The sequence below is a fragment of the Paenibacillus lignilyticus genome, assembly GCF_017942085.1.
In the GTDB taxonomy this organism is placed as follows: Bacteria; Bacillota; Bacilli; order Paenibacillales; family Paenibacillaceae; genus Paenibacillus_Z; species Paenibacillus_Z lignilyticus.
In genome coordinates this window covers 1-48,563 of sequence record NZ_JAGKSP010000026.1, presented here as the reverse complement: position 1 = coordinate 48,563, position 48,563 = coordinate 1, and the positions used below count along the sequence as shown (strand labels likewise).

Annotated in this window: 33 protein-coding genes; 32 read left to right on the top strand and 1 reads right to left on the bottom strand. The window is 50.6% G+C overall.

Annotation, left to right across the window (positions count from 1 at the left end):
• From I8J30_RS30080 to I8J30_RS30035, 10 genes are all read left to right on the top strand, one after another.
• Nucleotides 1–2,687 (top strand): S8 family peptidase (locus I8J30_RS30080; protein WP_210664111.1); only part of this gene is annotated, 2,687 nt, incomplete at its 5' end.
• A gap of 31 nt (nt 2,688–2,718) precedes the next feature.
• Nucleotides 2,719–2,964: a DUF1146 domain-containing protein gene (locus I8J30_RS30075; protein ID WP_091224985.1), complete on the top strand. Its 246-nt coding sequence runs from the start codon at nt 2,719–2,721 to the stop codon at nt 2,962–2,964.
• A 222-nt stretch (nt 2,965–3,186) separates the two neighbouring features.
• Entirely contained in the window at nt 3,187–4,590 is a 1,404-nt protein-coding gene (gene murA, locus I8J30_RS30070; protein WP_210664110.1) for a UDP-N-acetylglucosamine 1-carboxyvinyltransferase, read from the top strand.
• 913 nt (nt 4,591–5,503) lie between these two features.
• Nucleotides 5,504–6,691: a stage II sporulation protein D gene (spoIID, locus tag I8J30_RS30065; protein WP_210664109.1), complete on the top strand. Its 1,188-nt coding sequence runs from the start codon at nt 5,504–5,506 to the stop codon at nt 6,689–6,691.
• Between the two features lie 103 nt (nt 6,692–6,794).
• Nucleotides 6,795–7,544 (top strand): M23 family metallopeptidase, encoded by a 750-nt coding sequence (locus I8J30_RS30060; RefSeq protein ID WP_091224989.1) that lies wholly within the window; start codon nt 6,795–6,797, stop codon nt 7,542–7,544.
• A 205-nt stretch (nt 7,545–7,749) separates the two neighbouring features.
• A complete protein-coding gene (spoIIID, locus tag I8J30_RS30055) occupies nt 7,750–8,037 on the top strand; it encodes a sporulation transcriptional regulator SpoIIID (protein WP_090575384.1) in 288 nt (95 codons plus the stop codon).
• Between the two features lie 137 nt (nt 8,038–8,174).
• Nucleotides 8,175–9,182, top strand: a complete 1,008-nt coding sequence (mreB, locus tag I8J30_RS30050; RefSeq protein ID WP_091224990.1) for a rod shape-determining protein MreB — start codon at nt 8,175–8,177, stop codon at nt 9,180–9,182.
• A 191-nt stretch (nt 9,183–9,373) separates the two neighbouring features.
• Nucleotides 9,374–10,237, top strand: coding sequence for a flagellar hook-basal body protein (locus tag I8J30_RS30045; protein WP_210664108.1), 864 nt, complete (start codon nt 9,374–9,376; stop codon nt 10,235–10,237).
• A 48-nt stretch (nt 10,238–10,285) separates the two neighbouring features.
• Complete coding sequence (locus tag I8J30_RS30040) at nt 10,286–11,107, top strand: flagellar hook-basal body protein (RefSeq protein ID WP_210664107.1); 822 nt, start codon at nt 10,286–10,288, stop codon at nt 11,105–11,107.
• 11 nt (nt 11,108–11,118) lie between these two features.
• On the top strand, nt 11,119–11,475 hold the full coding sequence (locus I8J30_RS30035; RefSeq protein ID WP_210664106.1) for a DNA-directed RNA polymerase subunit beta: 357 nt from the start codon (nt 11,119–11,121) through the stop codon (nt 11,473–11,475).
• Nucleotides 11,476–11,614: 139 nt separating this feature from the next.
• Here I8J30_RS30035 and I8J30_RS30030 read toward each other — a convergent pair whose 3' ends face one another.
• Complete coding sequence (locus I8J30_RS30030; protein WP_210664105.1) at nt 11,615–13,786, bottom strand: bacterial surface protein; 2,172 nt, start codon at nt 13,784–13,786, stop codon at nt 11,615–11,617.
• A gap of 265 nt (nt 13,787–14,051) precedes the next feature.
• Here I8J30_RS30030 and I8J30_RS30025 point away from each other — a divergent pair, with 265 nt between their 5' ends.
• The 22 genes from I8J30_RS30025 to I8J30_RS29920 all read left to right on the top strand — a co-directional run.
• Nucleotides 14,052–14,633 carry a CDP-alcohol phosphatidyltransferase family protein gene (locus I8J30_RS30025; protein WP_210664104.1) on the top strand — a complete coding sequence of 194 codons (582 nt, stop codon included), beginning with the start codon at nt 14,052–14,054 and terminating at the stop codon, nt 14,631–14,633.
• 160 nt (nt 14,634–14,793) lie between these two features.
• Complete coding sequence (gene fabZ / locus I8J30_RS30020; RefSeq protein WP_090982305.1) at nt 14,794–15,225, top strand: 3-hydroxyacyl-ACP dehydratase FabZ; 432 nt, start codon at nt 14,794–14,796, stop codon at nt 15,223–15,225.
• Nucleotides 15,226–15,297: 72 nt separating this feature from the next.
• Nucleotides 15,298–17,004, top strand: a complete 1,707-nt coding sequence (locus I8J30_RS30015; RefSeq protein ID WP_210664103.1) for a phospho-sugar mutase — start codon at nt 15,298–15,300, stop codon at nt 17,002–17,004.
• 103 nt (nt 17,005–17,107) lie between these two features.
• The gene (locus tag I8J30_RS30010) at nt 17,108–19,231 is read left to right on the top strand and encodes a DUF5693 family protein (RefSeq protein ID WP_210664102.1); all 2,124 of its coding nucleotides are present in this window, start codon (nt 17,108–17,110) and stop codon (nt 19,229–19,231) included.
• Complete coding sequence (gene csaB, locus I8J30_RS30005) at nt 19,180–20,349, top strand: polysaccharide pyruvyl transferase CsaB (RefSeq protein WP_210664101.1); 1,170 nt, start codon at nt 19,180–19,182, stop codon at nt 20,347–20,349. The genes I8J30_RS30010 and csaB overlap by 52 nt, the downstream gene beginning before the upstream one ends.
• Nucleotides 20,350–20,580: 231 nt before the next feature.
• Nucleotides 20,581–21,714, top strand: a complete 1,134-nt coding sequence (locus I8J30_RS30000; RefSeq protein WP_210664100.1) for a glycosyltransferase family 4 protein — start codon at nt 20,581–20,583, stop codon at nt 21,712–21,714.
• 176 nt (nt 21,715–21,890) lie between these two features.
• Nucleotides 21,891–26,057, top strand: a complete 4,167-nt coding sequence (locus I8J30_RS34135) for an S-layer homology domain-containing protein (RefSeq protein ID WP_210664099.1) — start codon at nt 21,891–21,893, stop codon at nt 26,055–26,057.
• Nucleotides 26,058–26,576: 519 nt separating this feature from the next.
• Complete coding sequence (locus tag I8J30_RS29990) at nt 26,577–29,240, top strand: S-layer homology domain-containing protein (RefSeq protein ID WP_210664098.1); 2,664 nt, start codon at nt 26,577–26,579, stop codon at nt 29,238–29,240.
• Between the two features lie 139 nt (nt 29,241–29,379).
• A complete protein-coding gene (locus I8J30_RS29985; protein WP_210664097.1) occupies nt 29,380–31,896 on the top strand; it encodes a hypothetical protein in 2,517 nt (838 codons plus the stop codon).
• A gap of 117 nt (nt 31,897–32,013) precedes the next feature.
• Complete coding sequence (locus I8J30_RS29980; RefSeq protein ID WP_210664096.1) at nt 32,014–32,565, top strand: hypothetical protein; 552 nt, start codon at nt 32,014–32,016, stop codon at nt 32,563–32,565.
• An 89-nt stretch (nt 32,566–32,654) separates the two neighbouring features.
• Nucleotides 32,655–32,927 (top strand): alpha/beta-type small acid-soluble spore protein, encoded by a 273-nt coding sequence (locus I8J30_RS29975; RefSeq protein WP_091225003.1) that lies wholly within the window; start codon nt 32,655–32,657, stop codon nt 32,925–32,927.
• A gap of 236 nt (nt 32,928–33,163) precedes the next feature.
• Nucleotides 33,164–34,369 carry a methionine adenosyltransferase gene (gene metK, locus I8J30_RS29970; RefSeq protein WP_091225004.1) on the top strand — a complete coding sequence of 402 codons (1,206 nt, stop codon included), beginning with the start codon at nt 33,164–33,166 and terminating at the stop codon, nt 34,367–34,369.
• Between the two features lie 135 nt (nt 34,370–34,504).
• On the top strand, nt 34,505–38,923 hold the full coding sequence (locus I8J30_RS29965; RefSeq protein ID WP_210664095.1) for an Ig-like domain-containing protein: 4,419 nt from the start codon (nt 34,505–34,507) through the stop codon (nt 38,921–38,923).
• Between the two features lie 154 nt (nt 38,924–39,077).
• Nucleotides 39,078–41,798 carry a stalk domain-containing protein gene (locus tag I8J30_RS29960; protein ID WP_210664094.1) on the top strand — a complete coding sequence of 907 codons (2,721 nt, stop codon included), beginning with the start codon at nt 39,078–39,080 and terminating at the stop codon, nt 41,796–41,798.
• Nucleotides 41,799–41,869: 71 nt separating this feature from the next.
• The gene (locus tag I8J30_RS29955) at nt 41,870–43,030 is read left to right on the top strand and encodes a sensor histidine kinase (RefSeq protein ID WP_091225007.1); all 1,161 of its coding nucleotides are present in this window, start codon (nt 41,870–41,872) and stop codon (nt 43,028–43,030) included.
• A 7-nt stretch (nt 43,031–43,037) separates the two neighbouring features.
• The gene (locus I8J30_RS29950) at nt 43,038–43,766 is read left to right on the top strand and encodes a response regulator (protein WP_091225008.1); all 729 of its coding nucleotides are present in this window, start codon (nt 43,038–43,040) and stop codon (nt 43,764–43,766) included.
• 130 nt (nt 43,767–43,896) lie between these two features.
• Nucleotides 43,897–44,517: an RNA polymerase sigma factor gene (locus I8J30_RS29945; protein ID WP_210664093.1), complete on the top strand. Its 621-nt coding sequence runs from the start codon at nt 43,897–43,899 to the stop codon at nt 44,515–44,517.
• The gene (locus I8J30_RS29940; protein WP_210664092.1) at nt 44,514–44,996 is read left to right on the top strand and encodes a zf-HC2 domain-containing protein; all 483 of its coding nucleotides are present in this window, start codon (nt 44,514–44,516) and stop codon (nt 44,994–44,996) included. Before I8J30_RS29945 ends, I8J30_RS29940 begins: the two co-directional genes overlap by 4 nt.
• 26 nt (nt 44,997–45,022) lie before the next feature.
• Nucleotides 45,023–46,183, top strand: coding sequence for a hypothetical protein (locus I8J30_RS29935; protein ID WP_210664091.1), 1,161 nt, complete (start codon nt 45,023–45,025; stop codon nt 46,181–46,183).
• On the top strand, nt 46,180–46,890 hold the full coding sequence (locus tag I8J30_RS29930) for a LiaI-LiaF-like domain-containing protein (protein ID WP_210664090.1): 711 nt from the start codon (nt 46,180–46,182) through the stop codon (nt 46,888–46,890). Before I8J30_RS29935 ends, I8J30_RS29930 begins: the two co-directional genes overlap by 4 nt.
• A gap of 133 nt (nt 46,891–47,023) precedes the next feature.
• On the top strand, nt 47,024–47,746 hold the full coding sequence (locus I8J30_RS29925; protein WP_210664089.1) for a hypothetical protein: 723 nt from the start codon (nt 47,024–47,026) through the stop codon (nt 47,744–47,746).
• 226 nt (nt 47,747–47,972) lie between these two features.
• On the top strand, nt 47,973–48,563 hold a 591-nt coding region (locus tag I8J30_RS29920), incomplete at its 3' end, for a hypothetical protein (RefSeq protein WP_210664088.1).

Here is a 48,563-nt window from a genome sequence, read left to right as displayed (position 1 = left end):
GCGGCTGGCTCATCAAACGGGCCGACCCGGCGCTGGCGAAGCCGCTGCCGGGCACGCGCCTGCTCCGCCGCCTGGCGATGCCGGCGGCGGCCGCGGTGGACGTTGTCCGCCCCGAGGACCCGGGGGCGGACACGTCCGAGTGGCTCCTCCGGCTGCAGCGGATGCCGGAGATCGCCTACGCCGAGCCGATCGGCAGCGTCAAGCTGCTGGCCGCGCCGGCGAGCAATGATCCGGAGCTGCCGAAGCTGCAGCACCTGGATCAGATCGGGGCTCTGACCGCCTGGTCGAAGGTGCATGATCAGCTGGATCTGACCATTGCGCTCATCGACACCGGCGTCGATCTCGATCACCCGGATCTCAAGAACAATCTGGTGGCCGGCACGAATCTGGTCAGCCCGGGCAAGCCGCCGGAGGATGACAACGGACACGGGACGGCCGTAGCCGGGGTTCTTGCCGGTGAAGGGAACAATAAAGAAGGCATTGCCGGCATTCTATGGCGTGCCAAGCTCATGCCGATCAAAGCGCTGGATGCCGATGGCTTCGGCGATGAAGAGCGGCTGGGCAAGGCGATCGTCTATGCGGTTGATCACGGTGCACGGATTATCGTGCTCTCCGTTGGCCTTTATCGGTATTCGCCTTATCTCCGCGACATTGTGCAGTATGCGGAGTCCAAAGGGGCACTGCTTGTAGCAGCCAGCGGGAACGACGGGCTGGCGCTGGGTTCGAAGGCCGAAGTGAAATATCCGGCCGCTTACGCTACGGTACTTGCCGTGGCCGGCGTAGACGCGGACGGGAAACCCGAGCCGCGCTCCAATGCCGGTCCGGAGATTGATATTGCGGCACCATGGCATGTCTATACGACGGCACTGGGAGGCGGGTACAAGCATGAAGAAGGCACCTCGATGGCTGCGCCTCAGGCGGCGGCAGCGGCAGCGCTCGTATGGGCGGTACATCCCGGCTATAAACCCTATCAGGTACGTGCATTACTCAGGCAGACGGCAAAAGATATCGGCAAACAGGGGGTGGATGATGCCAGCGGCCACGGCCTGCTTCAGATCGACCGCGCTGTAACGGGCGTGCTTCGAGCAGATGGCTACGAGCCGAACGATACCAGGCAGACCGCGCATAAGTTTCCGCTTGGTAAACGGATCGCAGCCGAGCTTGCAGGCGGCCAAGATAAAGATTGGTATACGATCGATGCGCCTTATGACGGCGTCATTTCCCTTCAGATCCAAGGGCTCCTCTCCGGCGGAGAAACCACGCCGATTCTCCAGATGACCCATGTTGTGGGGGGCGTGGTGCAGGGCACAAAAGTTACGAAACTCGGCAACCAAACGGTGGAATGGAACGTTAAGAAAGGGAGGAATGAATTTGAGCTCCACTACTTCGACTCAACCGCGAAGCAGCGGCTGCCCTATTTGCTCACCTCCTCCTTCGAGATTGCACCGGACAGCTACGAAGTGAACGATAAGCAATATCAAGCGTTTACGCTGAAGCCGCGGTCCCAGCAGGTGAAGGGTAATTTTCATCAGACCGGGGATCGCGACTGGTACGCCATTCACTTTGAAACGGGGGGCACGCTCAAGCTTTCGCTTTCTACCGACTCCGCGCGGATTGATCCCGCACTCGCCTTTGGACGGCAAGGGGCCACGCTGCAGGAAATCGACGAGAACAGTGAAGGCGAGACCGAATCCTCGGAACCGATTAATGTGACTCCGGGTATCTACTACATACGCGTGCATAACGGCATGTCGGCGCAGGCCGGCCCGTCCGCTGCGTCGTATACCTTGCATATAGAGCTTATTTCAAAATATACGGATCCCAACGAGCCGAACAACAAAGCTTATGAAGCAACAGGCGTTGCCAAAGGTTCTGATTACTGGGGTGTCATGGGGGCAGGGGATGCCGACTGGTATCAATTGCGCCTTGGAAGTGAAAGCGTGTTATCCGTGCAGGTTACCGGCATTCCGAGTGGAATCCGAATGAAGGCGGAGGTGTTCGATAAACGGCAGAAGCCGTTATTTACCTTGCAGTCCGCAAAGAATGAGACCGGCATGGTCAAAGAGCAGCGCGTACAGGCAGGCCTGTATTACGTCAAAGTGACGGCGAGCGGCAGCTTTGACAGACAGTATTATGGCTTTCGGATGGACGCGGAACAGGTCGTTGCAGGGTTTCGCGATATTACCGGTCACTGGGCAGCGGATACGATTATAGCGCTGAGCAAGGAAGGCATCGTGGAAGGGAGCGGCAACTACCGCTTCTACCCGAATCGGAGCATAACACGAGCAGAAGCCGTCTCCATGCTGGTGAGGGCGCTGAATCCGAGTGCAAGCGCGGGACCGGGCTTCACGGATGTCACGTCTAAGCACTGGGCATACGCCTCCATTACGAAAGCTTCCGGAACCGGATGGGTCGGCGGTTATCCTGGCGGTGCTTTTGGTCCCGGCAAGCCGATAACCCGTGAAGAAATGGCGGTTATTCTGCTTCGGGCCCTTCAGTTGAATAGTGCACGTCCTTATGCAGCGTCATTCAAGGATGTGAAGCTGACGCGCTGGTCCGCGCCGGCCATTCAGACGATGAAGCAGAAAGAGCTGCTCGGGGGATACCCGGACGGCAGCTTTAGGCCGGAGCAGACGGCGAGCCGAGCGGAGTTCGCGGCCCTGCTGCTTCGCGCAATGAATATGTAGAACTTGAACTTGTAGCAGGGAGTCAATCGAAATGGATCAATTAGCCGCTAATGCGGGCATACATGCACTTATTTCCATCGTTGTGGAGCTGTTTAGCATTGCAATGGCTTGGGTTGTCTTGCAAGAGCTGAAGCTTGACACCATCTTGAAGCGTCCGCGCAGCTCGCAGGCACGCATCTTGCAAATTATGCTCTCGATCGTGCTGGGGCATGGCTTTGCCGGCTTCGTACTTGATTACTGGAACTGGTCGGGCTTGCTGAGGGGAATTGTCGAATAACAAGGTGGCAATATGTAAACAATGGGTAGTATATGACGGTACGAAACGAGAAATAGGCTACGAAGACTATAAAAAGGCCATTTTCGGTGCGGGTTCGACAGGCAGAAAATAACGCTTGTCGTTTCTTGTAGACGGGTGGTAAGATGTAGGTTGGGTACGGAGCGCCGTACCATTAATTGTGCATAAGACAAGAATCTACTGCACGCGGAGGGAAACCTAAAGATGAGCAAAATAATCGTCCGCGGCGGCCAGCGACTATCCGGAAACGTTCGTGTAAGCGGAGCAAAGAATGCCGTATTACCGATTCTCGCTGCCACGTTACTTGCAAAGGAAGGCGAGAGCGTCATTCATGACGTGCCTAATCTAGACGATGTAATCACCATTCAACAAGTGCTTGCCGCATTGGGCGGTAAGCTGACATATGACAATGAAACCATGCGTATCTCCGCAGCGAATTTGACTTCGTTTGAAGCTCCTTATGAATGGGTGCGCAAGATGCGTGCATCGTTCCTCGTAATGGGACCGCTTCTGGCTCGACTCGGCCGCGCGAGAATTTCCCTCCCGGGTGGATGTGCAATCGGCACGCGTGCAATTGATCAGCATTTGAAGGGCTTCGAGGCCATGGGCGTCGAAATCGTTCTTGGTCATGGCTTTATCGAGGCACGCAAAGAAGGCAAGCTGAAGGGCGCTAAGATTTATCTGGATGTGGCCAGCGTTGGCGCAACGGAGAACATCATGATGGCAGCTGTCCTTGCAGAAGGCACAACAACGATCGAGAATGCGGCGAAAGAGCCGGAGATCGTTGATCTTGCCAATTACTTAAATGCCATGGGCGCGAAAGTTCGCGGAGCTGGCACAGGCATTATCCGTATTGAAGGCGTGGAAGAGCTGAAAGGCGCTCAGCACACCGTCATTCCGGACCGCGTCGAAGCGGGTACCTTTATGATCGCAGCTGCCATGACCGGCGGCGATGTTCATATTGACGGCGCAATCGGCGAGCACTTGGCGCCGGTAATCTCGAAACTTGAAGAGATGGGCGTTGCCATTACGGAGACAGACAACGGTCTGCGCGTAGTGGGTCCGCAGAAATTGAAATCAGTAGACGTCAAGACGTTACCATACCCAGGATTCCCAACGGATATGCAGTCGCAGATGATGGCGATTCTGATGATTGCCGAAGGCACCAGCATTGTGACGGAAACGATCTTCGAGAACCGTTTCATGCATGTCGAGGAATTCCAGAAGATGAGCGCTCAAATCAAGATCGACGGCCGTATGGCTATCGTAAGCGGAAACACGGCACTAACAGGCGCGAAAGTAACCGCTACCGATCTTCGTGCAGGTGCAGCACTGATCTGTGCGGCGCTTTGCGCAGATGGCGAGAGCGAAATCACCGGCCTTCACCACGTAGATCGCGGTTATGTCGACATTACCGGTAAGCTTGCGGCGCTTGGCGCCGATATTCACCGTGTCGATCCGGTACCGGCTGAGCCTGTGTATACGAAAGTACTCGAAGGCGTAGCTGCCGTTCTCGAGGAACCGGTTGTTGTAGCGGCAATGTCCGCAGAGCCGGTGAAGCGCGAGAAAGAAGCGCCGCGCTTGAAGGTTCAACCTACCTGGGCATAAGATACATTCCTAACACATAATCGTATAAGCTGCCTCGAACGTTCGCTTGTGGACGTTCGAGGCAGCTTTTTGTTTTGGGCAAAATTGCTGTTACGATCTCCGCCTCCCCCCTCAAGGAAGCTGAGCGTGCGGAAATCGAACTCTCAACCTCGAAACCAGGCCGAAAAGAAGCTGAGAGTTCCAAAAATGGACGCTCAGCAAACAAACTAACCCAATTCCCCTCGCGAAGAAAGCTGAGCGTTCTGAAATCGAACTCTGAACCTCGAAACCACATCGAAAAGAAGCTGAGAGTTCCAAAAATGGACGCTCAGCAAACAAACTAACCCGATTTCCGCGCGAAGGAAGCTGAGCGTGCGAAAATCAAACTCTCAACACCAAAACCACGCCGATCTCCACTCGAAATGCTGTAACGAATCGTAAAGGTCTTATTTGCCCCAAAATAGCTTAAAAAAAATGCTAACGAATCGTGGAAGCCTTATTTGACGATTAATGGGCAATTTGGAGCCGATTTCACCCAAATAAGGCCCGTACGATTCGTTAGAATTTTGGAGGCGAGAAATTCGACCGAATAAGACCTCTACGATTCGTTAGAGCTGAAACGGCAAGCCATTCCGCCCCATCGGCAGCCACTATTCTAGCACGTACGCGTGCGTATCCCCCCAATTCCTCTTCTTCGAAATGATACAAAACGCTTCGCGGTTCGGAATCGTCAAACCAAAGCTCATCCCCACCCCCAACCGCATCCTCATCCCCACCAGCACCCGTCACCCGCACCCGCATCCCTCATCCCTCATCCCTCATCCCCTCAACAATCTCTTCTTCCTTTTCGGTACTATCCTACTTTTCCGGTTCATAGACTGTACCAAATGTGAATTAAGAGAAATGAGATTAGCAGAACAGGAAGGAGCAGCAGATGGAACGTGTGAGATGGCGGACAGGCAGTCCGAGGAGCAGGTGGTTGAGAGGCTGGGTGTTGTGGTTTACTTGGGGATTGCTGCTTGTCTTGCTGGTGAGAGGGGCTGTCTATCTCCTGGATGATAGGAATGCCGCTGCCAGGGGCGGCGAGCATGGCCTATCCGCAGAGCAGCAGCAGCTGCTGGATGATGTGACGTACGAGCAGCCTGTAGTGGAGGAGAGCGCGAAACCGACCGAGACGAACAAGCAGCAGGTGAAGGAACAGCCGTCGGTGGAAGCTTCAACAGGGAACAAGAGCGGCAGTAAAGGGTTAAAGTCCCTTAGCGCCTATGACCGCATGTGGGTTAACGTCTACCTCACCAAGGAGAAACGGATCGAGAAGATGCCAATCGAGCTTTATGTGCGAGGCGTGCTGGCCGGCGAGATGCCGATTGATTTTGAATTGGAGGCTCTGAAGGCGCAAGCGATCGCAGCCAGAACTTATATCTACAAACGGATGAAAGCGAACGACCGCAGCGGGCTAAGCGGTGAAGCAGAGCGGGCGGATGTGGATGATACCGTCATGAACCAAGTGTACGTGCCTCTGAATTCGCTTCTCTCGCGCTGGAGCGGGACAACCAAGGAAAAGAACCTTGGGAAGCTGAACGAGGCCGTAGAGCAAACGAAGGGGCAAATCGTGACGTATGAGGGAGAGCCGATCCAAGCGGCCTTTTTCTCCACGAGCAATGGTTATACAGAGAACGCTTCGGATTATTGGGATCTGGACCTGCCGTACTTGCGCAGCGTCGCCAGCCCGTGGGACAAGGCCATCTCCCCCAGCTATAAAGAAACGGTTACGATGACGTTGAACGATTTTAGCAAGAAGCTTGGCATTAAGAAAAGCGCGGTCCGGCAGATGCGGATTCTGGATACGACAGCGGGCAAACGCATTAAGACGGTTATGATCGGCAGGGAGATATTGAGCGGCAGAGAGGTTCGAGAGAAGCTTGGACTGGCTTCCTCGCAATTCAACTGGACCATCCTTGATGATGAGATCCAAATCACGACCTTCGGTTATGGTCATGGGGTCGGAATGAGCCAATGGGGCGCAAACGGCATGGCGCAAAGCGGGGGAAAGGCGGCAGAGATTCTCGCACACTATTATTCGGGAACGCAGCTCACGACGGCGAAAGGCTTGGTAGACTAGCGCAGCAGTCGCCCCTAGCTTCTCTAACAATCTCAAAAAATGTTAAACCCTCACGTATAAACTGCTAGGTTGTGGCAACAATGGCTAGTGAGGTGATCGAACAATGAGTGATAACAAATCAAAGTTCAATGAAGAAGCTCCCAAAAATGTAGTGGGAGGCACTGCCGTCAAACCATCTGCATGGAGAAAGCTGCTTGCGAAGAAGTGGGCAGCACCGTCAGCATTCCTAGCCGCGGCAGCAATTATCGTAACCTTAATGTGGCTCTATGGGGGAGCTGGGGAAACTAGTAACAAGCCAGCCAGCACCGACGTAGAAGTCTCGCAAGGTACGACGGATGGAATGACAGCGGACCAATTGCCGGCAGATGATGAAGCCGTTAATTCATCGGAGTCAGAACTGATGCAATGGCCTGTTGACCGCAGCCAGCTGGATGTCGTAGCGCCGTTCTATGATGCGAAAGCTTCCGGTGAAGAGCGTCAAGCCGCTTTGATTCAATCGGGCAACACGTTCGTAACGAACATGGGGATTGACTTCGCGAAGAACGACACGGCATTTGATGTAACGGCAGCACTTAGCGGCCGCGTCATCGTATCCGAGAAACACCCGCTTAACGGCAACATTGTCGAGATCAAGCATGCCGACGGAATCGTTACCGTCTACCACAGCTTGAGCGACGTGCAAGTTAAAGTGGGCGATGAAGTGAAACAAGGCACGGTCATTGCGAAAGCAGGCAGAAGCGAACTTGAGAAAGATCTTGGCGTCCACATGCACTTTGAAGTGCGCAAGGACGGCAAAGCGGTTAACCCAAATACGCTTATCACATCTGATTCCGCAAGCGCAACTGAGAACTAGAAGCCAGCGGAGTGCTTTATGAAGGCAGGATACCCTGCCTTCTTTTTTTATGTTCTTTTACGTCCTTTATAGCCCTTCGAAGCGGAAAAGCAGGCGTTTCTGAAAATAATTGCTGTTCTTTGGCTTGTCACGCTTGGACACAAAGAATATATACCCGTACCCCTCATATAATGTACCAAACTATCTCGAGTAGGGAGGCGGGAGCGTGCACGATTACATCAAAGAACGGACCATAAAAATCGGCCGTTGCATCGTCGAGACGAAGCACACGGTGCGGACGATCGCTAAAGAATTTGGCGTCTCCAAAAGCACAGTGCACAAGGATTTGACCGAGCGATTACCGGAAATAAATCCCGATTTGGCAGACCAGGTCAAGCACATTCTGGAATACCACAAATCGATCCGGCACCTGAGGGGAGGAGAAGCAACCAAAATCAAGTACAAGAAGAGCTCAGGACGCAAGCGCGAGGTTCTTGCCGCAGCGAAATCGTAAGCGATTTTTTCTACAAAAATAGAGGAATTTCGTACATTTCAGCGAATACTATACAAGATGATCATTGCACCCGACTACTAAAGACGATTGTTTTGTATGGAGCATTCGTCATTCGCCGTGGAGGAATTAGAGACCTTATGTTTAGCAAGGATATTGGGATTGATTTGGGAACAGCTAACGTGTCCATTCATGTAAGAGGGAGGGGCGTTGTACTTGATGAGCCTTCTGTCGTCGCGATTGAGAGCGAGACGAAGCGCGTGCTTGCGGTAGGTGAAGAAGCGCATCGGATGGTAGGACGGACCCCCGGTAACATAATCGCCATCAGACCGCTTAGAGACGGTGTTATCGCTGATTTTGAAATAACGGAAATCATGTTGAAGGCATTTATCGATCGCGTGGGCGGCCGTTCTTGGTACAGCCGCCCCCGTATCTTAATATGCGCTCCGACGAACATTACGTCGGTAGAGCAGAAGGCGATCCGCGAGGCTGCAGAGCGCAGCGGCGCTAAGGATGTTTTTCTCGAAGAGGAGCCCAAGGCAGCTGCGATTGGCGCAGGCATGGATATCTACCAGCCGAGCGGCAACATGGTTGTTGATATTGGCGGCGGCACAACGGACGTAGCCGTGCTTTCCATGGGCGACGTTGTGACCGCTTCTTCGATTAAAGTCGCAGGGGACAAGTTTGACGAAGCAATCATGAAGTACATCAAGAACAAGTACAAGCTGTTGATCGGAGAACGGACAAGCGAAGATATTAAGATCAAGATCGGTTCCGTCTACGACAATGGGTTCAGACAAGAGATCGACATTCGCGGGCGCGATATGGTTACAGGCTTGCCGCTGACCGTGACGATTTACTCGGAAGAAGTGCGCGAAGCGCTCTGGGAGCCGGTATCGTCTATTGTTTCTGCAGCTAAGTCAGTACTGGAACGGACTCCGCCGGAATTGTCGGCCGATATTATTGACCGCGGCGTTATCTTGACAGGCGGCGGCGCGCTGCTGGGCGGCCTTGATGCGCTGCTTGCAGAAGAGCTTAAAGTACCGGTTCTGATTGCCGAAGATCCCATGCACTGCGTTGTTAAAGGAACAGGCCTGCTGCTTGATCATTTAGACCGTGCACCGCGCAGAGATCACGGAAGACGCTAAGCGATAAACGGATGAATGGCTGCATGCGGGATGTTCGGGTAGGACGCCTTTAGGGGGGCGTGCCAAGGGACAAGCTTTTGTACAGATTAGTTCAAAAGTCATGCAATCGTTCTATTCATCGTAAGGATAGGTTAACCGATATAAATCATAGATAACCGATCCAGTACGTTGAGCGCTCAGGAGGTAGCTTCATGCTAAGAGGTCTGTACACAGCTGCATCAGGCATGATTTCGCAGCAGCACCGGCATGATACGGTAACGAATAATATTTCAAACTTAAATACACCGGGTTATAAAGAGAAAAGTGCGGTGACGCACTCCTTTCCGGATATGCTGCTGCGTCTTTCCGGCGTTCAAGACGGCGGAGGCCGTGTGGTAGGTAAGCTGAACACCGGGGTGTTCGCGGAAGAGAGCTTGCAGATCAACCTGCAGGGCGATCTGATGCAGACGAACCAGTTCAGCGATTTTGCCATTGTATCGGACATTGAAGTGCCCGGCATGACGTTTGACGGATCAGGCAAGGCGATGTCGGCGGACGGCAATTACGTGTTCCAACCGCAAGCCTTCTTCACCGTTCAGAATACGAATGGCGAAACGCGTTACACGCGCGATGGTCAGTTCAAGCTTGATGACGAAGGTTTCCTGACATTGCCGGATGGCTCCCGCGTGCTTGGCGCCAATGAGCAGCCGTTTCAGCTGCCCGCCGGGATGACGTTTAACAAGCTGACGCTAACGAGCGATAATCAACTGGTTGATGTGGATACCGGCGTAAGTGCCGGTCAACTGCTCATCTCGGTTGTGGATAATCCGAACAATCTTGTTCGCGAAGGTGACGGCAAGTTCAAGCTTGGCGATGAGAACGTAGGGGTTCGGACGATGGATGCAGGCGATCGGATCGAGCTGAAACAAGGTTACGTCGAACGTTCTAACGTGGATTCGGCGCAGTCGATGGTGGACTTGATGTCGGCGGCACGTGCTTATGAAGCGAATCAGAAGGTCATTCAATTTTATGATAAAAGCTTAGATAAAGCGGTCAACGAGATTGGCCGCGTATAACCGCTCGCTAGCAAGTCTTAACGAGGCACGGCAGAGGAGGCTACTGAATTGAACGGTTCGATGATTAATGCGATGGTGTCCATGAATGGGCTGCAGCAGAAGCTGGACTTGCTCGCTGACAATATTGCCAATGTGAATACAGTCGGCTATAAGCGCAAGACCGGCACATTTGAAGACTTGCTGACTACGCTGAAGAAGCAGCCCGAGGTGTTTGATCAACCGGGACGTCTGACTCCGCTTGGTTTCAACCAAGGCTGGGGCTCGCGCCTGACGATGGTTCAACCGGACTTCTCTCAAGGACCCATTCAGCAAACGGACCAGCCCCTTGACGTTGCAATCGAAGGCAATGCTTTGTTCGAGGTTACGGTTAATGCCGAAGGCGATCTTGGTTATACTCGCGGTGGCTCGTTCCAGACCACGTTTACGCGGGACGGCGTCAATATCCTGACAACCAAAGAAGGCTATCCGATCTCGTCTGTCGATGGCAATCCGATTGAAATCCCCGCAGAGATGAAGGAAGTCAGAATCGATCCGAACGGAAGCATCATTGGTACGCTGCCGTCCGGCGAAATTGTTCAGATGGGACAGCTGAAGCTGGTTCAAGTGGACAAGCCTTCCCTCCTGTCGCAGGTTGCGGATAACTTATTCGCCATTGCGGATGGATTTCAGGTAGAAGATGTCATGCATGACGTGAACGCGAGCGCCGAAACTAAGATCGCGATAAAACAAGGTTTTCTGGAGCAATCTAATGTCGTCTTGTCCGACGAGATGACGGAATTGATTAGCGTGCAAAGAGCTTATCAGCTCAGCTCAAGGGCTTTATCCTCCAGCGATACGATGCTGGGCCTTGCAAACAATTTGCGCGCCTAGGAAATGAGTGAATGCGTATGGATGCAAAGAAAGAAACAGCGGCGGGTTTAGACGGCGTTACTCAAATGGAACGTTCCAGTCTGATCAACCCTGCGCCTGCGGGCGAGAGGCAGCGTCAGAACGGGACGATGCAGTCCGAGCGTGACCCGGAAACCGCTAAAGGCAAAACATCAGCGCGCAAGAAACGCCATCCGGCTCTTCGGGCTTTACTATGGACGCTTCGCAAGAGCATCGTTCCCATTCTGTGCATCGCAGCCATACTCGGCGGCATGTACATGGGCTATACGATCATCGGCAAGCGGCCGGGAGACGAAGTGTTCGATATTGCCACTTGGAAGCACATGTATGATCTGGTGTTTGCTGATTAATGGGAAGCCTGCTCCTTGGAGCGGGCTTTTTGGTTTCCGTTTCGACTGCAGGCCGCATAAATAAGCACCTCCCCGAATATCATCGGACTACCGTAGTAGTTGACGATGGGATTCGAAGGAGGTGCTTTTGTTTTGCGTCTTATTTTACGATCACACGGATACTGATGGATTTGCCATCAAAGGTCGCTCGGACCATCGTGCTTCCTTTGCCGACAGCCGTAATGACGCCTGCTTCCACAGTGGCCACTTTATTGTTGCCAACCGTCCATACGGCACTCTTCGTTACATCGGTGATCCGGCCTACGTCGTACTCAGCCGTAACTTTAACCGTTTCTTTGCCTTCGGCCGCAAGGGTAAGGGACTTGGCCGACGAGGTCAGCTTCTTCACTTTAGCAACGACCGTAATGGCTACCTCGATCGATTTGCCTTGATAAGTGCCCGTCAGCTTGCCTGTACCCTCCGTCAATGCTTTCACCGTGCTTCCTTTAATAGAAGCAAGTGTTTCGGGATTCATGGTCCAGTTCATCTTGGAGCTCAAGGAAACCGATTTGCCGCTCTTATAAATACCCGTTACTTTAAGGTTCTTGGTACGGGAGATGTTCAGCGAAAGGCTGCTTGCATCCACGAACAGCTTCGTAATTTCCTCTTCGATCGTGACGCGAATCGTAGTTGATTTGCCAAGATACGAAGCCGTGAGGGTAACGCTCGAGGCTTGCAGACCTCTCATGTTCGGCGCCTTCACGAGCAAGTTGGCTGAGGAGCTCTTCCATGTAACCAGGCTTGTCACATCTTCTTCTTCGCCGTTTTCATACATGAGCGTAATCACCGGCAGCTTCACTTCTTTGCCTAGGACAACGGAAGCGTTGGTTTGATCGGTTGTCAGCATAAGCGGCTTCTCGTGCACGACCACGGTAACGGTGACCGACTTGGATTGAATCGTGCCTGTAAGAACGGCTGTACCGACCTTCTTCGCTGTCCACTTGCCATCCACTTTGTCCACGATGTCTTTGTCGCTGCTCGTCCAAGCAACAAGGTTGGTTACGTCGATCGTTTCTTCGGCAATCGATTCGGCTGAAACTTTAGGCAATGTAACGCTATCGTTCAGGAACGCGTCAACGGTCTCGGAAGCTGCTTTGAGACTGCTCACCGTCGGATAAACCGTGACCGAAACCTGCTGGGAAAGACCCAAGTAAGTCGCTTTAATAACGGTTGTACCAATGCCTTTAGGGGTAACGACACCGTCTTTAACCGTTGCCACGAAGAAGTTGGAGGACGTCCATGTTGCTTTGCTTGTTACGACCTCAGGTATTCCTGTACCCTTCATAACGGTTACGTTGAACGTTACCGGGCTATCCTGCATGCTCAAATGCTGATCTTCCTTCGGGTTCAAACGCATAGCTTCATATGCTGGACGTACTACGACATTGATACTGTTCGACACGCCCAGATGTGTAGCGGTAATCGTTGTAGATCCGCTTCCTACAGGCGTAACGATACCTTTGGATACAGTGGCAACGGCCGTATTGCCGGAAGTCCATTGTGCCGTATCCGTAACCGTTGCGGAATCGTCATCTTCCGTGGTGACTACGGCTGTTAGGGATTTGTTGCCGTCTCCGACATAGAATTCAAGCAGGTCATCCGGTGAGATCGTGAGTTTATCATAAGGAGAGGTTGCGATTAGCCTAACCGTATCGCTTCTTCCTTTATATTTGGCTGTGATGGTGGTTTCGCCGGCATTAAGCAGCTTGATGTCGCCATCGTCTACTGTAGCCACATTGGGGTTTGAACTTGTCCACGTTGCGGAGTCGGTCACATCCTCATTCGTGCTGCCGCTCTTGATCGCCGTCAGGGTGTAGGAGATTGTATCGCCCAGATGGACCTCTTCCGTGGCGCCGACATTAGTCCCGCCTTCCGCAATCGTTACGTTGTCGTAGCGATAATTAACGGTTATCGGCAGGGTGACTTTATAGCCTTTGTAAGTTGCGCTAACCGTTGCAGTGCCCTTCGCCAAACCCGTAACAACACCGGCGGACACTTTCAGAATGGCGGTATTGGAGGAGCTCCAAGTCGCATCTGTCGTAACGCTTTTTACAGAAGTTGCACCTTGTATAGTGGCATTCACTTCAAGTGAAATCGAGTCATCATCGATATAAAGCACGGCGGGTGACGGAGCGTTCTCGAAGGCAAGTCCCGTTACAACTTCATCGGCGTAAGCGAGTCCTGCAAAGGAAGAGAAGCTAAGGACAATGGCAAGCATCATTGTAAGCCAGGTGCGTTGCCACAGGGGTGCTGCGTGTTTGTTCGTGCGCATGATTGTTTAAAACCTCCAAAGACTATAAATTTCCTATCCATTATAGTTAACGGCTTTGGAGGAGGGAAATTGAAGGTGTCAGATAGGTATTACCAAATTTAGTTCGCTGGTCATGGCCGAATTCGTTCAAAGAATCGGCAAGAATGAAGGCTTGGAGCCGATCTCTACCTAGTTCGGACAGTTTTATTTTTTCCAGCGTAGAGGTATAATGGGTTAGAATCTTTGAAGCATCTTTTCCGCCATAAAGGTAAGGGGGCGTAAACGTTTGAATCTTCCAAATTTGCTCACGATGCTTCGTTTTGCTTTAATCCCCGTTTACGTGGCCGTATTTGCGTCGGACTCTTCGAATCATATGAAATGGGCTTTTCTGATTGTCGTCATCGCGGGGCTTACCGATATTTTGGACGGCTATCTGGCGCGGAAATACGGGCAAGTGACTTCGGTGGGGGCAATGCTTGATCCGCTCGCGGATAAGATGATGATGATTACCGTCATTTTGTCGCTGCTCATAACCGAACATATTCCGTGGAGCGCGGGAGCGGCTATCTTTATCCGGGATGCGGGGATGATCGTCGGATCGGCATTTTTCCATTTTCGGGGGAAGAAGACGGTTCCTGCCAATTGGATGGGGAAACTGACCACCATCCTGTATTACTTGGCCATCTTGTTTATCTTCTTTGAACTTCCTTTTGCCAGAACTTATTTATGGGGTGTCATCGCGTTTTCATTTATAACGTCGTTTATTTACATTTTTCTTTTCGTTGGCTTGAACAAGGACGAAGAGGAGCAGGGCAGTGCGGTGCAGAGCACGGGAGAAGAGACAGATAAGAAAGCTCCGCCCGCGTAAATGGTAAAAAGGAGATTGAGCTCGCCTTGGCCGCGATGAACGGTTGCAGCGTTCAATCCCCCTTATCTTAACCTCACGACTGCAGTTTCGTGATGGATGGCCTTATTTTGGCACAATACCTTGTAATTTATTACACCGACCTTTGAAGGGAGTTTACATCATGTTAGATATTAGACAAATCCAAGAAATTATCCCGCACCGCCCGCCGTTTCTGCTCGTTGACCGCATTATTGAGCTGGAGGAAGGCAAGCGGGCCGTCGGCATTAAGAACGTGACGATGAATGAACCGTTCTTCACGGGACATTTTCCGCAATACCCGGTGATGCCGGGCGTACTTATTGTGGAGGCGCTGGCGCAGGTCGGCTGTGTTGCGATTCTTAAAGTAGAAGCAAACCGCGGCAAAATCGGCTTCTTCGCAGGCATCGATAACTGCCGGTTCCGCGGACAAGTGGTTCCCGGCGATACCCTTACATTAGAAGTAGAGATCACAAGAATGAAGGGCATGATCGGCAAAGGACAAGCTGTTGCTAAAGTCGGCGATAAAGTCGTGGCGGAAGGCGAGATTATGTTTGCACTGAAGGATCCTGAATAAACCCGGCAGGATAGGGTTAATAAAGACAGGGCTTGAGCTTGCTACATATATAAAATACTGGATGGAGAGAGGATGCTGGAGATGAACCATTCTACTGTAGAACGATACGAGGCTTGGCTGAGCGATCCGATGATTGATGCTGCTACGAAACAGGAGCTTGCCGCGTTAAGAGGCAACGAGAAAGAAATCGAAGACCGTTTCTACCGTGAGCTTGAGTTCGGAACAGGCGGACTGCGCGGCGTTATGGGCGCAGGGACAAACCGATTGAACAGCTACACTGTCGGCAAAGCTACGCAAGGACTGGCGAACTGGGTCCTTACTAAGAGCAGCACCCCTTCTGTCGTCATCGCATACGATTCCCGCAACAACTCTCCTGAGTTTGCGCTTGATGCTGCGCTTGTCTTGGCTGCGAACGGTGTGACGGCCCATGTGTTTCAAGCACTTCGTCCAACCCCTCAGCTTTCCTACGCCGTTCGTGCGCTTGGCGCAACAAGCGGTATTGTCATTACAGCGAGTCACAACCCGCCTGAATATAACGGCTACAAGGCTTATGGCTCCGATGGCTGCCAGCTTGTTCCGCAAGATGCCGCTGAGGTGATTGGCGCGATCCAGCAAGTTACCGGATTTGATCAAGTCTGCCGCATGAGCCGCGAAGAAGCGGAAGCCAAAGGTTTGCTCCACTGGCTGGGCGACGCGGAAGACCGCGATTATATTACTACTGTCGCAGCCGAGAGCTTGAACGGCAAGCTGCTTGCGGATGGACACGGCGCGGCGCTGACGGTTGTGTATACACCGCTTCATGGCGCAGGTAACATGCCTGTGCGCGAGGTGCTTAAGCAAGCCGGCCTTACGAATGTTCATATCGTGCCTGAACAAGAGCAGCCTGACGGCTACTTCAGCACGGTGAAATCGCCGAATCCGGAAGAGCGTGAGGCGTTCAATCTTGCGATTAAGCTCGGCCAAGAGGTAGGCGCGGACATTATTATCGGAACCGATCCGGATTGCGATCGGATGGGTGCGGTTGTACGTAATAATGAAGGCGAATACGTCGTGCTTACGGGTAACCAGTCCGGTGCGATTATGGTCAATTATTTGCTCAGCACACGTAAGGAACGCGGCGATCTGCCGGCCAACGGCGTCGTGGTGAAGACGATCGTGACGAGTGAAATGGGCGCAGATATTGCGCTTTCCTATGGTGCGGAAGTCGTCAATACCTTGACCGGCTTCAAGTATATCGGCGAGAAAATGACGCAATATGAGAAAAGCGGAGAGCGTACCTTCCTATTCGGTTATGAGGAAAGCTACGGCTACTTGGCGGGCACTTATGCGCGTGATAAAGATGCGGTTATCGCTTCCATGCTAATTTGCGAAGCAGCTGCTTATTATAAGAGCAAAGGCAAAACGCTGTATGATGTCCTTGTTGAATTATATGCGAAGTTCGGCAACTATTTGGAGCACCTGGAATCCCGTACGCTTAAAGGCGTTGACGGCGTTGCCCAAATCGGAGCGATCATGGAAGATTGGCGCAACAATCCGCCTTCCGAAATCGGCGGCGTACCCGTGGATCAAATGCTCGATTATTTGCCGGGATTGGACGGCTTGCCGCCTGAGAACGTGCTGAAGTTTTTGCTTGCCGACGGCTCATGGTTCTGCCTGCGTCCTTCAGGCACGGAGCCGAAGATTAAGGTGTATTTTGCTGTACGCGGCAGCTCGCAAGACGAAGCGAAGGCAGCGATTCAGCGCCTGACGCAAGCTGTGATGGAGCGCGTGGACAACTAGATTGGTAATGGGATCGGAGCTTCCGTACGTGAATATTGCTGCGGAAACACAGACAGATAATCGTAGCGATAATTCCTACGGAGAATGTTAAGGAGTGGAAGATGTGCATACTGGTTGGCAACAATGGAATCGCAAAGCAACGTTTGTCCTTTGTGTATTGACGATATTAGGGTTGATTGCGGCACTGCCTATCGGCGCTACGCGCTGGAAGATGGAGAAGACCTCCGATAAGGTTCAGATGGTGTTCGATTACCGCGACTTGGTCCAAATCGCAGCCTATCAAGCCCATCCAAAGCAGTTCGTGAAGGACGAGCTGGTTAAGATGCATGCGGCCGGCATTACGGCGATGGCCGTGTTCGAGTCATCTTTGCAGGAGCTGAGCTGGGCCGGACGTTTGTCGTTATACAATTCTTCCAGCGCAAGCGAGCTGCAAGGCAAAACGTCTGCAGCCGATGAAAATTATACGTATGTGCTGTTCTCCAGTGCCAAGGATGAGGAAGCCCTTCGTCCGGTATTGGAATCGACTTATAAGCAATGGGGCATTACGACTTCCTCCTGGAGCCATGAAGGCCGTGGCGGCTTGATTCTGGAAACGCCGCTTGAGAATGCGATCTTGAAGCCTATGGTGCCGGATCCGATCGCACTCGGCGAGATTCATGAGGCAGGCTTTACGATTGTTCCGCGTTTGTCCGACCGTGTGCCGTTCGATGCCGCTTCGGTAGATGCGATGCTTGGCGGTTTCGAACAAATGGGCGTGACGCGCATTCTGTTTGAAGGCGATGCCGTCAAAGGCTTCGCGGACAATGCCGAGCTGAAGAGCTTGAACCGGTTCGCGGAGCTGCTGAATAAGCATGGCATCGGAATTGCGGCCATCGAGAACTCCAAGCCTCAGAAGGGCATGAACACGCTCGGCTATTTGACTCATTATAATGTAGTAAGACTGTATTCGCTCTCCGATAATGATGCCGCTTCGATGAAGCCGGAAGAGATCGCGGATCGGTTCCAGCTTGCTGCGAAAGACCGCAGCATTCGCATGTTCTATCTGAACGGAGCGCCTTCGAGCAGTCCCGTGAAATCGATGATTACCGATCCGCTCGAGAATTTGTATAATGCGATGCAAGACAAGAACGGCGTGTTGGCCAAAATGGACAAGCTTGGTTTTGCGGTAGACAGCCCGCAGCCGTTCGAGTACGAATCGCCGTCATGGCATAAACCGCTTAAAGCCGTCGTGGTGCTTGGCGCCATTGCTTTCATTACCCTGTTGATCAGCGCCTTCGTACCGGGCGTGGCGATTCCGGTGTTTGTGCTTGGCGTCATCGGCAGCGCGGGCTTGTACGTGCTTTCGAAATCGATTCTTGAGCAAGGACTCGCGCTTGGCGCGGCAATCAGTGCGCCAACGCTGGCTTTGATCTGGGCGATCCGCCGCGTGCGGGCGCATACGGTCGGCAACCGCAGACCGATCGGCGGCGCAGCGGATGCTACCGCGACTCGCGTTGCGGGCGGAAGCGACCAGCAAGTCCGCTGGTTCTTCCCGGGCATCAGCGCAGGACGCCGGCTCTTGATGGCAATCACGATTTTCGCGACGACTTCGATAATCTCGATGAGCGGCATTCCGTTTATCGTGGGTCTCTTGAACAATATTACGTACAAGCTTGTACTGGAGCAGTTCCGCGGCGTCAGCCTGCTGCATTTGGCTCCGATCGCGCTCGTCGCGCTGTACTTGCTTCTGTACACGGGTGAATCCGTATTCGGCAATTTGCGCAAGCTGTTGAAGATGCAAATAACCGTTCTCTGGGTTGGCGTAGCCGGCGTGCTTGGCGTTATGGCCCTCTATTATCTGTCTCGTACCGGCAATGCCGGACAAGCTTCATCCCTAGAGCTGACGTTCCGTAATGTGCTGGAGACGACCTTCGGGGTTCGGCCGCGGACGAAAGAGTTTCTGCTCTCGCATCCGCTCTTCTTCTTCGGGATTTTCGTTGCGCTTCGCTATCGCGCAGCGTGGGTATTATTTATTGTAGGCGCCATCGGCCAGTTGTCTATGGTGGACACATTCGCGCATATTCATACACCGCTTCCGATTTCCATCATCCGTGATTTGCTTGGTCTAGTACTGGGCGCGCTGATTGGACTTGTGATTATCGGCGTGTGGCAGATTGGGGAAGGAGTTTGGAAACGATGGGCACCACGAATCGCACAACTGAAACAGGGCTTCAAGTCCGGCGTGTAGTCATCTCCGGCTATTACGGTTTCCGCAACAGCGGGGACGAAGCGGTGCTGAAATCGATTTTGTTCGCGCTGGACGAAGAGGGTGCGAAGCAGGGGCTTCGCATCGTGCCGATCGTGCTGTCCGTCGATCCCGCATGGACGACTTCGATGTACGGCGTGGAAGCCGTCCATCGGATGCGCCTCGGGGAGATCGTTCGCGCCATTCGCGGCAGCGACGGTCTGATCAGCGGCGGCGGCAGCCTGCTGCAGGATGCGACAGGCGCCAAGACGATTCCTTATTATACGGGCATCCTCAAGCTGGCTCAGCTGCTTGGGAAACCCACATTCGCATACGCGCAAGGGATTGGCCCCGTGAATCGCCGGTGGATGGACCGGCTGATCCGCGGCGTCATGCGCCGCAGCGCGTATGTCTCCGTGCGGGACGCCGAATCCGCCGCTTTGCTTGGGCGGATGGGGGTACCGCGTGAGCGGATCGACGTTGTACCCGATCCGGTCATGGCCTTGCCGCTGCCGGCGGCGATTGTCGCCGGCGCAGGCGGTGTAGGCGCAGACGCGGCGGAGGCAGCGGCGGGGATTTCGCCGCTGCCGGTGGTCGGCGTGTCCTTGCGCCACTGGCGCAAGGACGGCGCGGACCTGGCGCGCGTTGCCGCCGCGCTTGGAGCGCTGGCCCGCAGCCGGGCGGTGCGGCTGCGGTTCCTGCCGTTCCACACGCCATCAGACGCGGAAGCGTCGCGATGGGTGATGGAACAGCTCGGCGATCTCGGCGCGAGCGTGGCCGAGATTGCCGAGCCCGGCGACGACCCCCAGCTTATGCTGCTGGAGGTCAGCCGTTGTGACGCGCTGCTGGGCATGCGCCTGCATGCGCTTATCTACGCAGCGAATCAGTCCGTGCCGATGCTCGGCCTGTCGTATGATCCGAAGATCGATCAGTTCCTGAACCGGATCAATCTGACGCCAATCGGCACGACCGAAGCGCTTGATCCGCAAGCTTTCGTATCGGCAATCGGCAAGCTGCTCGACGATCCGCAAGGATGGCGCGCTGCTCATCACGACGCAATTGTACAATTAAAAGAAGAAGCGCGTGTGCCTGCGAAACAAATTGCAACATTTTTACGTTAATCAATATATGGATGCTCCCTCTCCCCAGCAAACAGGAAAGCTACTAATATGTAGATATATGGCCGAAAAATGTAGCGAATGCGCTGTGCGAGAAAGAAAATGTCGCAATAACTCGACCAAGCAAGCGATTTAAAGGGGAATTCCGTGAAAATTGCTTGAAAATGAGAGTGGAGTTTCTTTTTCAAACAGCGTATAATTCAATCCGGCGATAGCTATGAAAGGGAGATGGAAATGAGTCAGGTCGTACTCTACGCAATCGGATTTATCATTTCATTATGTCTTGCACTTGCACTTACCCCGTTTGTTATTAAATTCGCTAACAAAATCGGGGCAATTGACAAGCCAAATCATCGTAAAGTACACACACGAATCATGCCGCGGCTTGGCGGTCTAGGTATATATGCTGCATTTGTCATAGCTTATTTTGCAGTGAAACCTTTCATTCCGGAAGGCTTGCTGCGCAGCTACGACACGAACTTGATTAATGCGCTGCTCGTTGGCGGCACGATCATTGTCATCATCGGCGCACTGGACGACCGTTTTGAATTGTCTGCGAAAGTAAAACTGCTGGGCCAATTGATTGCGGCATGCGTTGTCGTACTCGGCTTCGGCGTTAAGATTGACCTGGTCAACATTCCGTTCGGCGAAGCCATGCAGCCGATTGCGGCTTGGATCAGTATTCCGCTTACGATCATTTGGATTGTAGGCGTGACGAATGCGATCAACCTTATTGACGGACTAGATGGCCTGGCAGCAGGCGTGTCCGGTATCGCGATCAGCAGCATTCTCGTCATGGCTGCGTTCATGGGTTCCGCACCGGTTATCTTGCTATGCGCATTGCTGCTTGGCGGCGTAATCGGATTCCTAGTCTACAATTTCCACCCGGCTAAGATCTTCATGGGTGACACCGGCTCGTTATTTCTAGGTTTCGCACTTGCAACATTATCGATGATGGGCTTTAAGCAGGTTACGATGGTTTCCTTCATTACACCGCTTCTCATCATTGGTGTGCCGTTGTCGGATACGTTCTTCGCAATCGTACGCCGTTGGGTGAACAAGAAACCGATCTTCGCGCCGGACAAAGGTCATTTGCACCATTGCCTGCGTGAACTCGGCTTTAGCCACCGTCGGACGGTATTGATTATTTACGGAATCGCATCGGTCTTCGGAATTTGCGCAGTACTGCAATCCACGATCGTGCAATCGGATGCCGCAAACTGGATTACCTTTGGCGTCATTCTCGTACTCGTCTTCATTCTTCAAATTGGCGCGGAGCTTATCGGTATCGTCGATAAATCCCGCCGACCGCTGATTAATTTCTTGCAGCGACTGGTGATGGGTACCCAGCAATCACGTTCGAAATAATGGATTTACAATAGTTTAACTCAAAACTTCGTTCCCCGCCGGGAGCGAAGTTTTTTGTTTTGTATGGGAACTTGCCCACTCGATTTCTGGTTCTTGTCTAAACTTTTGAAGGCTTAGCGCCGATAAAAAGGATACATCAAACTATGTGTATGGGATTGAAGTGGAGGAGGCTCACCGTGATCAGAAAATTAGTTACGTTGTTTATTATGTTGGCCTTAGTGATTCAATTAGTGCCTGCGAATCGCATGGAGACTGCTCATGCCGCGACAGGCAATTTTACGTTCCCAAGTGAAAGCGATCAAATCGGTTCCCCGAGAATCACGACGGAAGAGCGTATTACTCTTCAAGGGACACTGAACAATGTGGACCCAACATCGATCTCTTATGATGTCATCCAGATTATTGATCCGACGGATGAGAACAAAACAGGAAGCAAGCGCGAGAACCTAACCAGTAACGTTTCGGTGAACGGGTTCAGTTTGCAGATATTCAATATCCAACTGTTTCCCGGACTCAACAAAATTACGTTTAAAGGCACCCAGGGTGGAGGAGAAGTAGCCAACTCCATTTACGTAGAATATCGGAACGGACCGATGCTTTATGATCTGACGGCAAGCCTGGACGGAAATAACTTCCCGGTCCTGGAGAATCAAACAACGGTTGTGCAATCGACAACTTCGCGGGGACGCAGCAGTGCGGATATCAGTATTACGGGTAAAGCACCTAATGCACAGCAAGTGACCATCATTGTGAACGGAAGCAGCAAGACCTATTCGGTCAACAGCGCCAACAATGATTCCTTCGCGGCGGCACCGATCACCCTGCAGAAGGGGAAGAACCAAGTTACCATTCGGATTAAGAACGGCACGCAGGTTATCGAGACTACGCGTGACATTGCCTTCTATAATGGAAGCGTCACTTTCTATGATGTGAATATCAATGAGATGGACAACGCCGCAACACCTCCGACACTGCAATCAGCTGCACTGGAATACAGCCCTAACTTCGTTATCACGAAGACGAATACGTTGCAACTGACGGGTAAAGTCATTGTGCCAAACAGTGTTTACCCAGAGTTGTATGGAACACCGCCGGTCATGACCGATCGGCCGCATCCGGATCCAACCTTACCATTAACTTCAATGAAGGCAGAGTACAAGAAGGCAACAGATCCGTCATATTCGCCCCTGCCGATTGTTCCGGCAAATATCGTTATAGTTGGAAATCCTCAACCAACAGATAAGTTTTTTGTGTATCAATATACGATTAATCTGGGAGTGGCAACCGGGTTTGATTTCGATACGCTCTATAACGTGAAGCTTACCGCTCGTAATGAAGAGAATGCACACTTGAACATCACACCGACGGAACAAAGTACAGACAACTTGTTCTTCTCTTTACGCGACAAGAGTAAGCCGTTTGTCAGTCAAATTAACCATTTGGCCGGCTATAAGCCAACTAACTACCAGAGCATTGAAGGAACGCCGCTCGAAGGGAAAAACATTTATGGTTTGCCGGTTGGTATCGAAGTGCTTATTGGCAACCCGAGCGGAACGGGTAATGTTGCAGTAACGAGAGTTTCGGATTTGTACGGGCATAATTCGGTTCCGGTACTCAAGCCGGCTCCGGCAGCTGGGCAAACCTTGAATTCCAATGAGTATGCGATTCGCGAAGAGTCCTTGGTCACGCGGACCGTGAACGGTTCGCCGCAGGTCTTCCAACGGGTGATACTCGAATTCCACAGAATGCCGTTCGAAGGCACTCAGACGATTACGGTACAGGTTGGCGGCGCGACAGGTGATTCGAAGTCCGCAAAATTCACGCTGCTATATGGACCTTACGCAAACTTCAATACCATTTTCGATGGCATGACGGTTAGCGATGATTCCACTTCGGCGGATCGCGTTACGGATATCATTAAGACCAAATTAGGAAAATTCCGTGGCTCCTTGCAAAATATTAATAATACGTCCGAAATTAGATACGATAACAGTGTGGGACCGAGAACGGTGTACTTCTACATTAATAACGTATCGTTCCCGTTGAAACCGGTCGGTACAGATGTGACGCAATTTGAACTTGATCCGTCAGCATTGGTTCCTGCAACGCCTGATATTTATACGAAAGCACTTGATGCCATGTTTAATGGAGAGAATGAGCTCAAGTTCGTATTCCAAAGCTCGAAGAGTTATTATGAGAAAGTTGTTAAAGTGAATAAGGTACCGACGAATTTGCCGGTCATTCCTGCTCAAACAACAGGTGTCTTCCCATTCACGTTCGAGGATGCTATTCCGAACCCGAGACCGATACTAAATGATCCGAATTTCACGAAGACCGGTTCGATTTATACGACGACTCAGGCTTTCATGAATGTATATGGCACGTTCGACTTCATTGACTTGGGGGAGAACGCCGTAACCGTCGGCAATAAAATGACGACGCTAATGGCACCGGAAGCGAGCGGACACGTTCCGGCCAGCGATTATATCCTTAGAATTACGAGTACATCGCTTGCGTCTCCTATCACATGGAAGCTTAGCGATCCGTTCCAGATTGTGAATGGCGATACGCCGGTCGGTATTTACCCGACGAACGGCAATATTAACGGAGATCTTATTGTCCGTTACGACCTGAAGACACAATCATTCCAGTTCCTGCTGCGGAAGCAAGAGTTGAATGCCGATGGAAGCTCTAGCGTATTCCTGTTCAATGTGTATAACAGTGGTCTTACAGGACCGAAGGCGACTTACCGCTTAGAAGTAGATCCTAGCGTGTTGCCATACAAGATCCTTCGTCCATACCTGCCGGCAGAAGGAATCGTGAATAAGAACTTCGTCGAAGTGATTATCAATGCCAAAGGTGCAGACAAAGTTACGATTAATAAACAGGTTGCAGATAAATATGCTTATGATGCCGATAACACACCGGCCAATGGCATTGAATACCCGAATGCTTTTAAAGCGACGGTTTCGGGACTGAAGCCCGGAGTCAACAAGATCAATTTCTCAATCGAAAGTGCTTCAGACAGCGTAAACAACTATTTTGAGATTACGTACACGCCAACGAACATTCCGGGTGCGCAATTCTTGGATGAAATGAAGAGCTCCAATAAAGTGTTCGATGGTGCGGTCTCATTGACATTCCCGAAAGGCACTTCGCTGATTCGCCGCGATTATAACGTACCGGCTAATCTGAAGAGCCAGGTATTTACCGGCCATAAGCTGCTGTTTGCCATTGCAAACCCTGAGGATGGCGTTGTGGATCGTCGTGAATATGATAATCCACCGGCGGACTTTGACCTGATCATGCAGAACTTCGGTACAAGGTTTAAAGTGTCGTTCCCGACCCGATTTGTGAAATCCAGCCCGGTTTATTGGATTGATGCAGGTTTAGCCGACGATACGACTACGCCGAACTATGATCCGCTCAAGATGGGCGTGGATCCTTATCAATATCCGGGCGCTATCGGACCCGGGGATACGAAGATTCCAACTTATGATGAACGTCCGGATGACCGCGAGCTTGTTGCTTCCAAACGCGGTTCACTCACACTTTCCTTCGATCCAAGCATTCGGAATACGGCGGGAACTATTGTTACGGTGTACCGTTATGACGTGAAGAACAAGTTCTGGGTGAATCTCGGCGGGGTAGTGGATACGAAGAAGAATACGATTACGGTTCCTTTCGATCAGTTCGGCTATTATGTAGTAGCTAAGATGGGGTATTCCTTCTCCGACGTGACCAACCATCCGTATGCACGTAACTATATTGAAACGATTTATTCGAAAGGCGTCATGAACGCAGCTAACTTTGATGATTTCGGCGCAGATATGTACACAACTCGCGGTGAGTTCACCAGCATGATTGTCAAGGCGCTTAACATTCCACTCAACTATGAGCTGAGTAAGCCTCACTTTGACGATGTGCCGCCAATCATCAATCAAGACGCACTTTGGGATTATAGTACGATTGAGACTGCAGCTCGCGAAGGTATCATTCGCGGTACGCAGCCGCGCGCTTTTGAGCCAACGGCAAACCTATCACGCGGAGATGCTGCCGTATTCCTTGCAAGAGCATTAAACTTGAAGCTTGAGACGGATGCTGATAAAATTGATAAGGCATTACAGAAGACCTTCAAGGACTACACGGAAATTGACTACTATGCTAAAGCTTCTGTGCTGGCGATAGCCAAGAAGGGATACATCAAAGGATCACCGGTTGACCCAGCCGATCCGAAGAAAGGCTACACGTTCGAACCGAAATCCAGCCTTCTTCGTTCCGACGCGGCAATTATTATCGGCAAGATGTTAGCCGATCTCAAGCGACTTCCTAAACTAAACTAAGTTGGATATGGTTGTGCTGCCCGGGATATTTCCGGGCAGCTTTCATTTTGTTACAAGTACTTCAAAGGATTGCTAGAGTTATCTTTACATGGGAAATGTTATCTATCGACGAACATAGGACATTCGGCTTATAATAAACAACGTGGTAGACAAGTCGTTTTAGTTCATGTGGCATATCGACAGATTCGATTAAATAGCGTTAGAGAAGGATTTTTTAAAAATTTTCAAAAAAACTTTTCCTCACATCGCAACTTTTTCGAAACCTGTGCGTTTAATTACATGAACAAGGCAACAGGAAAGCTGATCAAGCGTAGCGGAGCACTTGGAACTAATTCTCAAATTGCTCTTTACGCTAGAAATAGGCCATTGTATAATGTTATAGTGGTGTTCAGACTCTACCAGATTTTTCTTGTCAACTTTTGTTTACAAGATTCTGCGACAGGTTCCTACAAGGAACACTTCCAGCAGACATTATTTATAAGAAATCTGCTCAACTCGCGAAAGGGGGTGAATCGGCCAATGAGACAAACGAGCAATCTATATTCTAAACAAAACTCTAAAGAAACTAAGCATTATATAGGAGGAGACAAAAAGGTTATGAAAAAAAGTTTATCCCTACTCGTAGCAGCAGCTATGACTCTATCTACAGCATCGGTGGCATTTGCTGCTGACGGCGCAACTACAACTGAATTGTCCACACAAGCGAAATTTGACGCACTTAAAGCAGCAGGCGTATTCAGCGGTTTCCCTGACGGTTCTGCTGGTCTTGACAAAGAAATGACTCGTGCTGAGTTCGCTAAAGTACTTACGAAGCTAAGCGAGCTTGCAGAAAACTCTGCAGCTAACGTTTACTCCGACGTAGCAAAAACTCACTGGGCAGCTGGATTTATCGGCGCTGCATCTGAAGCTGGTCTACTTAACGGTCTTGGCGCTGGCAAGTTCGGTCCATCCGGTAAAGTAACTATCGAGCAAATCGCTAAAGTTGCTGACTTGGTAGCAGGCGTTGAGCCTTCTGACAAAGAAGTAACTGGTAAAGTATCTGCTTGGGCTAAAGGTTTCGTAGCAGCAGCTATCGAAGCTGGCTTGCTTCCTGAGCTTCCATCCTACCAAGTGAACGCTACTCGCGGTCAACTAGTAGACGTAGCTTACGATCTTGCTCAACCAGTTGAAAAAGATCTTAAAGCAGTTGAAGCTAAACAATCCGGCGCTAAAAAAGTAACAGTTAAGTTCAACAGAGAAGCAGTAGCTGCTGAGAAAACAGCTTTGACTTACGAGTTGAAATCCGGTCTTACTACGTACCCTGTAACTGCAACTTTCGCAGCTGATAACAAATCGGTTGATCTTGCAGTAGCTTACCTGCCAGCTGGTGACTACACAGTTACTGTTAAAGGCAGCGATGCTATCAATGTTAAAGTTGAAGACGAAGCAGCTAAGAAAGTAGACATTGCTGTTACTGCTCTTCAACAAGTTGCAGATCAAGACCTAGGCGTTAAAGTTTATAACCAATTCGGCGAAGAAATGAGCGGTGTAAACACTCAAATTTCGTCTTATAACGTAACAAAAACTAAGCAACTTACACCTGGTAACCAACTTGACCTTAACGTAGGTGGCGCTGACGAAGCAGCAATTAACGATGTTATCAGCGTAACTGCAATCGTACCTTCCGCAGGTCTTTCCGTTAACAAACAACTGAAAGTAATCAACGGTAGTGCAGCAACTTCCATCAAGCTGGATCAAGTACAACCAATCGCAGGCGATGCACGCATCTCCGTTAAAGATGGTTATGTACTTCCACTTACTTTGGTAGATGCAGCTGGCCAAAAAGTTGTATTGCCTAACGGCGATATCGACCTGACAGGTGCTGCGGGTCCTAAATCCGTAACTTACGCTGGTCTGGTGTTCTACGTGAGCGACAACACAATCGTTGAGAAGTTCACTGTTACTGACGGCGTAATCAAGTTTGAAACTAAGAAAGCCGGCACTGTATTCGTAACTGTAACGAACGGCGCTGCTGCAGCAAGTGCACAAACTTCGATCGTTGTTAACGACGCTGCGAAAGTGAAAACTTTCGAACTGGGTAACTCCGGTAAGCTGATCGTTAAAGGCGAAAAAGCAGTTCTTCCTTTCACAGCAGTTGACACTTTTGGAGCAGCAATCGCAGCTAAAGACGCTGTACTGACTAACGTTAAGTTCAATGCTTTCGGCAGCGAAATCGTTCCAGTGAAAAACGCTAAAGGCGAACTTGAGTTCAACTTCGGCCAAACTGGTCCTACTACAATTTATGTATATGTTGATGGCGTTCTTCAAACTAAGAGCGTTAGCATCAATGTAGCAGACGTTGCTGTATACAAAGCAGTACAAAAAGTTGACGTAGCAACGACTCTTGAAGTTGATGCTCAAGTTACGTTGAACCAAGACAACATCTTGTTGGTTGACAACTACGGTCGTACTTCCAACGTTGCTGCAGACAAGTTCACAGTAACTAGCGGCAAAACTTCTGTTGTTGATTATGTTGGTGGTAAGCTGGTAGCTAAAGCAGAGGGTACAGCTGAAATCACAGTGTCATCCACAGCTAACGCTGGTATCACTGATAAGAAATTCACAGTGACTGTTGTTAAAAACAGCGCAATCACATCGTACGCTGTTGATACAATCGACACGCTGTTCGGTAGCACAACTGCTGCAGACACTGTTGGTTACGAAAAAGCGGTAGCTCTTGTTGGTAAAACAGCAGGTGGCACAACTGTAGCTCTTAAATCGACTGCTCCAGATTTCGTTACGAGCTCCGACGAGTCCGTATTGAAAGTTGCTGCTGACGGTACTACTGTTGTTGGTCAAAAAGCTGGTAAATCCACAGTTGCAGCTTACCTGAACGGCAGCAAAGTTGCTGAACGTGAAGTAACTGTTGCTACAGATGCTAAAGTTGTTAAAACTGTTGAGTTCGACAAAGACGAGTATACTACTACAGTAGGTGCTGACATTACTCCAGCAGCTAAAGTAACAGTTAAAGACCAATACGGTGTTGTACTTACAACATCCGTAGGTAAGATCCTTGTATCTGACCCTTCAATTGCTACTGTAACAGGTGGCGCGGTTAAAGGTATTAAAGTTGGTTCCACAACAATCACTTATGTTGCTTCCAACGGTACAACTGACTCTGCAGTTCTCGTAGTTAATCCTTAATAATTAGTATTCCCTAAGAACAGGCGAGGTTATCCTCGCCTGTTTTTTTATTTTTTAATAGCATATTGCTGCTTGCCAATTCGAAACAAAACGTGCCATTCATGCGTCTAATTAAGTATAGAATGCAGGAGGGATGAAAGTGGCTCAGAAATGGATGAAGATCGGCATCATGACCTTAGCAAGTGCACTACTTATTCAAGGTACAACTACGAGCTTATTAAATACTAATGTTGCATCTGCAGCGAGCAGCGGCTCAAATTTAATCTCAAGCAAGATCGTAAAACTAAATGCATCGGCTTATCTAACGATTAGGGATGTACATTTCCTTATGCAGGGAAAAGGAAAGGTTCTTGTATATTCGGTAAGCATAACGAATAATGGGAATTCATCGCTTGACCTAATGGATTATTGGCTTCGTGTGAAAACCAAAACAGGAAAGTCCTTTAAATCATCGCTCATTGAATCGGATAAAGACAAGAAAGAAGTTGCTGCAAAGACGACCCAGTATCTTACTTATTACACGGTGGTCGATAATCAAACGAAATTATCGGATCTTGCTTTCCAAGTAGTTAAATGGGATTTCTCCGCGGCAAATTACGAGAAAGTCTTAGGAAATATTCAATATCCGGCCAATGCTACGGATAAAGTAACTCCCTACCAAGCGGCAACAATGCTATATGATAATAATAAAGTTAGAAGCGCAATCAAACAGGCTTACATAACAAAAGATTCCAACAATGCCTATTTGGTTATGAATGTATTACTGGAGAACGTCGGCTTTCAGTCAAGTGATCTATCAAAAATGAATTTCTTCATTCAAACAGATAGTTTATCTGTTTATAATGTTGCTGCATCAGGCTTAGATCAAACTTCAATTCAACCTAAAGAGCGTAAGATTGTAACGCTCCATGCCACTATTCCGCTTGCAGTTGCGGGAAAAGCTTTGTCTCTCGTCGTTGCTCAAAATGACGATGCCAGCAAGGTCCAGCTACCCGTAGGTGTCTTTGCACTTCCTACTACCAAGCCTTTAGTTGCTGCACCAGTAGGTAAAACTCGTATGGTGTATGTAACAGGGACACCGGTAAATACGTTGACGGGGCAAGCATTTGTTTCTCAGGGTACGAGCAATAAAGATGTCTCCCTTGATTTCACTTTGACCAATATCGGAGCAGCTTCCGTTGCAAGTCCAAGCTGGGACTACTTTATTGTGACCGCTTCGGGCACAAGTTATCCACTAAATTATACGAGAGAAGAGAATGCGGTGTTGTTGCCGCAAATCGAGAAAACAATCTCGTTATCCGGCCAACTTCCTACTAATCTTTCACTTAGTACGGCACAACTGGTCGTTAAGTCACAAGCAACTGACAAAGAAAAATCATACATTGTCGGTACTTATTCTTTACAGTCAACAACACAGCAAGGAACGCTTGGCGGATCGTTCGCTTACAATGATTTCGCTATTAAGTTAAACACCATTCAACGCACACCAAATAGCGACCATGATGTACTTCTAGCTAATTTAACGGTCACCAACAAGAGCACAATAAGCCAACAAATCCCGAATTTAGGCGGATATTTTATGGTTAATGGTGTGAAAGTAGGTACTGAACAAAAAGCAGTTGCGCTTGATAACTCAATTACAATCGCACCAGGTGCATCCGCCAATTTTGTTGTATATTCTGACATTCCATATACGACTTCAATTGATAAAATTACTTTTGTAAGTACAGAAACCATTCAAGATAAAGCAGGGAAGCAACTGTATCAGTTCTCAGCTCAGAACTTAAGCGAAGTTGCAAGCAAGAAGCTAACCGATCCTTATAAAATTAATAATTTAGGTAAACGTTCAACAGTCTCGGTAACAAAAACAGCTATATTTGACGGGTTAACAAAAAACAACTTCTATGCCGAGCTTGAAGCGGTCAATAATGAACTACGTACTTCGCCAATTGCTCAACTTGGCGGATACATTGTTGATAAGAACGGTGTGGTTGTTCCTGTTCAATTCGCGACAGTGAAAGACAAACTATCTCCAAGCGGCAAAGCATTATTAAGCGCCTGGGCATCGATATCCAAGAAGTTTGACACTACTTCCTACAAATTTGTTCTGGGGCAGTCCATTACTACCGGCACAAGTGGTGGAACAACAACTCCAGACAATGGTGAAGCAGCCAATTCAGTTCTTGTCGATATGGTTTCATACCCGTTAACTGCAACAGCAACAGCAACGACTAATAATTTAAGTAATATCCAATTCCCCGGTTACACTCTCGGCTTGAATTATATCAATGCATTCTTGAATGTTACCGGAGATTATCAAATAGCTGGAATGAAGATGACAATGGATTCGAGTTTATGGAAAAGCACAGATTATGAAGTTGTTGCCGGTGATCACAAAGTATTAATCGAGTTTGTAAACCAAGACAACAGCAAGCTGACCTTCTCTAAACAGTTTAGTATCAACGCGGCCTCAGAGAATGAAGAGCAACTGAAGGAAGCAATAAACAATCCATTGACTCTGGTATTTAATGACCCAGACGTTCAAGCTAAGATTCAAAGGTATGATGGTTATAAATTAAACGTGTATGACGTCTTCGAAAATACGAAATTACTCGTTGCAAGTAAAGATTTGAAGTGGTTCGTTACAACACCATAATCCGTATTAAACGGGCAGGGCCAGATCTGGATCTGGCTCTTTCTATTATGAAATGGTAGAAGTTATGAAAAATTTCAAGTATGCTAGATGAATAATGTTTGTAAGGAGGTTTATTTCTTGCGATTTAAAAGTCTTAAACTTGTATTGTCTATTCTTGTAATCGGATTTGCTGTGTGGTTTGGAACTAAATGGACAAGCGAAGCTGAAACAACAGATACCCCAGGCTCCGCCAACGACCCGGTCGTAACGAAAAGCTACATTGATAAACAAGTAGCTGAGCTCGTGAAGGCGGAACTGGCCAAACAAGGCGGGGGCGTAGACGACAAGAAGCTGCAGGAGATGTTCGATGCGTTCCGCGAAGAAATGGCACAGAGCGGTGGTTCATCATCTAAAGTAGAAGTCGTGACTGTGCCGGTTGGTAAGCGGCTTGTGGCCAAGGATGGTGCTGAATTTATCGTTCGCGCAGGTAAAGCGATGGCCTATAGTTCGGATGCTAATGGGATTTCTGATCTTACGGATGGTGTAGACATCAAGAATGGTAAGCCTGTTCCTAATAATCATTTCATTCTGTTCCCGCGCGGTGGTCGTGGAGTGACGGCGCAGGTTGGGCAGAAGGCCGCTTTAACGGTGCTTGTCCGTGGCGATTATGAGATGCAAGTGCAGCAATAGTTATTTTTACCCGATCTGACAACAAGTTATCCGCTTTGAACGGCGCCTTCCGGAACAAACTATAAGCATCCCATCAGGAGGTGCTTAACATGTCGAGAAGTAATCGCAAAGTTGTTCCGGAATGTGCACAGGCGCTCAATCAAATGAAGTATGAAATTGCAGCCGAGCTTGGACTTATGTCAGGCGGATCTGCAGCCGGTGCCGGCGATACGGAATTTGCTACGGAGCTTGGCGGTACGGGCAGTTCAGGCGGTCATGTCAATTGGTCACAGCTTGCGACAAGAGATGCAGGTTCTGTAGGCGGGAACATGACAAGGCTGCTCGTCCAACGTGCAGAGCAGGTTCTCAAAGGGCTATCGTAGTTAGCAGGCTATTGCCATTGACACAAAGCGACAGTTTCGGTATCATACTGTTTTAGAGAGTATTCATGAGACCTTTTCCGATTTCAACATCGGAAAAGGTTCATTTTTTGGAATCGAAACGTTGGGCATTATACAGAACCCATTTTCGGGTATTCATTTTCTTATAGAGTCCCAGCATTTTGTGCATGTTATTCATCATACTTAGAATTTTGAAAGCTGTAGGAGGTTGAGATTAGATGTCACTTAAAGGACGTCACTTGTTCACATCGGAATCCGTTACAGAAGGCCATCCCGATAAGATATGTGATCAAATTTCAGATGCGGTATTGGATGCTTTTCTTGAGGTTGACCCGTATGCGCGCGTAGCGTGCGAAGTTTCGGTAGCAACCGGTTTGGTGCTTGTTATCGGCGAAATCAGCAGTAAAGCGGATTATGTCGATATTCCTGCAATCGTTCGTCGTACTATTAAGGATATCGGCTACACGCGCGCTAAATTCGGCTTCGATTACAGCACTTGTGCGGTTCTTACATCGCTTAATGAGCAATCGGCTGATATCGCGCAAGGCGTTAACGCTGCGCTTGAAACTCGTGAAGGCGTAGAGAACGTTCATCAAGAAAACCCGGATATCGGTGCGGGCGACCAAGGTTTGATGTTCGGTTTTGCTTCGAACGAAACACCTGAGCTTATGCCGCTTCCAATCGCGCTTGCTCACCGCATTTCGCGTCAATTGTCGGAAGTACGTAAGAACGGTACGCTGGATTACCTCCGTCCGGATGGTAAAACGCAAGTAACGATCGAGTACGTAGACGGCAAGCCGGTACGTGTAGATGCAATTGTTGTTTCGACACAACATGCGGAAGAAGTGACTTTGGAGCAAATCCAAGCCGACATCCGAAAGCATGTTATCGCTCCTGTCGTTCCTACAGAATGGCTCGACGAAGAAACAAAATACTTCATCAACCCAACAGGCCGTTTCGTAATCGGCGGTCCTCAAGGCGATGCTGGTCTTACAGGCCGTAAAATCATCGTGGATACGTACGGCGGTTACGCTCGTCACGGCGGCGGTGCTTTCTCCGGTAAGGATCCTACAAAAGTTGACCGTTCCGCAGCTTATGCAGCGCGTTATGTAGCGAAAAACATCGTTGCAGCAGGCCTTGCAGATAAATGCGAAATTCAGCTTGCTTACGCCATCGGCGTAGCAAACCCGGTTTCCATCAACGTTGACACGTATGGCACAGGTAAAGTCGATGAGGAAGTTCTTGTTGAAGTCATCAAGAACAACTTCGATCTTCGTCCTGCAGGCATCATCAAGATGCTTGACCTTCGTCGTCCAATCTACGGTAAAACTGCTGCTTACGGTCACTTTGGCCGTACAGACATCGATGTTCCGTGGGAACGCGTTGACAAAGCAGATTTGCTGAAAGCAGACGCTCTGCGCTAATCGAATTGATCCCATAAACGAAACCGCTCCTGACAAGGAGCGGTTTTTTTGCGCAACTTTTAACTTTATCTTCATTTCAGACCCCTCCGAGCCGAAAAATATAGTACATGTGTCTTAATTAGGGAGTGGGGAATATTGGTCCGAAATCGTAGATGGATATCAAGCTTAGTAGCAGCATTGTTGGTGGTGCAATTCTTCGTGGGCGGATTTGCATTTCAGCCTACGCAAGTATCGGCCGCCGCAAGCGGTCCGGTTATTTCCAGCTTCTCGCCATCGGTCCAAAGTGCGAATGTACCGGTGAATACCAATTTGATATTGGCTTTCGACGAGAACGTGAAGAAAGGAACCGGCTCTGCCACGATTCAAATTCGCAGGCAGCTCGATAATCAGCTGTTCGAGTCGTATACGGTAGCAACCGACAATAAGGTTTCTATAGGCAGCGGTACGAGTCGAAATATCGTAACGATCTCGCCAAGCACGAATTTTGCGCTGAATACGAGTTACTATGTCACGATCGATGCGGGGGCATTCGCGAACGATGCGAATACGAATTTTGCAGGGCTGAACAGTGCCGTAGGCTGGGTGTTCACAACGGTATCGGCGATCGACACAACGGCGCCGACCTTATCGGCAACGCCAAATGTAGATCCACTGACACCGGCTAATGGGACAACGGCTGGGGTAGGTACCTCATTGATGATGGTATTCAGTGAACCTGTATATGCGGCCAGCGGCAATATTACAGTTACCAATGTTAATCAGCCGGGTGATACGCAATCCATTAGCGTAAACTCGATCAATGTAACGGGGAGCGGCAGCGCCGGTAAGACCATTGTCGTGAGCTTGCCTAGCAGCTTGCAGGGGAATAGCACCTATGAGGTCCTTGTACCGAGCGGCGCTTTTCAAGATGCTGCAGGAAACAACTTCAGCGGAATATCGACGACAAGATGGAGATTTACAACCAATGCTCCGCCGATCGGAACTGCGGTTCTATCGCCGGCAGATAATGCTTTTGCCGTGAGCGTAGCTTCGAACTTCACGCTTTCCTTCCCAGGGACGGTTAGAGTGAATACAGGTACGATCAGTATCAACAAAATATCGGATAACAGCACGGTGCAATCGATTAATGTCACATCTTCGGCTGTATCTGTCGTTGCGAATGGCGCAGGATCAACGGTCAGCATTAATCCGCCGAATGACCTGGCGGCGAATACAGGCTTCTATATTCTGATCGATGCCGGAGCTTTTGTGGATGCATCAGATTCAATGAAGCAATATCAAGGCATGCAGGATGCGACCTCCTGGAATTTCTACACGGATCCGGGCAATGATACGACGCCTCCGACCATGCTTACAGAACGGAAACCGCTTAACGCGCAATCCACAACATCCATCAATCTGGAGATGAACTTCAGTGAGCCGGTCTATCCGGGCACAGGTAACATCACGGTTCGCACCTATCCATCGGGCTCCGTGTTTGCGTCGATTCCGGTTACTTCGTCCAAGGTTAGCGGCGGGGGCGGGACCAAGATCACCGTAACGGATAACAGTAAAACCTACGTCAACAATCAAAGCTACTATGTTGAAATTGGCGGACAAGCGTTCTCGGATGCGAAAGGGAACTATTTTACAGGCTTATCGGGCTCAAGCGCTTGGCGCTTCACGGTTACCCAAGACAGTGTGACGCCTACAATCGTGACTCAAACGCCTGCCAATACGGCGCTTGATGTTCCGGTGCTTGGCATGAAGCTGGAGGCATTGTTCAGCGAACCGATTTTGCTTGGCGCTGATTCACCCGCGATTGTAATCAGACCGATTACTACCGGCTCCGCGGTCGCAACAACGTATGCGATCGATCCGAATAATAATCGGAATCTCTTAATTACGCTCAGCAGCGCGATGCTGCCTAATACGGACTATTATGTAGAGATGGCAGCAGGTGCCGTAACGGACCTTGCCGGCAATCCTTTTGACGGGATCCTCAATCAATATCAGTGGACCTTCAAAACATCTTCAGGAGCGGCAGGGGCTCCAATCGTAACAAGAGCCGATCTGGTAGGAAGCAACAAGATCGCGATCACCTACAACGAGAATCTAAGCACCAGCGCAGATTCGATACCGGTTCCGGCCAATTTCTATGTGACCGTGAATGGTGCAGGGCGGGCGGTAACGGCTGTGCAAATAAGCGGACAAGTCGTGACGCTCACGCTGCAGAGCGCTGCATCCTATGGACAAGTGATACGAGTATCTTACTCAGCCGGCTCCAAGCCGATTAAAGATTTGACTGGAACGGCAGCAGCTAATTTCTCGAATTTGGCTGTTTCGAATGTGCCGGACGCTGTAGCGCCAAGACTACTGAGCGGAACAATTTCAGGCAACCTGATCCTATTGACCATGAACGAAGAAGTGGCGTCCATCAATCAGAATGCGTATTCGCAATTCACGGTTCTAATCGATGGCGCGTACCGAACGGTGACGCAAATTAGCGGCAGCGGAAATACGGTGTTTCTGAATTTTAGCGGGAATTCGGCTACTATCGGCCAGTCGGTCACATTGTCTTATTCCGCAGGCTCCTATCCGCTGCGCGATCTATCGAACAATGCGCTTGCTTCCTTCAGCAGCTTCTATATCCAGAACGGACAGGATGCGAAAGCACCGCTGCTGCAATCCATAACTTCGTCAGGCTATACCATTACGTTGAACTATGACGAGGGACTTAACGGTGCGCTGGTTCCAAACCCTTCATCGTTCTATGTGACGGTGAACGGAACAATGAGAACCGTCTCCTATGTGACCGTGAATGGGACGCAAGTTATCTTGAGTCTGCCGGTCTCAACGATTACCAGCGATGTTATATTGGTCACTTATTTAGGCGGGACGCCGGCGATTACGGACCTTGGAGGCATTCAGGCTCAGACGTTTAGCGCCGTGCAGGCGAATGCAAGCGGAACGACGACGCTTGGACTCAATGGGATCGTGGCAAAAGGCAGTGAAGTAACCATTACTTTCTCCAATGCGCTGAATACATCCTACTTGCCTTCAACATCGCAATTCAGCGTAAAGGTGAATAATGTGTCTCGTCCGGTATCATCAGCAGTCATTAAAGGGGCGGCTGTAGTACTCTCACTGTACACGCCGATCAGTGTCGGCGATGCGGTTAAGGCAAGCTACAGCAATGTCGGAACTTCCGTTCGTTCGACGACCGGCGCGATAGCGGCTTCGTTCACGGATTCCAATGTGGCGAATCAGACAACATGGGATGATGCCACGAGCGGCGACTTCAAGTCCGCGGTAGGCGGAGGCTTGGAAATCAAAGTATCCAGTGCAACGACGGCTTCGGCGGTTTCGCCTGCGGGAAATACAGTGAACAAGTTTATCCTGTCTTCCGAGAAGGTGGCACAAGCCTACAACGCGGTTCGGAAAGCCGGAGGCGCGATGCCTCGCGTGGTCTTCACGGTGCCGGACTCCGAGAAAGCGGCAGTCGTTGCCCTTCCGCTTGGCACTTTGGAAGATACGAAGAAAGCGACGTCCAATGCATCCTTCGCGATCGTATATAAGAATGTAACGTATGAATTCCCGCTCAGCGCGCTCAATTACGCACAGCTTGGACAGATGATGAATGCGGCAAGCGCAGTCGGGCAGTTGAATGTGTCCATCGACACCAATGCCGGAACGCTGGGATCAACGCTAATCTCTCAGCTGAACGGATCTAATGCGCAAATCCTCATCAATCCGATCAGCTTCGAGATGTCGGTTTCGAGCAATGGTCAAACGAAAAACGTGGAATCGTTGAATAACTATGTGACGAGGTCCATTACTACCGGAGCCGTATTGGATGGCAAAGCCGTATCGGTTGCATGGCTGGATCCGCAAACCAACAAGCTTTCCTATGTACCGACTCGGGTTACTCGCGCAAGCGGGCAGTCCGTCATCTCGTTTAAACGTAAAGGCAATAGTGTGTATGCAGTAGTACAGGGGGCAGCCGGGTATACCGATTTGAGCAATCATTGGGCACGCGCTGATATTCTATTACTAGCGAAGAAGTATATTGTCGAGGGCAATACGCTCACGACCTTCGCACCGAAGAAAGCTATTACACGCGGAGAGTTTGCGATGTTCATAGCGAAAGGACTCGGCCTTGCCGGTGACCGTACGGCTGCAGGTAAATTCAAAGATGTGAATACATCTACGGCGCTGGCCGCCTACATTGGGGCGGCGAGTTCGGCCGGAATCGTGAAAGGGATGGCAGACGGCTCATTCAAGCCAAACAATCCGATTACACGCGAAGAGATGGCATCCATGATGGTGCGTGCAGCAAGTGCGGCAGGCGTCTCGATCGTACCGAAGCAATCGACGGCGAACCTGCTTAAGAAGTACACGGATCGCGGCAAAATCGGTACATGGGCACAGACCGACATCGCTAAAGCAGTCGATTCCGGCATCATTAGCGGATTGACGGCTACTACCTTCGGAGCCAAAAATAAAGCGACAAGAGCAGAGGCTGCAGTCATGCTGAAACGGTTGCTCAGCTACTTGGAATTTATCGATATTTAAGAGAAATTGGGCTATCCTGTCGAATGGACACGGATAGCTTTTTTTTGTCGGTCGAATGATGTTGATAGGAGTCTTCTATCACACGTAACTTTTCTACTAGTTTCATAGTCTAACCATCATAGGACATTTATGTGATGGGAGAGTTGCAAGAGTAATGCGCAAACTAGTAGAGAAGAAGAAGTCCTCACAGGCCGGAAAACAATTGATAACCCTGACGCTGGGCGCAGCGCTGCTCGTTCAGCCGATTTCCACAATAGCATGGCCATCAACGGCCGCAGCAGCAAGCGATACAGAGGCCGTACCGCAAACCACAACGACCCAGACGCAGCAACAGCAACAATTAGTTCGCATGTCAGAAGAGATGATTACTTCCGGCGCCAAGCGCGTCGACTATACTTGGACAAGCAAGCCGGGGGAAGGCGCAGTGCTGTCCCGTGTGCATGTCATTGAGATCGATTTGACCAATCCCTTTGTAAAACTGGATGTCATGAACGGCAAGCCCGGCTCGGTTACAAGCGTGAGCTCGGTTGGCAATATGGTGAGCAAGACCGGCGCAGTTGCCGGTATTAATGGCGATTACTTTAACACGGCCAATGGCAAAGGGAATCCAATCGGTGCTGAAGTAAGCGGAGGCTTGTTGTCTGTTAGTCCGTCGAAGCTGACCGGGATGTATGCTTTTGCCGTGACGGCAGATCGCAAACCAATCATTGATTCCTACGGATTCGAAGGCAGCGTCACAGCAGGAGATGGTTCGACATTCACGCTATCCGGCATTAATAAGGCGGCATACCGTACGGAACCGGACAATGCTTTCAGCCATGCCAATGCGATGTACATTTATACGAGTGCATGGACGCAGTCCCGTCCGGACGTAGCGGATAGCTCTACGACTCCGACAGAGGTGCTTGTTCAGAATGGCATCGTCACGCAAGTCGTTGATAACGGCATGATTCAAGGCACCGTACCTGCGGACGGCTATATTCTTCGGACACATGGCAAAGCCGCTCAATATGCGCGGGAGCATCTTCAAGTCGGACAACCGGTGACCGCGTCCTATAATCTTATTGCTCAATCTACGGGACAGAAGATCGACCCGAACTCCTTGCAAATGCTGATTGGCGGTCACACCATTTTGGTTGATAACGGCGCAGCGGCGACGTATACAAGAAATCCAAGCAGTATCAGTCCAAACACAGACCGTGCGCGCACGGCAGTCGGCTATTCCAAAGACGGTACGAAGGTTATGCTCATTACGGTCGAAGACAGCGGCAGCAGTCAAGGCGTGACCTTGCCAGAGCTGCAGCAGTTAATGGTACAGCTCTCCGTATGGCGCGGCGTTAACCTCGACGGCGGCGGTTCCACGACGATGGTCGCGCGTCCGCTTGGCGATACAAGCACGCAGCTGGCATTCCCTACGGAATATGGCGATACACAGCGTCAGGTGGCAAATGGCCTTGGCGTATTCTCTTTGGCACCGAAGGGTCAGTTGAAAGGAATTAAAGCAAGCGGCAGCAGCGTGTTGTTCCTGGGACAGCAGGCCGCTTACTCGATGAAAGCCTATGACACCTATTACAATCCGGTAGACCCGGGCTCGCTGACTCCGGTATGGAAGACGGCGGATGCGCTGGGTACCTTTAATGGCAGCACGTTTACGGCAACGAAAGCAGGCAAGTCGTCCATCACCGTCAAATCCGGCGAGATCAGCGATAAGCTGGATATTGAAGTTGTCGGCGGCGAATCGATCGCATCCATGACTGTGGATGCAAGTTCATTGGTGCTTGAGAGCGGTAAATCGCTGACCGTACCGGTGCATGTGACATTGAAAGACGGTCGCCAGCTGACTGTGCCGGCATCCTCGCTGAAGTGGGAGCTGCGCGGCTTCACAGGCGCCTGGAGCGGGAATACGCTAACGATCGGAACGGTAAATCCGTCCGCATCAGTAGGCTATTTGATCGCCCGTTATGACGGTTTCTCCGCGATGACGGCGCTGGTGGCAGGAACCGACAAAAAATTTGATGATTTTGAAGGGAAGACCTACCCAATTTCGTTCCAAGGTACGAATGGTGTAGTGGGTACTTCTACGGTAGTCTCGGGACTTACCGGTGGAAATGCAACGAATGTCCTGCAATTGCAGTATGATTTTACCGGAGGCATCGGTACTAAGGCGGCCTATGCCGTGCTTAACGGCACGGGACGCAAAGTAGAAGGCAATCCCTCGGCAATGACGGTAGATGTCATGGGCGATGGAAGCTTGAACTGGGTGCGAGCTGAATTTGTGGATAGCAAAGGCGCAGCTCACTTGGTGACGCTTGCCAAGCAAGTAGACTGGATCGGCTGGAAGCAGGTTAAAGTCAATTTGCCTGCTGACCAAATGGCATATCCGGTGACGCTTAAACGTCTCTATGTGGCCTCCCTTGAGGATGGTCAGGATGAGCGGGCGCTCACAGGTACACTGGCTTGGGATAACCTGGCGTTCCAATATCCGGCGGTAATTCCGGATCCGAAACATGTGAAGATTGAACTAAAGGTCGGTTCTAAATCGGCGAAGGTTGACAGTCAGCCCTATAAGCTGGATGTAGCACCGCTTCTGTTGGACGGTACGACATATTTGCCGCTTCGCTTCGTAACCGAAGCAATGGGCGCGCAAATCGGTTGGGAGGCTGCGCTTAAACGCGTTTCCGTTCTTCGCGGCGATAAGCTGCTGGAAATGTGGGTAGGAAGAAGCGATTTCCTGTTAACAGGCGTCCGGAAACAGTCCGAAGTAGCCCCGATTATGAGAAGCGGTCGTACATTAGTCCCGATCAGACTCGTCTCTGAGCAATTGGGCCTACGCGTAAATTGGGACGGAAAATTGGGTACGATTACCGTTGAATGAGATGGTCGCCTACTAACGGTTATGTGATATGATAGTTTTAGTATAACTTGAAGAAAGTGGGCCGAGACATCTTGGATTATCGCATAAACGACATCGATCGCGTGATCAAGAACGCGGTCTCAGTGATGGAGGACAGCAAATATCAAATTTTTGAAATTTGCGAGTCGGCGCGCAAGGAAATGTTCTCTCTCGGTCAGGAATTGAACCAAGTACTCGCTGAAGCTGCGGCTATTATCGATAAGGTAGATAAGCTAGAGCTGGATTACCGCAGAGCGCGTATCCGTTTGACGGAGGTAAGCCGCGACTTTGTCCGCTATAAAGAAGAGGATATCAAGACGGCTTACGAGAAAGCGACGCAGCTGCAGCTGGAGCTCATGGTGTTCCGTGAGAAAGAGACGTATTTGAAAGCTCGCAGGGATGACCTGCAGAAGCGCGTGCGCAATGTTGAGAAATCAATTGAACGCGCAGAGTCGATCGCTTCGCAGATCAATGTTGTGCTGGAATATCTCTCGGGTGATTTGAACCAAGTGACTCGCATCCTGGAGTCGGCGAAGAACAGGCAGCAAATCGGACTCAAAATTATATTGGCCCAAGAAGAAGAGCGCAAACGGATCGCCAGAGAGATCCATGACGGACCGGCTCAGTCTTTGGCGAATATAGTGCTTAGGACGGAAATTGCGGAAAGAATGCTTGTGAAGCAGGAATTTCAAATCGTTCAGGAAGAATTAATAGATTTGAAGAGTCAGGTGCGATCCGGAATCGAGGAAATTCGCAAAATCATTTTCAATTTAAGACCTATGGCCTTGGATGATTTGGGACTTGTACCTACGCTGCGTAAATATATTCAGGATTATGAAGAGAAAAGCAAAATTCGGACGATGTTCGAAACGATCGGTAAAGAGGTCCGGCTGCCATCGGCAATGGAAGCCGGGATTTACCGGATGGTTCAAGAAGCGTTCAGCAATGCCTTCAAGCACGCCAATCCTACCTTTGTCATTCTCGAGATAACTTACCAAGCTCAAATGGTTAAAATTGTCGTCAAAGATAACGGTGTCGGCTTCCATGTGGATCAAATCGAATCCCGTGCAAAAAACAGCGTCCATTTTGGACTGATCGGGATGCGTGAACGCGTGGAGCTGCTAGAGGGAAGGATGGAGATCGAATCCACGATCGACCACGGCACGAAAGTAACCATTCATATACCTATTAACGGTGAACAGAGAAAGGAGTAGAATAACGATGGATGCAAGGAATGTAAGCGTTAAACGGAAGATAAAAGTGCTGATCGCCGATGATCATCAATTATTCCGTGAAGGTCTTAAGCGGATCCTCAATATGGAAGATGATTTGGAAGTAATCGGGGAATGCAATGACGGCATTCAAGTATTGGAATTCTGCAACCAGAACAAGCCGGAAGTCGTCCTAATGGATATTAATATGCCGATCGAGAACGGGGTCGTTGCGACAGAGCGTCTGCGTGACATTTTCCCGGAGGTCAAAGTTATTATTCTATCGATTCATGATGATGAGAGCTACGTGTTCGAAACGCTGCGTAAAGGTGCAAGCGGTTATCTGCTGAAGGATATGGAAGCGGAGGCGCTTGCGAACGCGATTCGTTCCGTCGTAAACGGATACGCCTACATACACCCGAAGGTAACGGGCAAGCTGATCAACCAGCTTCGCCGCATGACCTACCTCGATGAAATCGGCGCAACCTCGGGAGCGGCTGCAACTCGCGAAGCCGGCGTGAAGTTCATCCCAAGCGAGAACAACCCGTTGACGCGTCGTGAGGCCGAGGTGCTTCGCTTGATGGCTGAAGGGAAGAGCAACAAGATGATTGGCGAGTTCCTCTTTATCAGTGAGAAAACGGTCAAGAATCATGTCAGCAGCATCTTGCAGAAGATGGAAGTGGATGATCGGACGCAAGCGGTTATCAACTCGATTAAATTCGGTTGGGTAACGCTGTAACGTATACATAAGAACCGGAGAAGCTTCTGCTTGATGCAGGAGCTTTTTTTGTTTTGAAGGTGCAGGGGTAGGCGGGGTTGAAATCGTCTAACTAAGAGAGAGGGGAGGGAGAGAGATTCGAGACGAGGCGTTGATTGTTCAAATTCAGAATGGGGATCGCGAGGCATACGCAGAGCTGGTTGCCCGCTATCGGGATGAATTGTATCGGCTGATCTGGAGTGTAGTGCGTGATCGGCGCGATGCGGAGGATACGCTGCAGGAGACCTTCGTGCGGATCTACCTCGCCCTCCCGGATTATCGGGGTGACGGCTTTAAAGCCTGGGCATCGCGAACGGCCGTTAATCTCGCGATAGATTGCCGCAGACGCAACACCCGCAAAGAGGCGCTGCTGCAGCGCGCCGGTCATGAGGCTTTGTCGCAAGGGGAAGCGGGGCAAGCGATTGGGGCTAGGCCGAAGGGGAATCTTTCATCTGCTCAACATGGGGCAAGCTCGTGTGCAGAGGCTGCGGCGGGGCATGCACCGCCTGCGGAACTCGAAGCGCTGAAGCGTGATCGCAAAAGGCGTGTTCGCGCGATGGTAAGCACGCTCCCCGAGGGATACCGGCGCGTGGTGCGGTCTTACTTCTTGGAGGACAGACCGTATAAAGAGATCGCCGAACACGAGCAGCTGCAAGTGAAAAGCGTGGAGTCTAAGCTGTATAGGGCTAGACAATGGATGCGCAAGCATTGGAAGGAGGAGGATTTGGAATGAAGCATCAGGATGAGGTTTACTGGCGGAGGTATGCCGAGGATATGCTCCCTGAAGAGGAACGTGTGGAAGCCGAGGAGCATCTGTCTGTCTGCGGCAGCTGCCTCGAACTGTATATGGAGCTGCTCATCAGCGTAGATGAGGTCGAGTCACTGGACAGCGTGTCAGCGGAGGCCGTTACGGAACGAATTATGGCCGCAATTGCAGCGGTGGATGAAGACCAAGCACCTCCTCCTCCGAAGGTGGATACGGTGCGCAGGAATCCAATCAAGCGAAGCAGCCGTAAACAAACGATGATTCATTATGTGATCGCGGTATGCGTCATGCTGGTTCTCATGTCTACCGGTGTGTTTCAGCGCATAGCCGAGCAGCCGCAGCAGTGGGAAGAGCATCAAATCAGCAAGAAGGAATCGGTTTCCGTCTCCATCATGGAGCGGACCGCGGCGGTTATCGAGGCAATGGTCGAGAAGCCGAATAAATAATACGAAGAAGAAGGCGAGATGATGGTATGGTTAAAAGTCCAGTGGCGACGCTGTTTTTGGGCTTTGTGCCGGGAATAGGGCATATGAAGGCAGGACGTTTCGGACGGGGACTGATCTATTTGTTGTTGGTCATTTTCTGTTTCCTGTTCGCGGCCATTGCAGGGGCAGGCGCCAACGAAGAAGGCTTTATGGTCATGTTTTTGTTTTTTGCATTCTTGATCTGGGCGATCAGCGTGCTGGACTTGATCATCTATTTGATTCGGAACAGCGCCGCAAGGGCGATTCATATTCCGGCGCCGGTACCTGGGCAATCGGCATACGGTCCGCATCAGAGGCCGGAGACGACGACAAACGAAATGGCATACACCGCAACCGGCGCTCCGTACCGGGAGTCGAACGGTCAGTCGAGCGAGCGGTTTTATACGATTCTGTTGTCGTTTATTCCGGGGCTGGGTCATCTGCAGCTAGGGCTGATGCAGCGCGGACTTAATTTAATGATCGGTTTTTTCGGCTTGCTGGCGATGATTATTTTCGTGGCGGTGCTTGCCGATCAGCCGGGCTTTCTGACGTTCCTGCTGGTGCTTCCGATCATTTGGCTATTTGGGATGTTCGATGCCATTCGTCATGTAGGGCTGAAGCAGTCCGGCGAGACGCTGCAGGATCGTTCCATTCTCGATGATTGGGAGGATCACCGTCAAGGCGGCAAGCGAAGCCGGTGGTTGTCGACGGTATTGTCGATATTGCCGGGAGCGGGGCATATGTATCTCGGTTTGCAAAAAAGAGGGCTGCAGCTTATGGCTGGCTTCCTGCTCTCGATCTATCTGCTCGACGTGCTTCAGCTGTCCTTGTTCCTCTTCATGGTGCCGCTGTTATGGTGTTTCTCTTTCTTCGATGCGCTGCAGCAGCAGTCGCGCTTGAATAACGGAGAGGGCCAACTGGAGGATGTACCGATCGTGGATTGGCTTATTCATAGGCAAAAGTGGCTCGGCATCGCGCTTGTAGCGCTTGGTCTTTACTATACGGCCGATCGTCTGCTGCTTGATTATGTGCAGCGCGTATGGGGAGATTGGCAGCTAACATCGGACATTCGCTACTATTTCAAAACCGTCATAACGGCACTGCTGCTTATCGGAGCGGGCGTTAAACTTCTATCCGGCAGTAAGCAGAAGGCGGTGAAACCGGAATGAGACAATGGCGTGTTGGTACGTGGTCAATGGGGACGGCGCTTATCGCAATGGGCGTGCTGCTCGTAGCGGTTCAATTCGGCGGAATAAGCTGGCTGGATCAAGGGATGATTTGGTGGCCGATGCTGTTTGTGCTGGTTGGGCTCGAGATCATCATCTACTTATGGCGCAGTAAGACCGAACAGCCGGTGCTTCGGTATGATTTGTTCAGCATCATTGCGGTTGCGGTTCTCGGCGGCAGCTGTTTGCTGTTCACGACGGTTAATGCTACGGGATTGATGGATGAGATACGCGGCTCGATCGGTGCGAAAGAAGTTCGTGTCAAAGCGGAGCAAGTATCGGAAAAGATCGGGACCGGCGTGAAGCGGATCGTCGTGCAGGATGAGCATTATTGGAATGGCTCGTTGATGATTGATGCCGATGCCAGCGGTTCTGGCCAGGTGCAGGCTTTTGGCGCTTGCCGTTATGAAGTAGGAAGCGGGGATAAGGCACCTGCTTCTGTTGAATTGGTGGAGACTCACCTGGTCGGCGATGCTCTGTATGTAACGCTTAAGCAGCCGGAAGCGCGGAGATCCTTCATGGCTTCGACGCCATCCTGCCAGCTGACGGTGGTGCTGCCGAGCGATAAGAAGGTAGAGCTTGAGAACGGTCTGCAGCGGTTTATGGGCGGGGATCGGAAGCTGCCTGCGGGTTGGGGAATGAAGGAGTAGGGAGCGGGTATTAGTGAGATAGGGAAGGGGCAGGCGCAGGGACGCATGCCCCTTTTTTGCGACTTGTCCGTGAATGTCCGTCACCCATGGGCGGTTTACGGCATATGATGTCACAAAAAAGGAGGTGGCTGCCTTGATTCCAGTCTTGTTATGGATCTTCGGTTGTTACGCCTTGGCTGCGGCTGCCGTACATGCCGTATCCGCACTTACCTGGAGACGGGAACGTCATATTAAGCATTACGTCCTGATCGCCGGTAATGAACAACTGCAGATGGAATGGTATATGCGCTCGCTTCGGCGTTTTTCTCATTTTACTGGCACAGAAGTGAAAGTGACTGTCGTGGACCGCGGCTCAGAGGATGAAACGATGAGTATTGCTCGGTGTTTTGCCAAGCGCGGCATGAATGTCCATTTTCACTCCTCTGCCTCGCCAGATGAGCAAGGCCGTTTGCCGGAGACGCTGAGCCGCCCCGCATCGGTCAAAGCCCCTGAAGTGTCGAGCGCGAAAGATGGGAAACCTGTCGGTGCGAAAGGCGAGAGAAATTCGGGTGTGAAGAATGAGAAGCGCCCAGTCGAACAGAATGAGAAACACTTAAGTACGAAGGATGAGAAGCAGCTGGTTGGGCATAGCGATAAGAAGGATGAAGGAGATAGCCTTGCAAAATGGCATCGCTTTCGCACGAAGCTGCGGATATCAGGACGTCGCCATCCGGATGGCCGCATCAAGAAGCACGGCAAGCCCGAGCCGACAAACTTGCTTTGGATGCTTCAAGCCGAAGGCGTTGTCTCCGTGAAGGACCATGCGGTGCTGATTGACTTAAGAGATCCCGCGGATCTTTCTAAGCTTCCGTTCTAGGGGTGAACGGAGAAAAGAATGCTAGTAGCGGCTTTGCTTGGGTAAAAGTGAATTGCGAAGATAACGAGGCACAATGTATAATCTATTCAAGTGAATACAGACGAGTGAAGCACACCCGTATGATCTGCCTGTGAGGCGGATTGGGGTGTGCTTTTTCGTTGTGCTGGTAAGGAAGGCTTTGGCAGTGGTGAGTTATTCATTTCAAGGGAAAGGGAGGAAGACAAATTTGAAAGTTCTTTTGTATGTGGTTGGAAACGGGGAAAGAACAAGGGCGATGTGGTCGGTTGCGCCGGAGGTGGATATGGCGTACTGGCTTGTGGATGGGTATAGGGAAGAGTCGGAGCGGGTGTTGGGTGGATGGGGGAGAGAGAGTGGAGGGACTGGAGAGACCGATAAGACTGGAAAGTGGAAAATGAAAAGAGAGAGTGAGGAGGGTGATGTGGAGGACAGAAGCAAAAGCAAGGGCGGATATAAGGTGGTTGTTTGGTCGGAACAATTGCCTCTCGGTTTGGCGGCAAGGATAGTGGAACGCTGGCCTGATGGAGCGGGGCAGAGGGAGATGCGCGAGGTGCTGACGCGCCTTGTTCATGAAGCATGGGCATATGATGTCCGACTGGGCTTGCCGGCCAGCGGGAGTGAGGATGCGCATGCACATGCGGTTAGCGCCTCCGAGCTGTGCGAGGAGGCGCGGGGACTTGCGGCGCGGGCTTGTCGCGCCGCTGCGCTTGTGCAGGGACGAGCGCTGCTCAGCAGCGAAGCGCTCGCCCTGCTCGGGGCCGCGGGTGCGGCCGGGCTGGCCGGCGCAGCGGCGTTGTCT

Coding starts and splice junctions, on each gene's coding strand:
- I8J30_RS30075 (WP_091224985.1), top strand. CDS start 2,719: ATGGATCAATTAGCCGCTAATGCGGGCATACATGCACTTATTTCCATC.
- murA (WP_210664110.1), top strand. CDS start 3,187: ATGAGCAAAATAATCGTCCGCGGCGGCCAGCGACTATCCGGAAACGTT.
- spoIID (WP_210664109.1), top strand. CDS start 5,504: ATGGAACGTGTGAGATGGCGGACAGGCAGTCCGAGGAGCAGGTGGTTG.
- I8J30_RS30060 (WP_091224989.1), top strand. CDS start 6,795: ATGAGTGATAACAAATCAAAGTTCAATGAAGAAGCTCCCAAAAATGTA.
- mreB (WP_091224990.1), top strand. CDS start 8,175: ATGTTTAGCAAGGATATTGGGATTGATTTGGGAACAGCTAACGTGTCC.
- I8J30_RS30045 (WP_210664108.1), top strand. CDS start 9,374: ATGCTAAGAGGTCTGTACACAGCTGCATCAGGCATGATTTCGCAGCAG.
- I8J30_RS30035 (WP_210664106.1), top strand. CDS start 11,119: ATGCGTATGGATGCAAAGAAAGAAACAGCGGCGGGTTTAGACGGCGTT.
- I8J30_RS30030 (WP_210664105.1), bottom strand. CDS start 13,786: ATGCGCACGAACAAACACGCAGCACCCCTGTGGCAACGCACCTGGCTT.
- fabZ (WP_090982305.1), top strand. CDS start 14,794: ATGTTAGATATTAGACAAATCCAAGAAATTATCCCGCACCGCCCGCCG.
- I8J30_RS30015 (WP_210664103.1), top strand. CDS start 15,298: ATGCTGGAGATGAACCATTCTACTGTAGAACGATACGAGGCTTGGCTG.
- csaB (WP_210664101.1), top strand. CDS start 19,180: ATGGGCACCACGAATCGCACAACTGAAACAGGGCTTCAAGTCCGGCGT.
- I8J30_RS30000 (WP_210664100.1), top strand. CDS start 20,581: ATGAGTCAGGTCGTACTCTACGCAATCGGATTTATCATTTCATTATGT.
- I8J30_RS29990 (WP_210664098.1), top strand. CDS start 26,577: ATGAGACAAACGAGCAATCTATATTCTAAACAAAACTCTAAAGAAACT.
- I8J30_RS29975 (WP_091225003.1), top strand. CDS start 32,655: ATGTCGAGAAGTAATCGCAAAGTTGTTCCGGAATGTGCACAGGCGCTC.
- metK (WP_091225004.1), top strand. CDS start 33,164: ATGTCACTTAAAGGACGTCACTTGTTCACATCGGAATCCGTTACAGAA.
- I8J30_RS29960 (WP_210664094.1), top strand. CDS start 39,078: ATGCGCAAACTAGTAGAGAAGAAGAAGTCCTCACAGGCCGGAAAACAA.
- I8J30_RS29950 (WP_091225008.1), top strand. CDS start 43,038: ATGGATGCAAGGAATGTAAGCGTTAAACGGAAGATAAAAGTGCTGATC.
- I8J30_RS29940 (WP_210664092.1), top strand. CDS start 44,514: ATGAAGCATCAGGATGAGGTTTACTGGCGGAGGTATGCCGAGGATATG.
- I8J30_RS29935 (WP_210664091.1), top strand. CDS start 45,023: ATGGTTAAAAGTCCAGTGGCGACGCTGTTTTTGGGCTTTGTGCCGGGA.
- I8J30_RS29930 (WP_210664090.1), top strand. CDS start 46,180: ATGAGACAATGGCGTGTTGGTACGTGGTCAATGGGGACGGCGCTTATC.